The organism is Arthrobacter sp. 05L421 (assembly GCF_056397785.1).
The window spans coordinates 113,598-163,422 of sequence record NZ_JBFTOC010000009.1; the positions used below are offsets into that span (position 1 = coordinate 113,598).

At 67.6% G+C, this 49,825-nt stretch carries 37 protein-coding genes (1 of these 37 running past the window's edge); 21 read left to right on the forward strand and 16 right to left on the reverse strand.

All coding sequences use genetic code 11. The features are described from left to right. The 4 genes from glnA (AC1DKQ_RS12635) to AC1DKQ_RS12650 form a co-directional block, all read left to right on the forward strand. On the forward strand, positions 1-341 hold the final stretch of the coding sequence (gene glnA / locus AC1DKQ_RS12635; RefSeq protein ID WP_277526911.1) for a type I glutamate--ammonia ligase. It extends 1,000 nt beyond the left edge of the window; the window shows 341 of its 1,341 coding nt (coding positions 1,001-1,341); the start codon falls outside the window, past its left edge; its stop codon occupies positions 339-341. A 9-nt stretch (positions 342-350) separates the two neighbouring features. Further along, positions 351-3,362 carry a bifunctional [glutamine synthetase] adenylyltransferase/[glutamine synthetase]-adenylyl-L-tyrosine phosphorylase gene (locus AC1DKQ_RS12640; protein WP_476919159.1) on the forward strand — a complete coding sequence of 1,004 codons (3,012 nt, stop codon included), beginning with the start codon at positions 351-353 and terminating at the stop codon, positions 3,360-3,362. Positions 3,363-3,434: 72 nt separating this feature from the next. Continuing rightward, the gene (locus AC1DKQ_RS12645) at positions 3,435-3,851 is read left to right on the forward strand and encodes a VOC family protein (RefSeq protein ID WP_476919160.1); all 417 of its coding nucleotides are present in this window, start codon (positions 3,435-3,437) and stop codon (positions 3,849-3,851) included. Between the two features lie 49 nt (positions 3,852-3,900). Then, on the forward strand, positions 3,901-4,416 hold the full coding sequence (locus tag AC1DKQ_RS12650; RefSeq protein WP_476919161.1) for a GNAT family N-acetyltransferase: 516 nt from the start codon (positions 3,901-3,903) through the stop codon (positions 4,414-4,416). Between the two features lie 37 nt (positions 4,417-4,453). On the opposite strand, the gene AC1DKQ_RS12655 is transcribed toward AC1DKQ_RS12650, so the two are convergent. Both AC1DKQ_RS12655 and glnA (AC1DKQ_RS12660) read right to left on the reverse strand, forming a co-directional pair. After that, on the reverse strand, positions 4,454-5,821 hold the full coding sequence (locus tag AC1DKQ_RS12655; protein WP_476919162.1) for a hypothetical protein: 1,368 nt from the start codon (positions 5,819-5,821) through the stop codon (positions 4,454-4,456). An 855-nt stretch (positions 5,822-6,676) separates the two neighbouring features. Then, a complete protein-coding gene (gene glnA / locus AC1DKQ_RS12660) occupies positions 6,677-8,101 on the reverse strand; it encodes a type I glutamate--ammonia ligase (protein ID WP_476884855.1) in 1,425 nt (474 codons plus the stop codon). Positions 8,102-8,385: 284 nt separating this feature from the next. Between glnA (AC1DKQ_RS12660) and AC1DKQ_RS12665 the strand changes: the two genes are divergently transcribed. Further along, a complete protein-coding gene (locus AC1DKQ_RS12665; RefSeq protein ID WP_476919163.1) occupies positions 8,386-8,823 on the forward strand; it encodes an RDD family protein in 438 nt (145 codons plus the stop codon). A 107-nt stretch (positions 8,824-8,930) separates the two neighbouring features. Here AC1DKQ_RS12665 and AC1DKQ_RS12670 read toward each other — a convergent pair whose 3' ends face one another. The 4 genes from AC1DKQ_RS12670 to lipB all read right to left on the reverse strand — a co-directional run bounded on the left by AC1DKQ_RS12670 (position 8,931) and on the right by lipB (position 12,002). Then, positions 8,931-9,335: a DUF3817 domain-containing protein gene (locus AC1DKQ_RS12670; RefSeq protein ID WP_476919164.1), complete on the reverse strand. Its 405-nt coding sequence runs from the start codon at positions 9,333-9,335 to the stop codon at positions 8,931-8,933. A 142-nt stretch (positions 9,336-9,477) separates the two neighbouring features. Then, positions 9,478-10,239, reverse strand: coding sequence for a DUF4191 domain-containing protein (locus tag AC1DKQ_RS12675; RefSeq protein ID WP_377988149.1), 762 nt, complete (start codon positions 10,237-10,239; stop codon positions 9,478-9,480). Positions 10,240-10,329: 90 nt separating this feature from the next. After that, positions 10,330-11,337, reverse strand: a complete 1,008-nt coding sequence (lipA, locus tag AC1DKQ_RS12680) for a lipoyl synthase (protein ID WP_476884852.1) — start codon at positions 11,335-11,337, stop codon at positions 10,330-10,332. Continuing rightward, positions 11,334-12,002 (reverse strand): lipoyl(octanoyl) transferase LipB, encoded by a 669-nt coding sequence (lipB, locus tag AC1DKQ_RS12685; RefSeq protein WP_377988148.1) that lies wholly within the window; start codon positions 12,000-12,002, stop codon positions 11,334-11,336. The genes lipA and lipB overlap by 4 nt, the downstream gene beginning before the upstream one ends. Positions 12,003-12,110: 108 nt before the next feature. Here lipB and AC1DKQ_RS12690 point away from each other — a divergent pair, with 108 nt between their 5' ends. After that, entirely contained in the window at positions 12,111-14,246 is a 2,136-nt protein-coding gene (locus AC1DKQ_RS12690; protein WP_476919165.1) for a serine/threonine-protein kinase, read from the forward strand. Between the two features lie 24 nt (positions 14,247-14,270). On the opposite strand, the gene AC1DKQ_RS12695 is transcribed toward AC1DKQ_RS12690, so the two are convergent. Beyond that, complete coding sequence (locus tag AC1DKQ_RS12695) at positions 14,271-15,164, reverse strand: TIGR01777 family oxidoreductase (protein ID WP_476884850.1); 894 nt, start codon at positions 15,162-15,164, stop codon at positions 14,271-14,273. 73 nt (positions 15,165-15,237) lie between these two features. Here AC1DKQ_RS12695 and AC1DKQ_RS12700 point away from each other — a divergent pair, with 73 nt between their 5' ends. Then, on the forward strand, positions 15,238-18,834 hold the full coding sequence (locus tag AC1DKQ_RS12700; RefSeq protein WP_476919166.1) for a S41 family peptidase: 3,597 nt from the start codon (positions 15,238-15,240) through the stop codon (positions 18,832-18,834). Positions 18,835-18,977: 143 nt separating this feature from the next. Here the strand turns inward: AC1DKQ_RS12700 and AC1DKQ_RS12705 are convergent, their stop codons facing one another. Further along, positions 18,978-19,406: an OsmC family protein gene (locus tag AC1DKQ_RS12705; RefSeq protein ID WP_090581955.1), complete on the reverse strand. Its 429-nt coding sequence runs from the start codon at positions 19,404-19,406 to the stop codon at positions 18,978-18,980. A gap of 150 nt (positions 19,407-19,556) precedes the next feature. On the opposite strand from AC1DKQ_RS12705, the gene AC1DKQ_RS12710 reads away from it, so the two are divergent. Continuing rightward, positions 19,557-19,940 carry a VOC family protein gene (locus AC1DKQ_RS12710; RefSeq protein ID WP_476919167.1) on the forward strand — a complete coding sequence of 128 codons (384 nt, stop codon included), beginning with the start codon at positions 19,557-19,559 and terminating at the stop codon, positions 19,938-19,940. Positions 19,941-19,989: 49 nt separating this feature from the next. Here AC1DKQ_RS12710 and AC1DKQ_RS12715 read toward each other — a convergent pair whose 3' ends face one another. The 4 genes from AC1DKQ_RS12715 to AC1DKQ_RS12730 form a co-directional block, all read right to left on the reverse strand. Further along, positions 19,990-20,340: a hypothetical protein gene (locus AC1DKQ_RS12715; RefSeq protein ID WP_223917119.1), complete on the reverse strand. Its 351-nt coding sequence runs from the start codon at positions 20,338-20,340 to the stop codon at positions 19,990-19,992. 161 nt (positions 20,341-20,501) lie between these two features. Continuing rightward, positions 20,502-22,229, reverse strand: a complete 1,728-nt coding sequence (sucB, locus tag AC1DKQ_RS12720; protein ID WP_476884847.1) for a 2-oxoglutarate dehydrogenase, E2 component, dihydrolipoamide succinyltransferase — start codon at positions 22,227-22,229, stop codon at positions 20,502-20,504. Between the two features lie 126 nt (positions 22,230-22,355). Further along, entirely contained in the window at positions 22,356-23,741 is a 1,386-nt protein-coding gene (gene lpdA, locus AC1DKQ_RS12725; protein ID WP_476919168.1) for a dihydrolipoyl dehydrogenase, read from the reverse strand. Positions 23,742-24,008: 267 nt separating this feature from the next. Beyond that, complete coding sequence (locus tag AC1DKQ_RS12730) at positions 24,009-25,550, reverse strand: leucyl aminopeptidase (RefSeq protein WP_476884845.1); 1,542 nt, start codon at positions 25,548-25,550, stop codon at positions 24,009-24,011. A 378-nt stretch (positions 25,551-25,928) separates the two neighbouring features. On the opposite strand from AC1DKQ_RS12730, the gene AC1DKQ_RS12735 reads away from it, so the two are divergent. The 7 genes from AC1DKQ_RS12735 (at position 25,929) to AC1DKQ_RS12765 (ending at position 34,908) form a co-directional block, all read left to right on the forward strand. Further along, positions 25,929-26,867 (forward strand): proteasome assembly chaperone family protein, encoded by a 939-nt coding sequence (locus AC1DKQ_RS12735; RefSeq protein WP_476884844.1) that lies wholly within the window; start codon positions 25,929-25,931, stop codon positions 26,865-26,867. Between the two features lie 34 nt (positions 26,868-26,901). After that, positions 26,902-28,233, forward strand: coding sequence for an MFS transporter (locus AC1DKQ_RS12740; RefSeq protein WP_476884843.1), 1,332 nt, complete (start codon positions 26,902-26,904; stop codon positions 28,231-28,233). 193 nt (positions 28,234-28,426) lie between these two features. Further along, positions 28,427-29,686, forward strand: a complete 1,260-nt coding sequence (locus AC1DKQ_RS12745; protein WP_476884842.1) for a sensor histidine kinase — start codon at positions 28,427-28,429, stop codon at positions 29,684-29,686. Then, positions 29,683-30,339 (forward strand): response regulator, encoded by a 657-nt coding sequence (locus tag AC1DKQ_RS12750; protein WP_476884841.1) that lies wholly within the window; start codon positions 29,683-29,685, stop codon positions 30,337-30,339. Before AC1DKQ_RS12745 ends, AC1DKQ_RS12750 begins: the two co-directional genes overlap by 4 nt. A gap of 80 nt (positions 30,340-30,419) precedes the next feature. After that, positions 30,420-31,295 (forward strand): hypothetical protein, encoded by an 876-nt coding sequence (locus AC1DKQ_RS12755; RefSeq protein ID WP_476919169.1) that lies wholly within the window; start codon positions 30,420-30,422, stop codon positions 31,293-31,295. A 211-nt stretch (positions 31,296-31,506) separates the two neighbouring features. Then, the gene (locus AC1DKQ_RS12760; RefSeq protein ID WP_476919170.1) at positions 31,507-33,291 is read left to right on the forward strand and encodes a DUF4192 family protein; all 1,785 of its coding nucleotides are present in this window, start codon (positions 31,507-31,509) and stop codon (positions 33,289-33,291) included. A 282-nt stretch (positions 33,292-33,573) separates the two neighbouring features. Further along, positions 33,574-34,908 (forward strand): RNA polymerase sigma factor, encoded by a 1,335-nt coding sequence (locus tag AC1DKQ_RS12765; RefSeq protein ID WP_476884838.1) that lies wholly within the window; start codon positions 33,574-33,576, stop codon positions 34,906-34,908. Between the two features lie 261 nt (positions 34,909-35,169). Here AC1DKQ_RS12765 and AC1DKQ_RS12770 read toward each other — a convergent pair whose 3' ends face one another. Beyond that, entirely contained in the window at positions 35,170-35,391 is a 222-nt protein-coding gene (locus tag AC1DKQ_RS12770; RefSeq protein WP_026266251.1) for a DUF7455 domain-containing protein, read from the reverse strand. A 251-nt stretch (positions 35,392-35,642) separates the two neighbouring features. On the opposite strand from AC1DKQ_RS12770, the gene AC1DKQ_RS12775 reads away from it, so the two are divergent. Then, positions 35,643-37,751 carry a DNA gyrase/topoisomerase IV subunit B gene (locus AC1DKQ_RS12775; protein ID WP_476884837.1) on the forward strand — a complete coding sequence of 703 codons (2,109 nt, stop codon included), beginning with the start codon at positions 35,643-35,645 and terminating at the stop codon, positions 37,749-37,751. A 28-nt stretch (positions 37,752-37,779) separates the two neighbouring features. Here the strand turns inward: AC1DKQ_RS12775 and AC1DKQ_RS12780 are convergent, their stop codons facing one another. Beyond that, positions 37,780-38,769: a M56 family metallopeptidase gene (locus AC1DKQ_RS12780; RefSeq protein ID WP_476884836.1), complete on the reverse strand. Its 990-nt coding sequence runs from the start codon at positions 38,767-38,769 to the stop codon at positions 37,780-37,782. A 6-nt stretch (positions 38,770-38,775) separates the two neighbouring features. Next, a complete protein-coding gene (locus tag AC1DKQ_RS12785) occupies positions 38,776-39,162 on the reverse strand; it encodes a BlaI/MecI/CopY family transcriptional regulator (RefSeq protein ID WP_476884835.1) in 387 nt (128 codons plus the stop codon). Positions 39,163-39,482: 320 nt separating this feature from the next. Between AC1DKQ_RS12785 and AC1DKQ_RS12790 the strand changes: the two genes are divergently transcribed. From AC1DKQ_RS12790 to AC1DKQ_RS12805, 4 genes are all read left to right on the forward strand, one after another. Continuing rightward, entirely contained in the window at positions 39,483-41,078 is a 1,596-nt protein-coding gene (locus tag AC1DKQ_RS12790; RefSeq protein ID WP_476919171.1) for a cytochrome ubiquinol oxidase subunit I, read from the forward strand. Positions 41,079-41,141: 63 nt separating this feature from the next. After that, entirely contained in the window at positions 41,142-42,191 is a 1,050-nt protein-coding gene (cydB, locus tag AC1DKQ_RS12795; RefSeq protein ID WP_476919172.1) for a cytochrome d ubiquinol oxidase subunit II, read from the forward strand. Between the two features lie 8 nt (positions 42,192-42,199). Then, entirely contained in the window at positions 42,200-45,895 is a 3,696-nt protein-coding gene (gene cydD / locus AC1DKQ_RS12800; RefSeq protein WP_476919173.1) for a thiol reductant ABC exporter subunit CydD, read from the forward strand. A gap of 21 nt (positions 45,896-45,916) precedes the next feature. Then, positions 45,917-46,969 (forward strand): GNAT family N-acetyltransferase, encoded by a 1,053-nt coding sequence (locus tag AC1DKQ_RS12805; RefSeq protein ID WP_476919174.1) that lies wholly within the window; start codon positions 45,917-45,919, stop codon positions 46,967-46,969. A gap of 101 nt (positions 46,970-47,070) precedes the next feature. Here the strand turns inward: AC1DKQ_RS12805 and AC1DKQ_RS12810 are convergent, their stop codons facing one another. Next, a complete protein-coding gene (locus AC1DKQ_RS12810; protein ID WP_476884830.1) occupies positions 47,071-47,589 on the reverse strand; it encodes a DinB family protein in 519 nt (172 codons plus the stop codon). Between the two features lie 320 nt (positions 47,590-47,909). Between AC1DKQ_RS12810 and AC1DKQ_RS12815 the strand changes: the two genes are divergently transcribed. Continuing rightward, on the forward strand, positions 47,910-49,825 hold a 1,916-nt coding region (locus tag AC1DKQ_RS12815; protein ID WP_476919175.1), incomplete at its 3' end, for a DUF222 domain-containing protein.

A 49,825-nucleotide genomic window follows, 5' to 3' on the forward strand; every position in this document is an offset into this window, starting at 1 on the left:
TCGAATACCGCGGCATCGACTCCGCCGCCAACCCCTACCTGGCCTACGCCGTGCTCCTCGGCGCCGGCCTTAAGGGCATCGAGGAGGGCTACCAGCTCCCCGCAGCGGCAGAGGACGACATCTGGTCGCTGAGCTCGGCGGAACGCCGCGCCATGGGCCACGACCCGCTGCCGGCGAGCCTGCACGACGCCATCCGGACCATGGAGGATTCCGAACTCATGCCGCAGATCCTGGGCGAGCAGGTGTTCGAGCACTTCCTGCGCAACAAGCGCGCAGAGTGGCAGGACTACCGCCTCCAGGTGACGCCGTACGAGCTGCAACGCAATCTCGGCATTCTGTAGGCTGCCCCAATGAGCCTGGCACGACGCCTCATTGCCGCCGGCTTCAGCGATCTCGACAAGGGCGAGCGGTTTCTGGCGGCCCGGGAACTGGAGGGGCTCGACCAGGATGCCCTGTTCGCGGGGCTGCAGCTGGCGGCGAACCCGGACACGGCCCTGCAGTCCCTGGTCCGGCTGATCGAGAAGCACCCGGAGCTGCGCAAGCTTGCCGTCGCGGACCCGGAAAGCAGCGAACCGCTGTACAGGGTCCTGGGGGCGTCCGAGGCGCTCGGGGAATTCCTCATCCGCCACCCCGAGCACCTCGACGCCTTCGAGGTGCGGATCAGCCCCGAACCGCTGGCCGCGGACGCCGTGACCCTCCGGGCCCGGCTGCTGCAGTCGGTGCGGGCCGACCCCAAGGCGGCCCGGCCGGTGGCGGCCCTTAGCGGACAGGAGGCCTACGCCGCCCTGCGGACCGCCTACCGGCGCGGGCTCGTGGAACTCGCCATCAAGGACCTGTGCGCAGCCGATCCGCTGGACTTCATGCCGGCTGCGGGTGCGGAACTGGCAGATCTCGCTGGCGCCGCCCTTGAGGCGGCCCTCGCCGTGTCCCGGGCGGAGGCAGCGGAGAAGTTCGACGCCGCGGAGGTGGCCGACGTCGGTCTCGCCGTGATCGGCATGGGCAAGTGCGGTGCCCGCGAACTGAACTACATCTCCGACGTCGACGTCATCTACGTGATTGATTCCGGCGCGCTGGAGGACACCCGGGCCACCACCATCGGCACGGTCCTGGCTTCCGGGATCTCGCGGGCGATCATGTCCACGAGCCGCGAACCCGGGCTGTGGGAAGTGGATGCAAACCTCCGGCCCGAGGGAAAGTCCGGGCCGCTGGTCCGGACCCTCGCCTCGCACGAAAACTATTACGCGCGCTGGGCCGAGAGCTGGGAATTCCAGGCCCTCCTGAAAGCCCGGACCATTGCCGGCGACCCCGAGCTGGGCGCCCGTTACGAAGCGGCCGTGACGCCCCTCATTTGGTCCTCGGCCGGCCGGGAAGGCTTCGTCGAATCCGTCCGCGCCATGCGCCGCCGCGTCACCGAGCACATTCCAGCCGAGGAGGAACAGCGGCAGATCAAGCTGGGCCGCGGAGGACTTCGCGACGTCGAATTCACCGTCCAGCTGCTCCAACTCGTGCACGGCAGGTCCGATGAATCGCTGCGCTGCCGGGACACCACCTCGGCCATCGCCGCGCTCTCCGCCGGCGGCTACATCGGCCGCTCGGACGCCGCCGAGTTCGACCGCGACTACCGCTACCTGCGCCTGCTCGAACACCGGATCCAGCTGTTCCAGCTGCGCCGGACCCACCTCATGCCCGTGAACGAAGCGTCGTTGCGCTCCCTGGCCAAGGCTGTCCTGGGACCGTTCTCGGCCGAGCGGCCCAAGCCGGACGCCCTGGTGGCCGCCTGGCGCAAGACCAAGCGCTCCGTGCGGGAACTCCACGAACGCATTTTCTACCGCCCGCTGCTCAACACCGTCGCCACCCTGAGCAGCGAAGAGGCGCGCCTGACGCCGGAAGCCGCCCAAGGCCGCCTCGCGGCGCTCGGCTACCTCGATCCCCCCGGGGCCATGCGGCACATCGAGGCCCTCACGGCCGGCGTGAGCCGGCGCGCCGCACTCCAGCGCCAGCTCCTGCCCATTTTGCTGGACTGGCTCGCAGACGGCGTGGACCCCGACGCCGGACTGCTCGCCTTCCGGCGCGTCAGCGAGGCCCTTGGCACGACGCACTGGTACCTGGGCATGCTCCGGGATTCGACGGCCGCGGCCGAGCGGCTCTGCCACGTTCTCGCCAACTCCCGGCTGATCGCGGACCTGCTGGAGGTTTCGCCGGAGTCCGTGGCCTGGCTGGGCACGGACAAGGAACTGGTGCCGCTCAGCTTCGAATCCCAATGGCTTGAGATCACCTCGAAGATGTCCCGGCACGCGGATCCGGAGAGCGCCATGCGGTTGATCCGGCTGATCCGGCGCCGGGAAATCCTGCGGGTGGCCATTGCGGACAGTGAGGGCCTGCTGGACCAGGACCAGGTGGGGGCAGCCCTCGCCGACACGGACCGCGCGGCCGTCCTGGGGGCCCTGCGCGTGGCGGAGACGATCATCACCGCCGAGGAGCCGCTGAAGACGCACGTGCTGGTGGTCGCGATGGGCCGACAGGGCGGCCGTGAGATCGGCTACGGCTCGGACGCCGACGTCATGTACGTCCACCGCGGGCTCCCCGGCGTGCCGGAGGAGGAGGCACAGGCGCAGGCCGTGCAGATCGTAGGCAAGCTCTCCAGCCTGCTGACCCAGCCGCTCAAGCCGGCGATCCTCGCCGAACGGGTGCTGGCGGTGGACGCGGACCTGCGCCCCGAGGGCAAGAGCGGACCCATGGTGCGCACCCTGGAGTCCTATGCCGAGTACTACCGCCGGTGGTCCCTCGTCTGGGAAGCCCAGGCGCTGCTGCGGGCGCGCCCGATGGCCGGCGACGATGTCCTGGCCGAGGATTTTGTGGCGCTGATCGATACCGTCCGGTACCCGGAGTCGCTGTCTGACCAGGACGTGCGGGAAGTCCGGCGGGTCAAGGCCAGGGTCGAGGCGGAGCGCCTGCCGCGCGGGGCCGATCCCGCCCGGCACCTGAAGCTTGGCCGGGGCGGGCTGAGCGACGTCGAATGGCTGGCCCAGCTGCTCCAGCTTCAGCACGCCGGCACGCACCCGGAGCTGCGGACCACGTCCACTGTGGAGGCCCTCGAGGCTGCTGCTGCTTTGGACCTCATAGACGCGGGAGACACTGTGGTCCTGCTCCGGGCCTGGCGGCTGGCGAGCCGGATCCGGTCGGCCAACGTCATCTGGACCGGCCGATCCTCGGACCTGCTGCCCTCGTCCCGCCGCGACCTCGAGGCGGTGGCCCGCTGGTGCGGGTACGGTCAGGGCAACGCCGCGGCGCTCGAAGAGGACTACCTCCGGCTGAGCCGGCGGGCCCGGGCAGTTTTCGAGCGGGTCTTTTACGGCCAGTAATGCGCGCCGGCCGGCACTCGGCTGCCGAAAAGCGCTACTGACACGATTGCCGCGCGGTGCTACCTTGGGCGGATGGCCAGGCAACTGTTTGTGAACCTTCCCGTCCGGAATCTCGATAAGACCGTTGAGTTCTTCACAGCGCTGGGATTCTCCTTCAACCCCGACTTCACCGATGAGAACGCCACCTGCATGATCGTCAATGACGGCGCGTATGTGATGCTGCTCGTCGAGTCCTACTTCAAGACCTTCACCTCGAAGTCGATCGCCGCGACGGCGGACACCGCCGAGGCCATCTTGTCCTTTTCGCTGGAGAGCCGCGAAGCCGTGGACGGGGTCATCCGAACGGCCCTGACCTCCGGCGGCACGGCGTCGGAGGAGGCCCAGGACTACGGCTTCATGTACACGCACAGCTTCCAGGACCCGGACGGCCACCTCTGGGAAGTCTTCTGGATGGACCCGGCCGGTCCGCCCAAGGACGCCGCCCTGTAGCTGCTTCACTCCCGGCGGCCTGCGCCGCCGGCGCGGGTACGCTGGCTACATGGCTGGACATGTGTGGCTGCTGCCCTTGAAGAACCTCGACGACGACGCCCGGGCCATCAAGCTGGGGGAGATCGCGCTGCTGGAGCTCGGTGAGGGGCAGCAGAGGTTCGTTGGCGAGCCGCTGCGAATGATGCTGATCGCGCTCGAGGAAGAGTCCCGGCACCCGTTCGCCGTGGATGAGAACGGCACCGCCGTCGGCGTGCTGACGCTCCAGGCCGGTGCCGCAACCCTGGCTGGCTGGCCCGACGACGACTCCGTCTGGCTGCTGCGGGGCTTCCTGATCGACCGGCGGCAGCAGGGCCAGGGCCTCGGCACCCTCGCTGCGGAGGCCGCAGTGCGGGAGGCCGCCAAACTGACGGCGGGCCTCGGCAGCGGCCAGGTCGGAGTCGCTCTCTCCGTCAACGAACTCAACCCCGGCGGCCTGGCCGCCTACAGCAAGGCCGGTTTCGAGGACCGCGGCCGCTACGAAGGCGGCGACGCCGGCCCGCAGCGCATCATGTACCGGGCATTCTGATCCAGGAGTCCTGGGCCGCGCTGGTATCTCGCCAGCCCTAAGGGGCCTTGCGGGCGACAAGCCGGACCAGCGAGGCACGCAGCGGCCGGATCACCCAGACCAGACCAGCCGCGATGAGGACGCCGGCAATCCACAGGACCAGTGGCAGCGGGATTGCAGGGCTAGTGCTGGCCGCCTGTGCCGTGGTGGCGGCAGGCCCGGGTGTTGATGAAGGAGCCGGGCTGGCCGTGGCAGCCGGTGCCGCGGTGGCAGCCGGTGCCGTGTCGGCGGCCGCGGCGTCTACGGGGGCAGCTGCTTTGACCGGGCCGGCAGCGTCGGCGACCGGTGACTCGGCCCGCACTGCAGCCTGCGGCTGCACGAAACCACCAGAGGCCCGCGCAGGAACGACGGAGGGCGCGGGGACATTGCGCGTGGTCGGCCGGACTGTTTCGGCGTGGCTGACGGGGGCCTGTTCATTTTGGGCCGGCGCCGGTGCGGGAGCCTGTTTCACGGGAGCCGGGGCCGGCGCGGGGGCTGGCTTCACGGGCGCAGGGACGGGTGTCTGGTCTACCGGCGTCTGGTCGACTGGTGCCGGGGCGGTGATGTCGATGTATAGCGACGTTTGGGTATTCGGCCCGTGTCCCGGAGCCGTTGCGGTGACCTGTGCCCGGATCTGACGGCCCTGGTCCGCGGTCACGACAGTATAGGTGGCAGCGGTGGCTCCGGTGATCGGCCGGCCGTCCTGCTCCCACTGGTAGAGGAGGGTAATCGGCTCACCGTCGGCGTACCAGCCGCCGCTGCCTTTCACGCTGAGGCTGTCGCCGACACCGGATCCGCCGGACAACCACATCTCATCTGTGGGGTGGATATATCCGCGGGTGACAACCGTGGATGTGTTTGACTTCGATACGCTGCCGTTGCCTGGCTGGCCGCCGGTCACCTTGAGGGTAACCACTTTGCCCAGGTCGGCAGTCCTGATCTTATAGCTGTCGGTGGTGGCTCCCGCGATGTCCACCCCATCGGCTTGCCACTGCAGGGCCACAGCGTCGGTCGACCACTTACCCAAATCGTCGACGTCCAACGTAAATCCGACCCTGGTCCAACCCGACACAGATGGGGCTTCGCCGGTGACGACGATGGCCGGCGAGGATGTATACACGGCCGTGTTGGTTGCACGGACCTTGGGCGACGGTTGGGTGGTCGTTACGCCGTCCTCCAGCCCGGTGGCGGAGCCCGTCACGCGCAGGGCCAGGGACCGGCCGTCGTCGGTCGCCTCGATCTCATACGTCTCGCCGTCGGCGCCGGGAATGACGATCCCGTCCCGCAGCCACTGGTACTTCAGTGTTTGGGCCCGTTCCCATTCGCCAGCATACGAGGTGAGGGTCTCACCCACTGTGAGGATGCCGGAGAAGGTTGGGCGGTCCACCGCCCGGACCGCGGACCCCCGGCCAAAGTCGCGGCACCGCTGCCCGCTTTCGGAGTCCCAGCAGGCAGAAGTGGCCTCTGCTGGACCCGCGAAACACATTGCAGACAAGATTATGGCAGCACCGGCGGCAGAAGCCGCGCGCGCAAGAGTTCCCATCAACATTTCCCCCAAAGAATGCCCTCGCCGTGTGCGGGAAGGGACCAAGGCAAATGATACAAGACAGTCACATCGGCTCTGGTCCACCTCGAACAATGCGGAGAAAGTACTGCCGTACGACGCAGCCGCGATGACGGCTCCGGAACGGCAAAGAGTCCGCCAGGGCGACCTACGTAAAGCCGAAAATCACAGCTAACCATGACTACCAGCCGGACTGGCGCCAATAGGAAATGGGCTAGAAGCGCCGGTGGGACCCGCCAAAGGATCGGTGACGCATCGGTACTTGACTGGATCGCTGGTCTTCGGCCCGGTCGCGGTAGTAAAGAAAGGTCAGGAAGGCCGCCATTAGAATGATCGCAGCCACGCCTATTCCTACGATCAACAGAACAACATCCCCGGAAACCTCGGGCGTGTCCAGGGACGCCATTGGGTTCATAGTTTTATGCAACTCCGAACCCTGTCCAGGCACAAGCAGTTTCTGATGGGGGCTTTGCTGACGTAGTCACGACGAACTACGCGACCTCTCTTTTGGCCATGCGGAGATGGGTTATAGATCCGACTGATCGACCGCTCAATCCGCAAATAAGTGCCGGGCAAACGAAAACGGCCCTCCTACCGGGATCGGTAGGAGGGCCGTTTCTGTATCTACGTTCTTGCTGACTTTCTGCGGACCATGCCCGGTTCAGCCGCGTGATCTAACTAGACGCCGTAGTAGAGCTCGAACTCGTACGGGTTCGGGCGCAGTGAGAGCGGACGGATCTCGTTCTCGTACTTGTATTCGATCCAGGTGTCGATCAGGTCCTGGGTGAAGACGCCGCCGGCCTGCAGGAACTCGTTGTCCTCGGCCAGTGCATCCAGGGCCTCCTCGAGGGTGCCCGGAGCCTTGGGGATGTCCTTGGCTTCTTCGGCAGGGAGCTCGTAGAGGTCCTTGTCGATCGGAGCCGGGGGTTCGATCCGGTTGCGGATGCCGTCGATGCCGGCCATCAGCTGGGCGGCGAACGCCAGGTACGGGTTAGAGGAGGGGTCCGGCGCGCGGAACTCGATGCGCTTGGCCTTCGGGTTGGAGCCCGTGATCGGGATACGGATACCGGCGGAGCGGTTGCCCTGCGAGTAGACCATGTTGACCGGAGCTTCGAAGCCCTTGACCAGGCGGCGGTAGGAGTTCACCGTCGGGTTGGTGAAGGCCAGGACGGCGGAGGAGTGCTTCAGCAGACCGCCGATGTACCAGCGGGCCATGTCGGACAGGCCGGCGTAGCCCTTCTCGTCGTAGAACAGCGGCTCGCCACCGTTCCACAGCGACTGGTGGCAGTGCATGCCCGAGCCGTTGTCGCCGAAGACCGGCTTCGGCATGAAGGTCACGGACTTGCCCCAGGCGTCGGCGGTGTTCTTGATGACGTACTTGAACTTCTGCAGGTCATCAGCCGCGTGGGTCAGGGTGGTGAACTTGTAGTTGATCTCAGCCTGGCCGGCGGAGCCGACTTCGTGGTGGCTGCGCTCGACCTCAAGGCCGGCCTCATCCAGGGCAACACACATGGCGTCACGCAGGTCGGCCTGCTTGTCGGTGGGGGAAACCGGGAAGTAACCGCCCTTGATGGGGGTCTTGTAGCCGAGGTTTCCGCCCTCTTCCTCGCGGCCGGTGTTCCAGTGTGCTTCCTCGGAGTCGATCTTGTAGAAGCTGCCCTGGGGTGAGGACTGGTACTGGACGTTGTCGAAGACGAAGAACTCGGCCTCGGGGGCGAAGAACGCGGTGTCGGCGATGCCGGTGGAAGCCAAGTAGGCCTCTGCCTTCTCGGCCACGCCGCGGGGATCGCGGTGGTACGGGTCACCGGTACGCGGGTTCACGATCGAGAAGTTCAGCGCAAGGGTCTTCTCCATGCGGAACGTATCGAGGAACGCCGTCGTGACGTCCGGGATGAGCTGCATGTCAGACTCGGCGATGCCCTGGAAGCCGCGGATCGAAGATCCGTCGAACAGCTGGCCGTTAACGAAGAAGTCGGCGTCAACGCTCTTGGCGGGCACGTTGAAGTGCTGCTGAACGCCAGGGAGATCGGTGAAGCGGATATCGACGAATTTGATGTCTTCGTCCTTGATGAACTTGAGGACTTCGTCCGCAGTCTTGAACATCTATGCTCCTTACGCATATGAAAAATCTGGCCGTCAGGCACATTGGTCCAGCGCAGTCCAACAAGCGGGGAAGCAAAAAAGTTCCCCCGCTTCGCAGTCGCTAGCAACTGTTACCACCCTAAGGACATGGGATTTCCCCGCAGTGTCCGCATTGTTTCAGGGAGGTTACAGAATGCCCTGACACGTAAACGCTAGTCGCCGGTCCACACTGTGGCCTATACGGTCCACAGTGTGACACCCTACCGCCCACACTGTGGACATGCGAGAGCCGATAAGATTGGAGGGTGGTTGATCGCAAAGACATCGGTTCATGGCTCACCGGGCCGGACACATCCGGCATCTCCAGGTACCCGGGGGAGCGGCTAGGACTGCCCGACGCCGGGCCGGGATCGATCGCCCGTGCCGGCCGGCGCATTCTCGCGATCTGCATTGACTGGGGCATTGCGCTGTTGATCAGCAATTTCGCCTTCGCCGGCGATTCTTGGGCCACCCTCGCCGTGTTCGCCATCGAGCAGACCCTGCTGATCGGCACCCTCGGCTACAGCATCGGTCACCGGATCGCGGGGATCCACGTGGTCCGGCTGGGCGGAGGCCCGGCGGGCCCGCTCGCGGCCCTCGTGCGGACGCTGCTGCTGTGCCTGGTCATCCCTGCCGTCATCTTCGACCCGGACCAGCGCGGCCTCCACGACAAGGCCATGAATACCGTGCTCGTCCGGATGTAGCTTTCATTCGGGTCCCGACGGCGGATCCCCGCCAGTTGACGGAGGCCCGACGGCGGACTGTGCAGGCCCAGCATGGTCAGCGACGGCCAGACCCGGCCTGATCCCCGTCAAACCGCTGTGGAAACAGTGTCGTCGTCGCGGTCCGAAGCGTCTGAAACTTCGCTCTGATCGCTTCCCTGTGTCGCAGCCCCGGCGCTAGTGGCATTGAGGTGACCGCGGCGCCCGGCCCAGCGTTCAAACCAGACGGTTGCGAAGGGGACGACGGCGGACAGGCCCGAGAGCAAGGCAACCCGGAATGGCCAGCGAAGCTTCGCCCACAAGCTCAACGCCGCGATTGCGTAGCCGATGAAGAATGCCCCGTGGATCGGACCGGCAATTTCCACGCCGAGCTCCGTCGTTTTGGTCACCCATTTGAGCACCATGCCGAACAGCAACGCCGCCCAGCTGAACGCTTCGGCGATGGCCAGCCCCCGGAAAATACGGATCATCATGGCGGTCGGTGGGAATGTCATGTGCTTCTCCTGGTTCCTGGCATCCATCGGTAGATGTCCGGCGGTAATAAAAACGCCCCGGCTGGCGGCCTGAGGTGGCCGTAAACCGGGGCGTTTCTGCGTTACTGGTTGCTGCGCTATTGGGTGGCGCTGCGGGCAGGGCCTAGCGTCCGCGGGCCGCCTTGCGGTCCGGACGTGCCTTGTAGGGATCGATGCCCTTCGGGATGGGCAGGCGGCCGCCGAGCGAGGAAATGCGCTTGGACACGGCGCTGACCTCGGTCTTGGTCAGTTCGCCCTTGAGCTTGTTCATCTTCCTGGCGATCTGGCTGAGCGGGACCTGGCCCTCGCCGCGGCCGCTCTCGATCACGTGGATGGTGACGTTGGGCAGGATGCGGGCAAGACGCTTGCGCTCGGCGTCGACCAGCGGCTTGACCCGGTTGCTGGGGCCTTCGCTGACGAGCACGACGCCGGGACGGCCGATGGCGCGGAAGACGGCGTCCTGCGTGCGGGGGTTCACGGCTACGGGCTGGTCCTCGGTGATCCAGCCGCGCTTGAGCGTGCCCAGTGCGGCACCCGAAGCGCCCGGCTGGTCCTCGATCTGCGCGAACGCGGCACGCTCGGCGCGGCGGGACAGGATCAGCGTGGCCGCAAGGGCACCCAGTGCGATGCCGATGATCAGGCCGGTGATCCAGTTTTCGAGGAGGAACCCGACCAGGAGGCTGACTGCAACAACACCCAGGAAGGCCAGCAACATCAGCCACGGAACCATGGGATCGTGGCGGCGAGTCATCTGGAAGACTTCGCCGATCTGCTTCAGCCGGCTCGGCTTCTTGGCCTTTGCTGCCTTGGGCTTGCGGGAGAAAAGTCCGCGCTTCGGAGCATCGGAAGCCGGGCTGGAGTTGCTGGGATCAGGGGAATTCGCCATAGTGCCTTAATTCTACGTGATGGACGGCCAAGGGCCGGCACCGGATGACTCCGGTGCCGGCCCTTGGCCGGAAGGGTGTTAGAACGGAATTCAGGAATGGGCTGCGAGCAGCGAGCTGGCTTCCTGGCGGGTGCTGCCGGAGCTTTCGATGTGTGCGAGTTCGGCCGGGATTTCCCAGCCCTTCTTGCGCATTGCGGTGGCCCAGAGCCGGCCGGCGCGGTACGAGGAGCGCACCAGGGGCCCGGACATGACGCCGAGGAAGCCGATCTCGTCCGCCTCGTTCTGCAGGTCCACGAATTCCTGCGGCTTGACCCAGCGGTCCACCGGCAGGTGCCGCTCGGACGGGCGCAGGTACTGGGTGATGGTGATCAGGTCGCAACCGGCCTCGTGCAGGTCCCGCAGCGCCTCGGAGATTTCCTCGCGGGTCTCGCCCATGCCCAGGATCAGGTTGGACTTGGTCACCATGCCGAGCTTGCGGCCCTGGGTGATGACGTCCAGGGAGCGGTCGTAGCGGAACGCCGGGCGGATCCGCTTGAAGATCCGGGGCACGGTTTCGACGTTGTGGGCGAAGACCTCGGGCTTGGAGTCGCAGATCGCCTCGATGTGCTCGGGCTTGCCGGAGAAATCGGGGATCAGCAGTTCGACGCCGGTGCCCGGGTTCAGCTCGTGGATCTTGCGGACCGTCTCGGCGTACAGCCAGACGCCCTCGTCAGCGAGGTCGTCGCGGGCCACACCGGTCACGGTGGCGTAGCGCAGCGCCATGGCCTGGACCGAGCGGGCCACCTTGGTGGGCTCGAACATGTCCACGGGCGAGGGCTTGCCGGTGTCGATCTGGCAGAAATCGCAGCGCCGGGTGCATTCGGAGCCGCCGATCAGGAAGGTCGCTTCCTTGTCTTCCCAGCATTCGAAGATGTTCGGGCAGCCGGCCTCTTCACACACCGTGTGGAGGCCTTCCTTCTTGACGAGGTTTTTGAGCTGGACGAACTCCGGGCCCATCTGGACCTTGGCCTTGATCCATTCCGGCTTACGTTCCACCGGTGTGGCCGCGTTTCGCTGCTCAATGCGCAGCATCTTCCGGCCTTCTGGTGCCAGTGTCACAGTAGAGCTCCTTCTGGGGTTGCAACTAGGGCTTGTTCATTGTTGCGCAGTTCTTCGGTGATCCGCGACACGAGGTCCGCCGGGGTGACGTCCCTGCCAAGTTCTTGGGCGATGGTGGTGACTCCGGCGTCACTGATGCCGCAGGCAATGATCTGGCCGTAGGGGGCGAGATCGTTGTTGCAGTTGATCGCGAAGCCGTGCATGGTGACGCCCTCGTTGACGCGGATGCCGATGGCCGCGATCTTGCGGTCCGGGCCTTTGGCGTCCTGTTCGATCCAGACGCCCGCGCGGCCCTTGATGCGGACGGCGTCAATGCCGTAGTCCGCCAGGACGGCGATGATCACGGCTTCCAGGCGTTCCACGTAGTCGCGGATGCCGGCCTTGTTCTTCAGCTTGATGATCGGGTAGCCCACCAGCTGGCCGGGGCCGTGCCACGTGAGCTTGCCGCCGCGGTCCACGGCCACAACGGGAGTTCCGTCGAAGGGCCGTTCGTGGTCTTCGGTGCGCTTGCCGGCGGTGTAGACCGCGGAGTGTTCGAGCAGCAGTACAGTGCTGGGCGCGGTGCCCGCGAGGACTTTTTCATGCAATTCGCGCTGGATGTCCCAGCCGCGCGTGTAATCGATGAAGTCCGGGGCGAGACCCAGCTGTTTGAACTCAAGAGTCATGGCATCAAGCTTAGACCCAGCCGCACCTAGCGCCCGTTTGTGTGCTTAAGCTCTCATGCCTGTGGATAACTTCTGCACGATTCAGCGCGATGGGCTATTTCTTGGGTTATGAAAGATCTCCCTGCCGTGGGCAGCGCCGCCCCCGAGGTTCCCGGTTACGATGTCGGACGCCTGCTGGGGCGCGGGGGCACAGCCGCCGTGTGGCTGGTGACCGACAGGTCAACGGGCCGGGAATTCGCCCTCAAGTGCTTCGACACCGGGGGAGAGTCCGGGGAAAACGACGGCGGAACCCCGGACCGGGACGCTGAAGAGGCCATGCGCCGGGAAGTTCGGATCCTCTCGGCGCTGGACCACGACCACCTGCTCCGGGCCCACACCGTGCAGCGCCTCCGCGGGCCGCGGTCCGGTCCGAACGATCAGGAGGCCCTGGGCCTGGTGCTGGAGTATGCGCCGGGGGGATCGGTTGCGGACCTGGTCACGGGCCGTGGCCGGCTTGGTGCGGGCGAGACCGTCACAGTCCTGACGCCCATTGCCCAGGCCATTCAGTACCTGCACTCGCATGGCTTCACCCACGGCGATATCTCGCCGGGCAACGTGTTGTTCACGGCGCACGGGAAACCGTTGCTGGCCGATGTGGGCGTAGCCCGGATGGTGGGCGACGCCGGAGCAGCGTACGCCGCCGGGACCGAGGGCTTTTCCGATCCGGCGCCGGTGGATGCCGTCAGGGCGGGCCTCCAGCCGGAGCGGGACGTCTATTCATTGGCGGCCCTGGGCTGGTATTGCCTGACGGGACGGGCCCCGGTCCCGGGTGCAGGGCGGCCGCCGCTGCCACTTCTGGTGCCGGAGGTCCCGGCGGCGCTGGCCGCCGCGCTGGAGTCTGGGCTCAACGAAGACCGGCGGAATCGGCCCTCGGCCGCCGAACTGGCCGCCGCGATTTATCGCAGCACAGTGGCGGAGCCGGTGGACCTATCTGTCACTGCCCACCCGAGCGTGGCACCGCACTTGCTGACCCGCCGCACGGTGCCCCGTAGCGCCGGGGAGCGGCGGGCCGAGCGGCTCCGCGGGTGGTTGCGCCGGCCCTTCGTGGGCCGCGCGCCCCTGCCGGGACGTGCTGCCATTGCGGCACCCGCCGCCGCCCCTGGCCCGTTCAACGACGCGGCCTCGGACACCAGCGAAGACTCCCTCGCGGACTCAGGTTCTTGCGACCGCATAGGCTCCTTCGCCGGGGAGGGACTTTTGCCGGATGCGGGCCCCGCGGCAGGCACCGCCGTGGCCGAAACGGTCCTTGCGGCGCCGGCGGGGGCGCATGCCAGGACGTCCCCCGTCTCGACCGCGAGGCACGCCGCCGCCGGGCCGACTGCGCGGCACTCCGCCGCCGGGCCCAGCACCGCGCCCGTGGCCGGTCGCAGCACTGAACACAACACGGTGCTGCGGGTAGCGGAGGAGCCCCGTCGAGGGACTGTGCGAGGCGCCCGCGCCGGGGCCCGGCCACGCATCCGGCACGGCAACGCGTTCGGCGTCGGGCGCCGTCGGGGCCGCCGGAAGCTGTGGGCCGGCGCGGCAGTCACGGTGATGCTGGTGGCCGGTCTCTGTGCTGCCTGGCTGCGTCCGGGCGGGGGACTCGCGGAACTTTTTGCCGCATCGACGCCGCCCACATCGACGCCGCCCGCATCGACGCCGCCCGCGGCAGCACCGGGTGTCGCCAACGCCGGTACGGATGGCTCCTCCCGCGGCGCGGGGCCTGGCAATCGAGGGACGGGCAGCGAGGGGCCCGGCAGCGGGACAGCCGGAACCACTGGCCCGGCCGCTGCCAGCATCCCAATCGAACTCCGGGAGCTTCTGGAGTCGGCAGACCCTGGCCAAGCGGTCCGGGGACTTGCCGCCCTCCGCTCGCTGGCCTTCAACTCCGGGGATCTGGATCTGCTGCAGGAAGTGAACGTCCCGGCATCGGCCGCGGCGGACGCGGATGCCAAGATCGGCGCCCGGCTGGCGGCGGCTGGACATGTCCTGTCCGGGTTCGAGACCACGCTGGCGCGGGTGCAGACGGTTGCGGACGGCGGCCCGGACCGGACAGTGGTGGCCGTCAGTGCCGTGTCCCCGCCGTATCAGGAACGCGATGGCGCCGGTCAGGTAGTGGCTGAGGCCCCAGCCGGGAAGGAGATCAAGCTGCGGCTTGTCCTGGCGAGCATTGACGGGCGGTGGCGGATTGCGCAGGTCCTCGCTGGGGATCCGGCGCCTGGCTAGAGGGGTCCGGCTAACTCCCTCCGGCTAGTCCCGGCCGGCCACCCACGCCGCGGCCTCGGCGAGTGACGGGTGCTGCCATTCAAAGCCGGCTTCGCTCAGCAGCGCCGGTTCCATCCGCTGGCTGGCGAGCAGCAGTTCTTCGGCCAGTTGGCCCATCACCAGCCGCAGGACCGGGGCGGGTACCCGCAGCACCGCCGGCCGGTGCAGCGCCCCGGCCAGCTGGGCGATCAGGGAGTTCACGTCCGCGGTTTCGGGGGCGCTGACGTTGACCGGCCCGGACACGGGTGCCGAGAGCAGGAAGGAAAAGGCGCCGGCCACATCGGGCAAGGTGATCCATGGCCAGTACTGCTGGCCGTTGCCGAGCGGGCCGCCGACGCCCAGGCGCAGCAGCGGCAGCAAACGGCCAAGCGCGCCGCCGGAGCGGCTCAGAACGACGCCGGTGCGGGGCGTGACCACGCGGACCCCGGCCGGCGCTTCATTCGCCGCGGCTTCCCAGTCGACGCAGATCCGGGCCAGGGTGCTGTTCCCGGCCGGCGCGTTCTCCCGGAGCACCGCCCCGCCGGCGTTGCCGTAATAACCGGAGGCCGACTGGCTCAGGAACACCGCAGGCGGCGCGTCCTGCCGGGTCATCGCCGACGCCAGGGTCCGTGTCGCCCCCAGCCGGGAGCTGCGGAGTTCGTTGACACGTGCCTTGGTCCAGGGCCGGTCGCCGATTCCGGCGCCGGAGAGGTTGACCACCGCGTCCGCGCCCTTCAGGGCGGTGTCGTCGATCCGGCCGGCGGCCGGGTCCCACTGGAACTCGGCCGGGGACACGGGGGCCCGCCTGACCAGGGCCACGACGTCGTGCCCCTCGCTGCGCAGCGCGCTCGAAAGGGCAGTTCCGATCAGCCCGGAGGCCCCGGCAATAAGGATTCGCATGATCCATCTCACCATGCCCGGCACGGCCGCGAAACTCCCGGGCCGACACGACCGTTGTGGCTATGATCGAACGATGACCCCCTCGAGTTACTTCCGTTTCCCGCATGTCCACGGCGATCTGGTCACCTTCGTGGCCGAGGACGACGTATGGATTGCACCCGTGGGCGGGGGCCGTGCCTGGCGCGTATCGTCCCTGCAGTTGCCGGCCCGCAACCCCCGCTTCACCCCCGACGGTAAGCGCCTGGTCTGGACAGTCGTCCAGGGGACGGCCCCGGAGGTCGTCACAGCAAACGTCGACGGCGGCGGCTACCGCCAGTTGAGCTACTTCGGCCACAGCTCCACCCGGGTCAAGGGCTTCACGCCCGACGGCGACGTCCTGGTCACCAGCGCGTTCCGCCAGTCAGACAGCCGGCACACCCACGCCTACAGCCTCCCCGTGACCGGCGGCTGGGCGCAGGAACTCCCGTTCGGCCCGGTCGAATCGGTGGCCTTTGGCCCCGTCGTCGGGGACGAACGCCCCGTGGTGCTCGCCAGCGTCCTCTCGCGTGAGCCCGCCTGGTGGAAGCGTTACCGCGGCGGCGGCGCCGGCAAGCTGTGGATCGACGCCGACGGAAACGGTGAATTCGAGCGGCTCGCCCCCACGCTGGACGGAAACCTCACGGACCCTCTCTGGGTCAAGGGACGGATCTCGTTCCTGTCCGACCACGAGGGCTACGGCAACCTCTACTCGGTATTGCCGAACGGCAGCGACCTGCGGCGCCACACGGACCACGAGGACTTCTACGTCCGCCACGCCGCCACCGACGGGGAACGCGTCGTCTTTGAGTCGGCCGGGGAGCTCTGGCTGCTGCCCAGCCTCGATGCGGAGGCCGTCAAACTCGATATTTCGCTGGGGTCCGCCTCGCAGGCGCGCCGCGCCGCCCCGCTGAAGCCCTCGCGGCACCTCGGGGATGTCGTCCCGGACCGCACGGGCGCGTCCAGCGCCGTCGAATCCCACGGAACCGTCCACTGGCTGCGGCACAAGGACGGCCCGTCCCGCGTCATCGAAGCCACCCCGGGCGTCCGGGCACGGCTGGCCCGGCCCTTCGGTGAGGGCCGGATCGCCTACGTCGCCGACCACGACGGCGTGGAGGCCCTGTACCTGAAAGCCATCGCGGCGCCCCTGGCCGGCGCGTCGGTGACAGCCCCGCAGACGCCGGAGGCCGCTGCGGAGTCCGCTCCCCAGCCCGGCCTGCAGTCCACAGCTGCGTCCGCCGAAGACGCCGGCATGCCGTTGCCGAAGCCTGTGTCCGCAGCCGCGCTGACCGGCTCCGGATCAACCCCCGCCGCGGCGGCCAGTGCCGTGTCCAGCCCGGTCACAGCAGTCCCGGCCCCCGCCGCTGCTGACGCATCCGTCTCCGGCCCCGAGGCCGGGCCGGCCGATGCGGGAACCGCCACGGCGGCGCCTGCATCCAGCGACGTCACCCGGATCGACTTCCCCAAGCGCAGCCGGGCCAGCGCCATCGAAGCCAGCCCCGACGGGCGCTGGCTCGCAGTAGGGACGTCCTTCGGTGACATTTACTTGGCCGACACGCGCACGGGCACGATTTCCCAGCTGAGCAGCATCGGCGAGGGCAGCATTGAAGGATTCACCTGGTCCCCGGACTCCGCGTGGCTCGGCTGGTCCGAGCCGGTCACGTCCTTCGGGTCCCGCAGCCGGCTCCGGATCACCAGGATCGACGGCGGCAAGGACGCGGCGATCATTGACGTCACTGACGGCCGGTTCCGCGACGAATCCCCGTCGTTCACCCCGGACGGCAAATTCCTCGCCTTCCTCTCCAACCGCAGTTTCGATCCGGTCTACGACGGCCACTCCTTCGATCTGTCTTTCCCGAGCCCGATCAAGCCCTACCTCGTCGCCCTCGCCGCAGACACTCCATCGCCGTTCGGCCCGAGCGTCGATCTCGAGGACAACGCCGACGCCGCCTACGCAGACGCAGTGTCAGGCGCGGCCATAGACGCTGCGGGCGGGGGGCAGTCCGCCGCCCAGCCCGTGCCGTCCGTGCGGGTCGACGCCGACGGACTGGCCCATCGCGTCATCTCCGTTCCCGTGCAGCAAGGCAACTACTCCTCACTGGCCGCCGCTGCCGGGGCCCTGCTCTGGCTAGACAGCGAACTCGCCGGCACCACCGGCGAAGGCCGGGCCAGCCTCGAGGACAAGGGCGCCGCGCCAAGCCTGGTCCGCTACGACCTGGCCAAGCGCCGCGCCTCCACGATTGTCGAGGCGCTGGACAGCTACCGGCTCTCCGGCAACGGAGAAAAGATCGTGTTCATCCAGGACAAACAGATCCGGGTTGCCCCCGCCGGCGCCAAGGCCGACGAGGACTCCGGCCAGCTGGTCAAGGTGGACCTTGGCCGCATCCGGGTGCAACTGGACCCGCTCAGCGTGTGGGGCCAGGCCTTCGACGAGGCATGGCGGCTGCAGCGCGACTTCTTCTGGACGGAGGACATGGCCGGCCAGGACTGGGAGTCCATCCACGCCCGCTACCGTCCGGTGGTGGAACGCCTCGGCTCCCATGATGACCTTGTGGACCTGCTCTGGGAGCTGCACGGCGAGCTGGGAACCTCCCACGCCTACGTCCGCCCCGTGGCCGTCACGGAGAACGGCAGCAGCCCCCAGGGCCGCCTCGGCGCGGATCTGGAGTTCACCGGCGAGGGCTGGGAAATAACCCGCATCCTCGCGGGGGAGTCCTCCGACCCGCTGGCCACCTCGCCGCTGACCCGGCCCGGCGCCGACGCCAAGCCCGGCGACGTCCTGCTGGCGATCGACGGCGTCGAACTTACCCAAACCCGGACCCCGGCAGTGCAGCTCGTCGGTGCGGCCGGCCGCGCCGTGGAACTCACCCTGCGCAATGGTGCCGGCCACGGCGCGGCCGCAGGGGCCCAGCGCCGCGTGGCGGTGATCCCGGTCAAGGACGAGGAGCGCCTGCGCTACCAGGAATGGGTCGCCGGCAACCGGCGGACCGTCCGTGAAGCCTCGAATGGGACGTTCGGCTACCTGCACATCCCGGACATGATGGCCAACGGCTGGGCCCAGCTGCACCGCGACCTCGACACCGAAACCGCCCTGGACGGACTGATTGTCGATGTCCGGCGCAACCGCGGCGGCCACACCTCCCAGCTCGTGGCCGAGCTCATCGGGCGCAAGGTCACCGGCTGGAGCATGCCGCGCGGGGAAAAGCCGCGGACGTACCCGCACCACGCTCCCCGCGGACCGGTCATCATCCTCACCGATGAGTTCGCTGGCTCCGATGGCGACATCATCACCCAGGTCTCCAAGCTGCGGGGGATCGGGCCCGTCATTGGTACCCGCACCTGGGGCGGCGTTGTCGGAATCGACAACCGCTTCGCCTTGGCCGACGGCACCGGCGTCACCCAGCCGCGCTACGCCACCTGGTTCTCCGGTGGCGTTGGCTGGGGCGTGGAGAACTTCGGCGTCACCCCGGACATCGAGGTCACTTTCCCGCCGCACGCCTACGCCGCCGGCACCGACCCGCAGCTGGAGTACGGAATCGGGGCGTTGAAAGAAATGATCCAGGAGCTGCCCACGGACCGTCCGCCGCTGCGCGAGGGCTACCGCCGGGTCCGGCCCGCAGCGCTGCCTGCGCGCCAGCAGGCCGGCCAGGCCTAGGTCCCGCCCGACGGCGAGGACCCTTATCAAAGGATCCACAAAAAGGCCCCCGCCCTCCTGGAAATTCCGGGAGGGCGGGGGCCTTCGCTGCACTGGGTCTTTGAACTGCGGGCCCTTGAACTGCGGCCAGGAGCCTGGCGGAGCTAGGAGGCCAGGGTGGCATCCAGGGTGATCTCGATGCCGGTCAGGGCGGCGGAGACGGGGCAGCCGACCTTGGCTTCCCCGGCCAGCCGCTGGAAGTCGTCCGCAGAAATGCCGGGGACCCGCGCGGCGACGGTGAGGTGGCTGCCGGTGATGCCGGTGCCGGGCTGGAACGTCACGTCGGCCTTGGTGTTGATCTCCTCGGCCGTGAAGCCGGCCTGCGCCAGGCCGTTGCTGAATGCCATCGAGAAGCAGGCGGAGTGTGCTGCCGCGATGAGCTCCTCGGGACTGGTCTTGCCTTCGGCGGCCTCGGCGCGCGCCTTCCAGGTGACGTCGAAGTTGCCCAGCCCGGAGCTGTCCAGGGTGGTGTTGCCGGCGCCTGTCATCAGGTCGCCATTCCATACTGTGTGTGCGGTGCGTGTTGTTGCCATGTCCACTCCTCGACGTCGATGTGAATCAGGCACCCGGCGAGATGCCGGAGCCTGCCGTGATCAATCCTAGGGATTCTGCGCGGCCTCCGCACGGGGGTTCCGCTGTCAGAGGATTGTGACCCCTGGCAGAGTCGTCCGTACAGTGTCGTCATGGAAATTACCGAAGATGCGTACGCGCCTGCGGTGCCGTCGGCCCGCATCGCCACGATCATGGTCAACGCCGTCGATGCCGAACGACTGGCGCAGTTCTGGGCCGCACTGCTGGGGACGGCGGTGTCGTCCCGCTTCGAACAGTTCGTCTGGCTCCGGCCCGCCGGTCCCGGAGCCCCGCAGTTGGCCTTCCAGCAGGTCGCGGAGCCCACGGAGGGCCGGCGGCGCCTGCACCTGGACATTCAGGGGTTCGACCCCGCGGCGCTGCGCGCTCACGCCGAGTCCCTCGGTGCCCGGTTCGTGGCGGACAATGACATTGGTGACTTCCATTGGGATGTTATGCAGGATCCCGAGGGCAACGAATTCTGCATCGCCGGCGACTGACAAGCCGCTTAGCGACAGCGGCGCCGTCATCGGAATTATCGTGCGGAAATTAGTTCCAGAGCGTGGCGACTGCGATGTTGATCAGTGCCATCCCGCCGACCGCGTGTGCCAAGCCTTTGGGGACGGCAGCCCCGGAAGCAGCCTTCCGGTACCCGATCACAGCGGCAACGAGAACAACGATGGCGATCAGCAATTTTACGGCGATCTTGACGTAGTTGACCGGTTCGTGGGTGGCACCCAAGATCCCTACGAGCGCAAGCCCGGTGACCAGCTGCGCAATGGCACCATAGAGTTGCACCGGCAGGACGGTGGGCTTCTTGAAGGTGGCGAACCAGCCACCGACGATTGCGGCAGCGCCTAGGATGTGCAGGAAGACCAGGATGTCAATGGCGATTTTCATGGGGACAGTCTAGCCAGGGATTTCTACAGAACGTAGTAGGCCTCGCCGCGGCCCCGTGAACAGCTTGCGGGCCAACGGCAAACGGCGACGGCGGCACGGGCACTGCGGTGGTTTCCCACCGGCGCCCGCACCGCCGTCGCCGTCGGTTTGTTTTTTAGACCCTAGAGCCCGAGGTCGGCTTCGAAGGCGCCTTCCTCAAGGCGTGCCTTCAGCGTCTGCAGGAAGCGTCCCGCGTCGGCGCCGTCCACCAGGCGGTGGTCGTACGTCAGGGAGAGGTACATCATCGAACGGATGGCCAGCGAGTCATCGCCGTTCTCGTCGGCGACCACGACGGCCCGCTTGACGATCGCGCCAGTACCAAGGATGGCAACCTGCGGCTGGTTGATGATTGGGGTGTCGAACAGGGCGCCCACGGAACCGATGTTGGTGATGCTGAAGGTTCCGCCGGAGAGCTCGTCCGGGCCGATCTTGCCGTTGCGGGTGCGGTCGGCGACGTCGGCGATCTTGCCGGCCAGGCCGGCCAGGTTGAGGTTGCCGGCGTCGGAGATGACCGGAACCAGCAGGCCCTTATCAGTGTCCACCGCAATCGCCAGGTGCTCGGCGTTGTGGTAGGTGATCTCCTGCTTGTCCTCGTCGTAGGAGGCGTTGACCTTCGGGTGCTGCTTCAGGGCCTCGGCAACAGCCTTGGCGATGAAGGGCAGGAAGGTCAGCTTGGAGCCGTTCTGGGCCTGGAAGGAGTTCTTGGCCTTGGCGCGCAGCTTGGCCACCTTGGTCATGTCGACCTCGTGGACCTGCGTCAGCTGGGTGGAGATGTCCAGCGACTCGCGCATGCGCCGGGCGATGACCTGGCGGATGCGCGGAGCCTTCTGCACGGTGCCGCGCAGCGAGGACGCTGCACCAGCGGCGGGTGCAGTTGCCGGTGCTGAGGCCGTTGCCGCGGTGGCGGGGGCCGGTGCGGCCTTCGCCTCGGCAGCTGCCAGCACGTCCTGCTTGCGGATGCGGCCGCCGACGCCGGTCCCGGTCAAGGCAGCAATGTCGACACCCTGCTGGTTGGCCAGCTTGCGGACCAGGGGAGTGACGTAGCCGGACTCTGCCGGTGCGGCAGCTTCCGTCCTCTCCGGTGCGGCGGGGGCAGCCGGAGCAGCCGGGGCAGCGGGGGCTTCTTGCTTCGGTGCTTCCGGGGCCGCGGGAGCTGCTGCCGGCGCGGGGGCTGCCGGAGCTTCCTGCTTCGGGGCTTCCGGTGCGGCGGCGGGCGCCGGTGCGGCGGGTGCTGCGGCGCCGGAACCGATGACGGCCAGGACGGAGCCGACCTCGGCGGTCTCGTCCTCGTTGACACGGATTTCCAGGAGGGTTCCGGCAACGGGGGACGGGATTTCGGTGTCAACCTTGTCGGTGGAGACCTCGAGCAGCGGCTCGTCGACCTCGACGGTGTCGCCGATGCTCTTCAGCCAGCGGGTAACGGTGCCCTCGGTGACGCTTTCGCCCAGGGCAGGCAGCGTGACGTCGTGGCCTTCGCCGGCGGGAGCAGAAGCAGGAGCTGCAGCCGGTTCTTCTGCAGCCGGGGCTGCGGGAGCCTCGGCCTCGGCCTCGGCGGCCGGGGCCTCTTCGGCGGGGGCGGCGGCCGGAGCCTCTGCAGCGGCCGGGGCGGCGTCACCCGAGCCGATGCGGACCAGCGGGGCGCCAACTTCAGCTGTCTCGTCTTCGGCGACGAGGATTTCCTCGATCACGCCGGCGATCGGAGAGGGGATTTCGGTGTCTACTTTGTCGGTGGAGACTTCGAGCAGCGGCTCGTCCACCTCTACCCGGTCACCGACCTGCTTGAGCCAGCGGGTGACGGTTCCTTCGGTGACGCTCTCACCGAGGGCGGGCAAGTTAACGGATTCAGACATGTCGTCCCCGTTCTCCTTATTGATCTTTGTGCGGATGATTGCTGCCTTGTTCGAGCTTAGTGCACCCGGCTTTTCCGGCCGGGTGCACTAAGCACGGAGTTCTTGCGGTGGTGCGGGCGGAGATGCCTAGCCGTGGAGGGGCTTGCCCGCCAGCGCCAGGTGCGCCTCGCCCAGGGCTTCGTTCTGGGTGGGGTGGGCGTGGACCAGCTGGGCCACGTCCTCCGGGTAGGCTTCCCAGTTCACGATCAGCGCGGCTTCACCGATCTGCTCGCCCATGCGGGCGCCGATCATGTGAACGCCCACTACGGGGCCGTCCTTCTGGCGGACCAGCTTGACCAGGCCGGACGTACCCAGGATGGAGCTCTTGCCGTTGCCGGCCAGGTTGTATTCCTGGGTCTGGACCTGGTCCTCGCCGAACTTCTCCTTGGCGGCCTTCTCGCTGTAGCCGACGGTGGCGATTTCGGGATCGGAGTACGTGACCTTGGGGATGTTGATGTCCTCGACGATGACCGGCTTCAGGCCGGCGATCTCTTCGGCGACGAAGATGCCCTGCTGGTAGCCGCGGTGTGCAAGCTGCACTCCGGGGACGATGTCGCCGATGGCGAAAATGTTGCCGACGCCGGTGTGCAGGCGCTCGTTGGTTATAACGAAGCCGCGGTCGATGGTGATTCCGGCCTCTTCGTAGCCGAGGTTCGCCGTGACGGGGCCGCGGCCGACAGCTACGAGCAGCAGGTCGGCTTCAAAGGTCTTGCCGTCCACGAGGGTGACCTTGACGCCGTCGTCGTTCTGCTCAACGCCCTGGAAGAAGACACCGGTGGAGAACTTGATGCCGCGCTTCTTGAAGGCGCGCTCAAAGGCCTTGACGATCGTGGCGTCCTCATTCGGAACCAGCGACGGCAGGCCCTCGACGATCGTGACGTCGACGCCGAACGACTTCCAGACCGAAGCGAACTCGACGCCGATCACGCCGCCGCCCAGGATGATCGCGCTCTTGGGGATGTAATCCATGGTGAGGGCTTCGTCGGAGGTGATGACCTTGCCGCCGATTTCCAGGCCAGGCAGCGTGCGGGAGTAGGAGCCGGTCGCGAGGACAATGTTCTTGCCCTTGTACGCGGTGCCGTTCACGACGACGGTGTCGGTGCCCTGAAGCTTGCCTTCACCCTCGATGACGGTGATGCCCTTCTTGCCCTTGATCAGACCCTGCAGGCCCTTGAACTTACCGGCAATGATGCCGTCCTTGTAAGCGTTGACGGCGGTGATGTCGATGCTGTCCAGGGTCACGTTGACGCCGTACTTGGCCGAGTCGCGGGCGTGGTCGGCCAGTTCCGCGGAGTGCAGCAGGGCCTTCGTGGGGATACAGCCGTTGTGGAGGCATGTGCCGCCGAGCTTGCCCTTTTCGATGAGGCCGACGGTGAGGCCAAGCTGGACAGCACGCAGTGCGGTGGCGTAGCCGCCGCTGCCGCCGCCGAGTACCAGGATGTCGAATTCTTGCGCAGTTGCCTGATCGGCCACTAAAACGCTCCCTCGCGTGAACGATGACACGAGAGTACGCATCATCTGGTCTTGGAACCTGCCTGCTGTGATTGTGCCAGCCGGCCGGTTCCCTTTCATTTGTGACTACTACATTTGTGTCTGCTTCTGGGAAACAAGGTTTACCTTAGCGAACCACTAATACATGCTCCACCTTGCCATGGCGTTTGTGGAGCGCTTGTGTCCAGTGTCACGCGGCTTTGTGGCCGAGGAGGCATCGCCGCCCCGGCCACAGTGCCGCGATGCTGGCTAGACGGACTTGGCGAGGATGTCCTCGACGTAAGCCACCAGAGTCCGGACGGTACAGCCCGTGCCCTGCTTGTGGTTGTAGCCGTAGGGGCTGCCGTTATTAAACGACGGGCCGGCGATGTCGATGTGTGCCCACGGGATCTGTTCGCCGTCTTTGCCCTTGCCCACGAATTCGCGCAGGAAGACGGCCGCGGTCATCATGCCGCCGTGGCGTTCGCCGATGTTGGCAATGTCCGCGACCTGGGAGTCGAGGCTGGCCCGGAGCTCTTCCGGCAACGGCATCGGCCAGACGAGTTCGCCCGCCCGGTCGGCGGCGGTCTTGATGGCGCCGGTGAGTGAGTCGGAGCCCATCACCCCGGCGGTGCGGTCGCCCAGGGCGATCAGCTGGGCGCCGGTCAGCGTCGCGACGTCAATGATGGCGTCCGGGAATTCCTGGCTGGCGGCGACGATGCCGTCGGCCATGACCAGGCGGCCCTCGGCGTCCGTGTTGAGGACCTCGACGGTCTTGCCGCCGAACATCGTCAGGACGTCGGCCGGGCGCTGGGCAGCGCCGGAGGGCATGTTCTCGGCGATGCAGAGCCATGCGGTCGCCTTGACGGGCAGTCCGAGGCCCGCCAGGGCCAGGACGGTGTTCAGGACGACGGCGGCGCCCGCCATGTCGGACTTCATGTCGCCCATGCCCAGGGCCGGCTTGATGGAGATGCCGCCGGTGTCAAAGGTGATGCCCTTGCCCACGAGGGCGATTTTGGCCGTGGCCTTGGCCGGGGCGTACTCGACCTTCACGAGGCGGGGCTGCCGGGTGGAGCCCTTGCCGACGCCGAGGATGCCGCCGAAGCCCTCCTTCTCAAGGCGCTTCTCGTCCCAGACCGTCACCTTGACAGGCAGGCCCTTGGCCAGATCCCTGGCGGCGTCGGCGAAGGACTCGGGGTAGAGGTGGCTCGGCGGCTGGTTCACCAGGGTGCGGGTCGCGTTCACGGCCGTGCCGATCAGGGACGCCCGCTGCAGGACCGGCTGGAGCGCCTTGTCCGTGGCGAAGTCGGTGCGGATGACGACGTTCTTCACCGGATCCTTGAGCCCGTCCTTGGAGGTCCGGAACTCGGTGTAGGAATAGGCGCCCATCGCGGCGCCCTCGGCGACGGCCGCGACCTCGGCCAGGGTCGTCGTCGGAAGTGCCATAGTGACTGTGGTGACGCCGGCCAGCTGGCGGACGGCCGAGCCGGCGGCGCGGCGCAGTGCCTCCTCGGACAGCGGCTGCGTCACTGAGATTTTTTTCGCCGGCAGCTTGCCGACGCCGGCGAGGAGCAGGACGGTGGCCCCAGTCTCGGGCAGGCCGGGCAACCGGTGGGCCTGGTCCGGCGCGCCGGTAATGCCAAGAACGCTCAGTGATTCCGCCAGGGCCTCCGCGGCCTTGGCCGTCAACGGATTGTCGAGCAAAACGGGGCCGTCGGGGCCCTGTCCGACGCCGATGACGAGGGCATCGCTGGGGGATTTCCTCAAATCCCCTGCGACTGCACTAAGTTTGACTTCACTATTCTTGACCACGAGGACAGTCCTCAATTCTCTGTGATGGTTCTCGGTGATATTCGGCAGGAACTGCATGTTTGGCGCCCTGCCAGGGATCCCGGGGGCGCCGTCGGTCTGGGACGCAACCCGGTGTCTGCACTACAGGCCCTGGGGCCATGTCCGATCGTAGTCTCTCGGCAGTGCGGAAATTGAATCGAATGAGAGCTGGAGCACACCCCGGGCAGGAATTAGCCCGGGCCCCGAGGCGTTGTATTGATAGCGGCGCTGCCGTGCGGTGAGTGCCTCATGGGACTGGCCGGCAGGATCTGCCTGATTGCTCGGGTTCTGCTGGGCACCGTCCCGACGACGGACCGCACCCCGCTTCTCCCACCGCCGCCATCGTGAAAGGAACACGCCGTGATTGAACGGATTTCCGGCTCTTTGCTGGATCCCCAGTCGCTCTACATCCGTGATGCCGCGCTGTTCTCCAGCCCCGAACTGCGCGGACTCAACCTCGTCATGGGGTTCACCGGTTTCGCCGACGCCGGCCACGTGGTCCGGCAGATCACCGCTGAACTGCTGGACACGCTCGATGCCCAGATGATCGCGGAGTTCGACGCCGACCAGCTGATCGACTACCGCTCCCGTCGCCCGCAGATCAGCTTTGTCGAGGACCACCTGCAGGACTACCAGGCCCCAAGCCTGGCCCTCTACCGGCTGGTCGACGGGCTGGGCAGCCCGTTCCTGCTCCTTGCCGGGTTCGAGCCGGACCTGCAGTGGGAGCGCTTCGCACGCGCCGTCGTCGGCCTCGTCGAGGACCTTGACGTCAACCTCGTCACCTGGATCCATTCGATCCCGATGCCCGTGCCCCACACCCGGCCTGTCGGTGTAACGGTGCACGGCAACCGGCCGGAGCTGATCGAGGGAATCTCGGTGTGGAAGCCCACAGTGGAGGTCCCGGCCGCGGTGGGACACATCCTGGAGCTGCGCCTGACGGAGGCCGGCCGGAACGTCGCCGGCTATGTGATCCATGTGCCGCACTACCTGGCCGAAGCTGAGTACCCCACGGCCGCAGTGGCCGGTCTGGAGTACTTGGGAGCGGCGACGTCCCTTATGCTGCCGGCCGACCGCCTGCGCGAGGCAGGACGCGAGGTGGGCCGGCAGATTGCCGAACAGATCGAGGCCTCCGAGGAGGTCCAGCAGGTGGTTTCGCGGCTGGAGGCCCGGTACGACGAAAAAGCCGAGGGGACGGTCCGGAGGTCGCTGCTGGCAGATGAGAACGACCAACTTCCCAACGCCGATGCCCTTGGTGCTGCCGTCGAGGCGTACCTGGCCCGTAAAGAACCCGGCCAATAAATACTATTTATCATGAACCGGGCATAATGGGAGAGTGACCTCTCCCCGCGCCTGGCTGATCTGGATCGTCGGGATCTTTGCCTATCTCGTGGCGGTCAGCCAGCGCACCTCCTTCGGCGTGGTCGGCCTGGAGGCAACGGAACGCTTCCACGCCAGCGCGGCCCAGATCTCCTTTTTCACCGTGCTGCAGCTGCTGGTCTATGCCGCGCTGCAGATTCCCGTAGGCGTCCTCGTGGACCGGTTCGGCTCCCGCGCCATGCTGGCCGGCGGCGGTGTCCTGATGGGACTCGGCCAGCTTCAGTTGGCGTTTGCCGACAACATCCCCGGCGGAGTCCTAGGACGTGTACTGGTAGGCGCCGGGGACGCCATGACGTTTATCTCCGTGATCCGGCTAATCCCGCTCTGGTTCGCGTCGGGGCGTGTGCCGCTGCTGACCCAGCTCACGGGCATGTCCGGGCAGCTGGGCCAGCTGTTCAGCGTGGTGCCGTTCGCGATGATCCTGCACTCCGCGGGGTGGACTCCTGCTTTCCTGACACTCGCCGCGATGTCGGGCCTCGCCGTCGTGCTGGTCCTCCTCCTGCTGCAGGACCTGCCGCCCGGGCACCCGCCTCCCTCGCCCTCCCAGGGGCTGCGCGCCACCGGCATTTCGCTGGCGCACGCCTGGCGGCAGCCCGGCACCCGGCTCGGACTCTGGAGCCACTTCACCGTCCAGTTCAGCGGCACGGTCTTTGCCATGACGTGGGGCTACCCGTTCCTGATTTCCGCACAGGGGCTGGATCGCGGCACCGTCTCGGCCCTCATGGCGCTGTACGTGGCCGCCGCAATTGCCGCCGGACCTTTGATGGGCAGATTTGTTGCCCGGCATCCGCTGCGGCGCTCCACCATGGTGCTGCTGATTTCGGGGTGCACCGCCGCCGCGTGGGCAGCGGTGCTGCTGTTGCCGGGACGCTCGCCGCTCTGGCTCCTGGCTGCCCTCGTGGTGACGCTGGCCGTCGGCGGTCCCGGCTCCATGATTGGCTTCGACTTCGCCCGGACCTTCAACCCGGCGCACCGGCTGGGCACCGCCACCGGGATTGTCAACGTGGGCGGCTTCATTGCCGCACTGGTCTCCATCTACCTGATTGGGCTGGTGCTTGACCTCCTGCACGCCAGCGGGTTCTCCCAGGGGGAGCTCTACGGCCTGGATTCGTTCCGGGTGGCGCTGAGCGTGCAGTTCCTGCTGCTTGCCGGGGGAGCCTGCGGCATCATGGTGACCCGGCGGAAAGTCCGGCGCCAGATGGCGGCCCAAGGGGTCATGGTTCCGCCGCTGCTCAAGGCCCTCGCTGCGCAGCGCAGGCTGGTCGCGGAGCGCCGCCGCACTCCCTGATCTCTTGTTTTGCAGGCCAGGGCGAGTCGATCTGAGGGGCCGCACGAAACCCGCGGAAGCTGTCGAAGCCTAGTTGCCTCCCCACGTCCGTCGTGGCGGACTGATCATCCGTAAGAGTGAAGTTGTTCATCATCCGGGTGGAACTCACCCGGAATCAGCCTTGGTGGTGTGGAAGCCCGCTTAGGGTGAAGGCATGTTCAAAACGATCCAGCCAGTGAGGCTCCTGGCAGCACCGGCTACGGCCGCGCTGCTGATGGGGACGCTCGTTGTCCTGGAGGAGCGCCATTTCGACCAGAACAGCGCCCTGCTGCTGGCACTCCTCACGGGTGTCGCCGTGGCGGAGGTCCTGCCGGCGGCAGCCCTGGGGCTGGTGTTCGTCGCCCTGGCCCTGCAGGGCCTCAAGGTCTTCCCAATGGTCTTTCTGTCCGGCGTGCTGAGCTACGCCGCCGTCCCGGTTGTCATCTTCTTCGCAGTGAGAGGTTGGAAAACCCGGAACCGGTGGATGGCACCCATGGCCGCTGTTTTATTTGCCGGTATCATCACGGTCAACTGGTTCGCCGACCGGACCTGGATCAACGTCATCTTCGCCAGCCAGATATACGGGAGGGGACTACTGCGAACCCTCACCTACGCTTTTCTGATCTTCGGGGCGTTCGCCGCCTTGAACCTCGCCGCCTGGGCGGTCGGTGTGGCGGTAGACACCGCCTCGAGGAGCCGCAGGGCGCAGCTCGCGGCGGAAACCCGACTGCGTGAAACGGCGACGGAACTTGCTGTCGAGCAGGAGCGCAACAGAATCGCCGGGGAGCTGCATGATGTCCTGGCACATTCGTTGACGGTCATCGTGGCGCAGGCCGACGGAATACGCCTCATCCACCGCGTGGAGCCGGAATCTGTCGAGGGAGCGTCCAGGGTCATCGCCGAATCAGCCAGGACCGCACTGGTCGAAACGCGGCGGCTGATCGAAGGCTTCTCCACTGACGTCAGCGACCAACCGGCGCACCAGGCTGAGGACCTGGCGATTCTTGCGGAAAGGTTGAACTCCAGCGGCATGCCGGTCCAGATAGAAACGACAGGCGACCCACAGGACATGACCCGCACGCAGCACCTAACGGTCTACCGGTTGGGGCAGGAGTGCCTGACAAATGCCTTCAAACACGGGGACCGGAGCCGGGGCGTGCGCCTGCACGTGGTCTGGAAAGACTCGTCCCTTGAACTCCGGATCCGCTCGTCGCTCGTCACCAGCCGCGCCGCGAGGCCGGAGACCACCCCACCGGGTCGCGGGATCGCAGGAATGAAAGCCCGCGCCGCAGCCGCGGGCGGCTGGATCGAAACTATCCAGGGCGATGAGACTTTCGAAGTGCTGGCGTTCCTTCCGTTGGCAGATCCCGGCCAGCAAGCAGCAGCGGACCCGAGCAGTCCCAGCCCCCGAATCTTGGCAGGAGCAAAGCCATGACTACTGCACCGATTCGGATTGCCCTGGCCGATGACCAGCCGCTGTTCAGTGCGGGACTCAAGATGATCCTGCGAAGCCAGGCGGATATGGATCTTGTCGGCGAAGCGGTCAACGGGGCAGCCGCCGTGGAACTCGTGCAGGAGACGTGCCCCGATGTGCTCTTGATGGACATTCGGATGCCTGTCATGGACGGAATCACGGCCACGAGGACGATCCTGGAAGCGCCCCGTCGGACTACCACCAAGATCATCGTTCTGACCACCATCCAGCACGACGAAGCCGTTGTCCGGGCCATCCAGGCCGGCGCCGCAGGCTTCCTGACCAAAGACACCACGCCCGACTTCCTGCTGGCCGCGATCCGAACGGTCCACTCGGGCCATTCGGTGATCGCGCCCGCCATTACAAACGAACTGCTCCGCGACTACACCACGCCCTCGGCCGGGAACGACGCCGTCCTGGCAGAGCTGTCCGGGCGGGAACGCGACGTGTTCCGGCTGACCGCCAAAGGGCTTGGTAATGCCGAGATCGCCGCGTCACTCGTACTCAGCGAGGCCACAGTGAAGTCCCATGTGGGCAGCATCCTGTCCAAACTCAAGCTGAAGAACCGCATCCAGCTGGTCGCCTTCGCCTACGAAAACAACGTACTGAACTAGCCCCACCGTCCACCCGCCGGGGCCTTCGCGCACAGCGAAGGCCAGCCACTGCACTGCCCAAAACAACCGAAGGAGCCACCATGAAAAAGAAGTTCTTCGGCGCTGCCGTCCTGATCCTCGGCACCGGCACCGCGCTGGTCGCGGCCACGATCCCGGCAGCGTCGGTTACCGCATCGCCGGAGCCGGTGCCAGGGATCGTCCGGCAGGCCGAGGCTTACGCCTCAGCGGATCCGATTGCCGAAAAAGGGATGCAGGAGGCTGTCCGGCTCTGCATGGCCAATGCCGGCTTCGATTACACGCCGCCCGGCTCCGCGACCACGCTGGACCTCAACGGGGCCATCGGTTTCAAACGGCTCTCGGTCGAGGCTGCCAAAGCCAGCGGCTACGCCAGCACCGGTTCGCAAGGACCCCACGAGCCAGCCCCAGGGTCCACAGACGGCAAACTCTTCGCCGACCCGGACTTCACCCATGCCCTTAGCGGGCCCGGGCACGCCGCGCCAATGACCACCGTCGACGGGATGGGAACGTCCTCCGGGGGATGCCGCGGCGAAGCCATGACACAGATCTATGGCAGCGCCGAACACTACATGCTCGCCACCGGCATCGCCAATAACTGGTTCTTCCCGGCCAGCCTGTCCGCATCCGGCGACTCAGGAATCGACAACGCCGTCACTGCCTGGGCGGCCTGCATGAGGGAAACCCCCTACGCCTCCTTTGCGAACCCGCAGCAGGCAGCAAAGGCAGGAAAAGCCGCAGGCGGCCAGGAAGAGTTCAGAATCGCTGTGACCGACGCGGTCTGCCGAGAGAGGACCGGCTTCCACGCCGCCCTGGACAAGGTCCTCGACAAGTACCTGACAACCCGCATGCAGGAACTGGCACCACAGATCGCAAAGGTCAAAGAGATTCGCCGGATGGCCGACGCCAACGTGGCAGCGTTGAAGGGAACCGCAAAATAGTCGGCATTGCCACTTCAACGGTGCGGATTCCTGTCAGTATTCGCGGGTGGCAGGGCCCCGGCCCGTCGTGCCCGTGTCGCCTGATTGGGTGCGCTTCGATCGGCGGAACTGGCTCACTGTGGGCCTAGGAGACATGTTGGTCCGCACGCGGTTATCCACATAGCGCAGTCTGGGACTGCCGCGGGGACGCGGCCGCCGCGAAGCTGGGTTCATGACAGCTCCCGATCACTTGAGAATCACTGGCCCCGAAGACATCCTGGGCTTCATCCCGCACTCCCTCGGCTACTGGCCGGAAAACAGCCTCGTGGCCATGACCCTGCAAGGCAAGCGGCTCGGAGCCACGCTGCGGGTGGACCTCCCCGTGCCCGGAGGCGGCGGCGCCGCACACGGGGCCGGTGGGGCCGTCGGTGGGGGAGCGAGCGGCGGCGGCGGGGGCTCCGGTGCCGGCGGGCGCGGGAGGGCAGTCCCCAAGCGCGGCTCCGGCTCCGGCCGGAGGGATCCGCTAGCGGACTTCGCACGCAATGTCGTGGCCTACCTGCAGGCGGACGAAGCGGCCGACGGTTCGTTGCTGGCCTTTTTCACCGACGCCGATGCGGACAGCCGCCGCGGCGGCCAAGCGTGGGCCGCCCTGCTCAAGGAACTCGAGCTTGCCCTCGAGGCAGCCGGATTGCCCTTGAGGGATGCTTGGATGATCGGCGCTGAGTTCTGGCGCAACGCGTACTGCGATGATCCGGAGTGCTGCGGGACACCCGGCCGGCCGATCGAGGAGATCAGGAACAGCAGGCTCAACGCCGAGATGGTTTACCGCGGCAGCAGCGTCGGCGCCGTCCCCGGCGCGCAAGGGGCCAATCCGGCGCCGCTTCCTGTGGACCCCGCCGTCCGCGCGGCCGAGTGCGGCTGGGCGGAGCAATTCGCCCCGCGTCGGCGGGACCGGGCCCAATTTGACCAGGTCCTCGATGTTTGGACGATGGCCATGCAGGCCGCCACTGGCTTCGAGCATCCGTCTGGCCTCGCACCGGGCGCCCCGAGTAGCCAGGCTCCTCGGGCCAGCGCCCCGGATGCCGGGGCGCCCGACGCCGACAACCACGCAGCAGGGATCCACCCCGCGGGGACGCCCGACGCCGGGAACCACCCCGCCGGGGCGCCCGAAGCCGGGAAACACCCCGCCGGGACGCCCGACACAGGGAACCGCCCAGCAGGGAACCTCGGTCCCCGTAAAACCGATCTCAATAGCTCCGATCCCAGGACCGCGGTCCTGCCACTTCAGCTCTCACCCGAACTGGCCGGCTACCTCCGGGCCAGTCTGTGCATTCCGTCATGGCGGGACGCTGTGCTCGTCATGGCGGCAGCCGGACGAACCGCGGCCGAATTCGGCGCCGAGGACTTCGGCATGTTCGACACAGAGGCCGGTCCCGGCGCCTTGACCGGCTCCATGTCCGGCTCAGGTCTCAGACCGACGCCTCGTCCACTGTCAGGGCCAATTTCCGGTCGCACAGCCGGCCGCACATCCGGCCGCGCAGCTGGCCGTACAGCGGATGGCTCTTCCGATCGCCTGCCCGATCGCTTGTCCGGTCCGGCTTCTCGTTTCCCGTCGGTCAGGGGAACGCCGCTGCCGGAGACGCCGGCCGTCGGCGTGTTCGCTGCCGGCGCCGCGCCGGTTGTCGAAGCGGTCCCCGGTTACGGGGAAGTCTTGCTCGGACTGGCGCCATCGGTCCCGGATTGGGCCATGATGGTCGGGCTCGAGCGGGTCTTGGTGCGGCTCGGCGCTCTGGGCGACGGCGAGTCAACCGCGGCCGCCTTGACAGCACGCGGCTGGATCGAATGGTGCCGTGGCCGCGGCTCCTACGCCGACGCCCTGTACCGGCAGGCCTTGCAGGAGCACCCGGGGTACAGGCTCGCCGAACTGCTGGCAGAGCTTGGCCGGCGCGGTACCCTTTGCGGCTGGGCCGCCAGGCGTGAGGCCGCCTGGCAGAAATTTGCGCCTGACGCCGCATGAGTGACTGACGAGGCGCGGAAGCTGCGGCAATTGGTGGACCCGGCGTCCCGAAAGGCACTCAGGGAAAAAACCGTGAGACAATGGTTGCCGCGACCCGGTTGGGTCCGTGTATCAAGTGCCCTAAATGTTCCCTGGAAACAGGGAACATTAAGGCCATTCCAGCAGTTCTACTTAGTGGCTCTGCTGGTCGTGGTTGCACCTGATGTTGAACACGGACTTGACAGGGTCATAGTGGTGTTGCCCGTATGGTGATTCCGCAGACCGCAGCTAGAAAGGTTTTCAGTGACCCCGTCTTCCGCGAAGAAGGAACCCGCCGACCAGGCCGAATTGTCCCCTGAGGAGAAGAAGGCGGCGACCAACGCCAAGCGCGCCGCCACGCGCGCAGCCAACAAGGCTGTCAAGGACGCCGCTTCCGCCGAGGGTGGCGACACCGCAACCGGAGTCGCCAAGCCTGAGCCCAAGAAGCGCGGGCCTAAGCCCGGCGCCAAAGCCGCGGCAGAAGCCGCCGGCTCAGCCAGTACCTCTGACGATGACGCCGACAACGAAGAAGATCTCGACGACATCACACCCGACGCCGCCGAGCTCGGCGACGAAGTAGAAGGCGAAGAAGTCGCCGGCAAGGCCGCGGCCACCACCGGCACCGGCTTCGTGTACTCCGATGCCGACGACGACGACGCCCCCGTGCAGCAGGTCATGTCCGCCGGCGCTACCGCCGACCCCGTCAAGGACTACCTGAAGCAGATCGGCAAGGTCGCCCTGCTGAACGCCGAGCAGGAAGTGGACCTGGCCCTCCGCATCGAGGCCGGGCTCTTCGCCGAGGAGAAAATCGCCGCCGACGACGGCACCATGGATCCGAAGCTCAAGCGTGAGCTCGAGTTCGTCATCCACGACGGCAAGCGTGCCAAGAACCACCTGCTGGAGGCCAACCTCCGCCTCGTCGTCTCGCTGGCCAAGCGCTACACCGGCCGCGGCATGCTGTTCCTGGACCTGATCCAGGAAGGCAACCTGGGCCTGATCCGTGCGGTCGAGAAGTTCGACTACACCAAGGGCTTCAAGTTCTCCACCTACGCCACCTGGTGGATCCGCCAGGCGATCACCCGGGCCATGGCCGACCAGGCCCGCACCATCCGCATCCCGGTGCACATGGTGGAAGTCATCAACAAGCTGGCCCGCGTCCAGCGCCAGATGCTGCAGGACCTCGGCCGCGAACCCACGCCGGAGGAGCTGGCCCTCGAGCTGGACATGACTCCGGAAAAGGTCGTGGAGGTCCAGAAGTACGGCCGCGAGCCCATCTCGCTGCACACCCCGCTTGGCGAGGACGGCGACTCCGAGTTCGGCGACCTCATCGAGGACTCCGAAGCTGTGGTTCCCGCAGATGCCGTGAGCTTCACCCTGCTGCAGGAACAGCTGCACTCGGTGCTGGACACGTTGTCCGAGCGTGAAGCCGGTGTAGTCGCAATGCGGTTCGGCCTCACCGACGGTCAGCCGAAGACTTTAGACGAAATCGGCAAGGTCTACGGCGTGACGCGCGAGCGCATCCGGCAGATCGAATCCAAGACCATGTCCAAGCTGCGGCACCCGTCGCGCTCACAGGTCCTGCGCGACTACCTGGACTAAGCGCCCACAGGCCAGGCGAAGTTCGCAGCAACGCGGGGTCACCTCCCGCCCGTCCTCACCGGAGGAACGGGCAGGAAGTGGCCCCGCGTTGCAGTTAATGCCGCAGGTGCTCCTAGTTCCGCCACGCTGCTTCGCGCAGGTGGCCCACGGAAAAACATCCCTTAACGAATCAGGGCCCCTCCGATATGGAGGGACCCTGATGCAGTGGTCTCAAGTCGCCCGGCACCCTGTAAGGCGCCAAAGCGAAACCGGCGTTGCGGTCTAGTCGACCGGAACCGGGGCCTTCTGGTGAAGGCGGTCAGTCTCGTCATGCCAGTCTGAGCTGAGCGGCTTGAGTGTCGGCTCTACGGCGCGTGCGTGGTGGCCGCAGAAAAGAAGCTCACCGCCGGAGGCACCGAGAACAACTCGGACATATGCCTGTGCTCCGCAACGATCGCACCGGTCTGCGGCGGTCAGTGTGCGGTCCGCAACTGCTGTTGTCATGTTCGGCCTCCTTAGTAGATCGGTATACCCATATAACCAGCATTCGTGGCCAAACCATGGAACGGATGGCCAACTTTCGCTGTCCGCGTATCACGTCTCAATAACGGCGACTGGCCGGAGAGTCCCTGCGGGGAGTGGCAAACCGTCGATGGCCGCGAGTCCGACTAACCTAGGAAGAGCGTCAAATTCTGTGACTGCCCGCCTGCGCACGCAGCGGGGGCGGCCCCGATCCTTTAAGGAGTTCACGACCCGTGGCACCCAGTTCTGATTACACCGCCCGGCACCTCTCTGTGCTGGAGGGCCTCGAGGCCGTCCGTAAGCGCCCGGGCATGTACATCGGCTCCACGGACTCCCGGGGACTCATGCACTGCCTCTGGGAAATCATCGACAACTCCGTCGACGAGGCCCTGGCGGGGTTCGGCCACGACATCAAGATCATCCTGCATGCGGACAATTCGGTGGAGATCCACGACGACGGCCGTGGCGTTCCGGTGGACGTCGAACCGAAAACCGGGCTGACCGGCGTCGAGGTGGTTTTCACCAAACTGCACGCCGGTGGAAAGTTCGGTGGCGGGTCCTACACCGCTTCCGGCGGCCTGCACGGCGTGGGTGCCTCCGTGGTCAACGCGCTCTCGGCACGCCTGGACGTCGAAGTGGACCGCGGCGGCAAGACCTACAAGATGTCCTTCCGCCGGGGGGAGCCTGGCCGGTTCAAGGATCCGGGCACCAAGCCGGACCCCGCGACGCTCTTCGAACCCTTCATCGACGGCTCCGTGCTGGACGTCGTTGGGAAGGCCAAGCGCGGCGTGACCGGAACCCGGATCCGCTACTGGGCGGACCGGCAGATCTTCACCCCCGACGCCAAATTCTCCTACGATGACCTCGCCGCACGTGCCCGCCAGACCTCGTTCCTGGTCCCCGGACTGAAGCTCACGGTCCGGGATGAACGCAGGGTTGCCGGCACTCCCGGCGAATCCGGCCCTCATGAGGAGGTCTTCCACCACGACGGGGGCATCTCCGAGTTTGTCGACTTCCTCGCCGCGGACCCGGCCGTGACGGACATCTGGCGGCTCCACGGTGCCGGAAAATTCAAGGAAACCGTCCCCGTCATCGACGAAAAGGGCCACAGTCAGCTCGCGGAGGTCGAGCGCGACTGTGAGGTCGACGTCGCGCTGCGCTGGGGGATCGGCTACGACAGTACGGTCCGCACCTTCGTCAACATCATTTCCACGCCCAAGGGCGGCACCCACCAGTCCGGCTTCGAGCAGGCCCTGCTCAAGACGTTCCGCAAGGCCGTGGAGACCAACGCCCGCAAGCTCAAGGCCGGCAACGACAAGATCGAAAAAGACGACATCTTCGCCGGCCTGACCGCAGTCCTGACGGTGCGGCTGGCCGAACCGCAGTTCGAGGGCCAGACCAAGGAAATCCTGGGCACGTCGGCGGTGCGGGCCATCGTGGCCAAGGTGGTGGAACAGGAGATCAGCGCCAAGCTGACGTCCGCAAACCGCAACGATAAGGCGCAGTCCGCGCTGCTGCTGGAAAAAATCGTCAGCGAGATGAAGTCCCGCATTTCGGCGCGGGTTCACAAGGAAACCCAGCGCCGGAAGAACGCGCTGGAAACGTCCTCCATGCCCACCAAGCTCGCCGACTGCCGCACGGACGACGTCGGACGCTCCGAACTATTCATCGTGGAAGGTGACTCCGCACTCGGAACCGCCAAGCTGGCGAGGTCCTCCGACTTCCAGGCGCTCCTGCCGATCCGCGGCAAGATCCTCAACGTCCAGAAGGCCTCAGTGGGGGACATGCTCTCCAACGCCGAGTGCGCGGCCCTGATCCAGGTGGTGGGAGCCGGCTCCGGCCGCACGTTCGACATCAACGCCGCCCGGTACGGCAAAGTGATCCTGATGACCGACGCCGACGTCGACGGCGCCCACATCCGGACCCTGCTCCTGACGCTCTTCTTCCGCTACATGCGCCCGATGATCGACGAGGGACGCGTCTTCGCCGCCGTCCCGCCGCTGCACCGGGTAGAGGTGGTCAACGCCGGCCAGAAGGCCAACGAGATGATCTACACCTACTCCGAGGCCGAGCTCCACGTCCTGCTGGCGCGGCTCGCCAAAGAGGGCAAGCGCTACAAGGAACCGATCCAGCGCTACAAGGGCCTGGGTGAGATGGACGCAGAGCAGCTGGCCGAAACCACCATGGACCCGCGTCACCGGACCCTCCGCAAGGTCGGGATCGAGAACGCCAAGCAGGCCGAAGAGACCTTCGACCTCCTCATGGGCTCGGACGTGGCGCCGCGCAAGGACTTCATCATCGCAGGCGCCGCAAACCTGGACCGGGAGCGCATCGACGCCTGACGTCCCGCCGGTCGGCAGGGACCCGGCCCTAGCCGAGGAGGCCCGGGACGAGCAACAAGGCCGTCGGCACGGCCAGCAGCAGCGCGCAGCAGGCTAGGACGGCGGCCCGCAGCGGTTCCGCCAGCGGCGGCCGGGGCGAGAGCAGTCGGCTGACGCGGGACGCCGTGGTACCCGCCGAACCCGTGCCCCCGGTGGCGCCGGGCTGGCTGGGGTCGACGTCCGATAGGCCGGGCTCGCCGAACGCCAGGCGTGCCGCCGGGGCGGCCGGGGAGCCGCTGGCCACGATGGCAATCGCCTTGATCAGAGTCGCCTTGGTCTCCGTCTTGAGCGCGACGTCGTCGGCCAGCATTTCGATCAGGGAGTTGACCGATTCCTGCGCGAGCCGGGTGGTGGGGAGCCACGGCAGGGCTTGGCGCCACGCTGCGAATGCCCACAGCAGCAGGTGGTGGCGCTGGCTAAGGTGCGCGTTCTCGTGAATCAGCACAGCGCGGAGCTCGTCGGGCTCCAGGGCGGCCATGAGCCCGTCGGAGAGAACTGTCACGGACCGTGCGCCGCCGGGCAGGCAGTAGGCCACGGGCGAGTCCACGTTCAGGACCATGGTCCGCGGGCCGTCGGAGGACGGTGAGGCCAGAAGGTCCAGCAGTTCGCGGTGGCGCCGGCGCTGGCGCTGGATCTTGTAGTAAGTCAGCAGCAGGGTGAAAACGAGGTGCGCCGTCAGCAGGGCGGCGGTCGAGAGCGCAAATATGTGCCAAAAGCCCAGCTCAGTGGTGGGGGCATTGTTGAAGACCATCCCTGCCAGGGCCCGCAGGCCGGATACCAGGTTGTCCCCGACCGGCTCGAGCCCATAGACCAGCATGGCGCCGATCATGGACAGGCCGCCGGCGAGGGCGATCGCCTGCCACAGCAGCATTGCCGTGAAGGGGGAGCGGGCCGGCCACTGGGCACGGGAGAGGAGGATAGGCACCGGCCACGCCAATGCTATCGCCAGGACCGCCAGAAAATATGAGGTCCAGAACATCGGGCGCTAGCTGTGGCCCAAAAGCTTGCGCAGGGTTTCTGCTTCGTTGTCCGTGACGGAACCAATGAACCGGGCCAAGACTGCCTCGCGGTCCGGGGCGGAGCCGAGGACCTCGTGCATGAGCTCCGCAGTGTGGTCCGCGCGGCTCGAGACGGCTTGGTAGCGGTGCGGGCGGGTGCCGCGTTCGCGTTCCACAAGGCCCTTGCGCTCTAGGCGCGAGAGTACGGTCAGCACGGTGGTGACGGCGAGGTCCTTGCCCACGTGCCCTGCGGTGCCGTCCTGGGGATGGGTGCTCTGTGCGAGGAGGTCCCGCAACGTGTTGGCCGTCGCAGCTTCTTGGCCTGCCCAGAGCAGATCCATCACTGCCCGTTCCAGTTCACCGAGACTTGCCATTGCATACATCCTTCTATGACTGCCGCGCCGGCGTCGTGCTGGGAAAAAGCTGGTGCCTGCCGGTGCGGTGTATGTGAACACTTCAGTTACAAATTTACCGCGTTTTGCGCATTCTTTCTACATGAAGTAGAACACGGCCTTTCGGCGTGTCGGGCTGCCGCTTCGGGGCCCTGAGCTGGGGGCCGTTCGGCCATTGCGGGCCGTGACGCGCCGTGGGAGCCTGAGTTACAGGGAAGCGCCGATGTGTTCTACACTCTGTAGAAGACATACTTCTACGCCACGTAGAAGTTGCTCGAGCCTAGCCAAAAGTAGGGACTGCCTTGGACGCCTTGGAAATCGCACGCTGGCAATTCGGTATCACGACGGTCTACCACTTCATGATGGTGCCGCTCACGATCGGCCTCGGGCTGGTGGTGGCTGTGATCCAGACGTTCTGGTACCGCACTGGCAAGCCGGAATATCTGCGCATGACCAAGTTCTGGGGCAAGCTCTTCCTGATCAACTTCATCATGGGCGTCGCCACCGGAATCGTGCAGGAGTTCCAGTTCGGCATGGCCTGGAGTGAATACAGCCGCTTTGTCGGTGATGTGTTCGGCGCCCCGCTGGCCATGGAAGCGCTCCTGGCCTTCTTCGTCGAGTCAACGTTCCTGGGCCTGTGGATCTTCGGCTGGAAGCAACTCAAACCCGGCGTCCACTTGGCCTGCCTTTGGGTCGCCGTCATTGGCTCCGTCTTCTCGGCCTACTTCATCATTGTTGCCAACAGCTGGATGCAGCACCCTGTCGGTGTCCAAATGGTCAACGGCCGGCCCGTCATGACCGACGCATGGGCGGTCTTCACCAACAACACCGCCCTCGTCGCCGTCCCGCACACCCTTTTCGGTGCCCTCGCCGTCGCTGGGGGCTTCCTCCTCGGCATCGCCTGGTACCACCTCTGGCGTCGCCGCCACGACGGCATTGACACGATCGGGGCCGACGGCAAGGTAATTCCCGGCGAAGCCCCCGGCATCCTGGGCCGGGACCGCAGCGACCACACCGTCTGGATCCGCTCCCTGCGGATCGGCGCCGTCGTCGCCATGATTTCCTTCGCGGGCACCGCCGTCACCGGGGACCTGCAGGGCAAGCTCATGTTCGAGCAGCAGCCCATGAAGATGGCCGCCGCCGAGGCCGCCTGCCACGACGGCACCGGCTTCTCGGTCCTTAGCATCGGCAACGTCGGTTCCAAGAACTGCGACGACATCGTGGCCGTGATCGAGGTTCCCGGCATTCTGTCCTTCTTGGCCAAGGGTGACTTCACCACGGAGGTCAAGGGCGTCAACAGCCTGCTGGGCGAGTACCAGTCCAAGTACGGCACCACTTTGCCGAACAACCCCATCTACGGGGACCGCGCCGGTCAGCAAATCCAGTACGTGCCCGTCATGGAAGTCACCTACTGGGGCTTCCGGATGATGATCGGCTTCGGCGGTGTGGCCGCCCTCGCCGCCCTGCTGGCACTGTGGGCCACCCGCAAGGGAACCGTGCCGGCCTCCCGCGGACTCATGCGCCTGGCGGTGTTTGGCATTCTCGCACCGTTCGGGGCCAACGCCGCGGGCTGGATCTTCACCGAGATGGGCCGCCAGCCGTTCGTGGTGGCCCCGAATCCGGACCCCAGCGGAGTCGATCAGGTGTTTATGTTCACGGCCGCGGCCGTCTCGCCAGGGGTCTCGGCCGGCGAGATCCTGACCTCCCTCGTGGTCCTGACCAGCATCTATGCGGTGCTGCTGGTGGTGGAGGTCAAGCTCTTGGTCAAGTACATCCGCGGTGGCGTGGCCTCGGCCATGCCGGAACTGGTGCACGCCCCCGCCGACGAGAACGAGGACAAAACCCCGCGGGGCGGTCCGGGCAAACCCGACGACGACGTTCTGGCCTTCGCCTACTAGGCGCCGGCCCAGCAACCCACCTACCCAGCAACCCCACACGGAAAAGCGCAGAGGATTCTCAGCATGGAACTGCTACCCACCATCTGGTTCGTCGCCATCGCGGTGTTGTGGACGGGCTACCTCTTTCTTGAGGGCTTCGACCTTGGCGTCGGGATGCTGTTTAAGGTATTCGCCCGGGACAACACGGAGCGCCGCGTCCTGATCAACACGATCGGCCCGGTCTGGGACGGCAACGAGGTTTGGCTCCTGACCGCCGGCGGCGCCACGTTCGCGGCCTTCCCGCTGTGGTACGCCTCCCTGTTCTCTGCGCTGTACCTGCCGCTGCTGCTGGTCCTCGTGGCGCTCATCTTCCGTGCCGTCGCCTTCGAGTACCGCGGCAAGGTGGACAACCCCCGGTGGCGCGCCCGCTGGGACTGGGCCATCTCGGCAGGGTCGTTCGTCGCGGCCTTCGGCGTCGGCGCGGCACTGGCCCTGACCACCACGGGACTGCCGCTGGATGCCAACGGTGACCGCGAGGGCGGCCCGTTCGCCTGGTTCAGCGGCTACGCACTGCTCGGCGGGTTCGCCGTCGTCGGGTTCTCCCTCCTGCACGGGCTCGGGTTCCTGGCGCTGAAGACCGACGGCGAAGTCCGCCACCGGGCGCGGGCCTGGTTCGTCCGGTTGCTGCCCGTGCTGCTGCTGCCCATGGCCGGCTGGGCGGTGAGCCTCCAGCTGCTCAGCGGCGAAGCCTGGACCATCGCCGCCGTCGTGGCCGCCGTCGTCGCGGCAGGCCTGTCATGGAATTTCGCCCGCAAGGGTGCCGAGGGCCGTGCCTTCATGTCACTGGGGGTGTTCCTCCTGCTCGGCAGCGCGTCCATCTTCGGTGCAGCCTTCCCAGTGGTGCTTCCGTCCACCCTGAATCCCGCGTTCAACCTGACAATCTCCAACGCCTCGTCCTCGGACTACACCCTGGGCCTGATGAGCATTGTGGCCTGCATCGGGCTGCCGCTGGTCCTGGCCTACCAGGCCTGGACGTACTGGGTATTCCGGCGCCGGGTGAGCGCGGCGCACATCCCGGAGGCGCACAGCTTCCTTCCCGCGATCGCCGCCAAAGCCCTGGCACCGAAGGACTAACTTCGCTGATGAGACCGTTCCCTTCCGGCCCTGCGACCCGTTCCGCGCTCTACCTGCTGGGCCTGCTGGCCGCCCTGAAGGCGCTGTCCCTGGTGCTGATGGCCCAGGCTGTGGCATCAATGCTCGCCGGGCTCGCGGCGCATGACCCCGCATGGGCAGACCAACTGGTTCTGGGCGTGGCCGGGGCCGTGCTGCGGTCACTGACCGTGTGGGCCCAGACGGTGGCCTCGCGCCGGGCGGCGCTCGGGGTGAAGGAGGAATTGCGTAGTCAACTTCTCGAGCAGGCACTTAGGAACGGAACGCGCGCGTCCGGGCCCGCCGACGGCGGCCTCGCCGTCCTGGCCACCCGGGGGCTGGATGCCCTGGACAACTACTACACCCAGTACCTGCCGGCGCTGGTGAACTGTGCGGCCATCCCGCTGCTGCTGGGGGCCCGCATCCTGTTCGCCGACTGGATCAGCGCCGTGGTGATCGTGCTGACGGTGCCGCTGGTGCCGCTGTTCATGGTCCTGATCGGGCGGTACACAGAGGAACGCGTCAGGGAAGCCCAGTCCGCACTGGCACGGCTCTCCGGCCACATGATCGAGCTCGCCAAAGGTTTGCCCGTGCTCGTCGGCCTGGGCCGGGCCGCCGCCCAGCGCCAGGCACTCGAGGACATGTCCGAGGAATACCGTTCCCGGACCATGGGGACTTTGCGCACGGCCTTCCTCTCCGCCCTGGCCCTGGAACTCATCTCAACCATTTCCGTGGCGGTGGTTGCCGTGTTCATCGGCGTCCGCCTGGTTCACGGCGACATGGCGCTGGAGGCAGGGCTGCTTGCGCTCATTCTGGCTCCCGACTGCTACCTGCCGCTCCGCGAGCTTGGCACCGCGCACCACGCCAGCGACGACGGCCGGGCAGCGCTCGCCGAAACCAATGAGGTCCTCGCGGACCCGGGAGCCACGCCGCTGACCCCGGCGCCGGCCGCCGGACCCGCTGGTGGCCCGCCTGAGGTCACCGTGGGCGGGCTGACCGTTCGGTTCGGCGGTCGCACGGACGCCGCCGTCGGCCCACTGAGCTTCACCGCCGCCGCCGGCCGGATCACGGCACTCGACGGGGCCAGCGGCGCCGGCAAGAGCACCGTGCTCGGCGTCCTAGCGGGGACCATCGGGACGGGCACGGGAACCGTCGTGTCCGGACGCCTGGGAGGATTCACGACGGCGGACGTCGCGTGGGTGCCACAGCACCCCGTCATGGTGGCGTCCACGGTGCTGGACGAGATCCGCCTGTACCTCGGCGTTCCCACCTACGGTGCGGACAGTGCTCCGGCCGGCGGTGCAGGCGACGCCGCGGCGGGCACTGCCCGCGGCACGTCGGCCAGCGCTGACAGCGACGCGGCGGCGCAACGGTGCCTCGCAGCCGTGGGCGCGGAGCACTTGGCCGCCAAGCACCCGTCCGAGCTGAGCCCGGGGGAGCTGAGGCGGGTGGCCCTGGCCCGCGGGCTGGCGCGGATCGAAGCCGGCGCCAGCGTGCTGCTCCTGGATGAACCCACGGCCCACCTGGACCGGGCATCGGCCACATTGGTCAATCGGGCCCTCGCCGGGCTCCGCGGACAGGTCACTGTTCTGCTCGTCGCACACGACCTGCAGACCCGTGAGCTTGCCGACACACTCGTCGCGGTGGCCCCGCGCGGAAGCGGGCACGGGATCGAACATTCGGACGCCGTCACGCCTTGGCCGGCATCTGACCGGGCAGATGTGGACGTCCAGGCCGCGGCAATCCGGCAGCCTTCTGTTGCGGGTGCCGCGCCGCCGAGCCCGAGCGCGCCGCCGAGCCCGAGCGTGACACCGATCCCGACGCCGGGCCGCCCGGAGGCTGGCGCCGCGCCTGCCGTGACCGTCGGCTCGGCCGGCTTGGCGGGCTCAGCGGGCTCAGTCGGCTCGTCCGGCTCGGCCGGCTCAGTCACCTCCCAGTTGCGTCGCCTGCTGGCCCCTGTAATGGGTCGGTTTGCCGCCGCTGGGGCCGTAGGCACTTTGGCGGCGCTCTTCGCCGTCGCCCTCGCCGGGCTGTCCGGCTGGCTGATCATCCGCGCCAGCGAGCAGCCGCCCATCCTCTTTCTGCTCACTGCCATCGTCGGCGTGCGGTTCTTCGGCGTCGGCCGGGCGTGCCTGCGGTACGCCGAACGGCTGCTGTTGCATGACGCCGTGTTTGCCGCACTGACCCGGCTCCGTGGCCGGTTGTGGGAGTCGCTGAGCCGACGGGCACTGTCATTGCGCCGGCTGCTGCAGGGCGGCAACGTCCTGGGCACGGTGGTGGACGACGTCGACACTGTCCGCGAGCTCCTGCCCCGCGTCGTGCTGCCGCCCGTGACTGCCCTAGCTGTCGCCGCGGCCGCAGTGTGCGGGATCGGATTGCTGCTTCCCGCGGCGCTGCCCGCTGTGGGCGTAGCAGCGCTGCTGAGCATTGTGGTTGCCCCTGCACTGGCGTTGGCCGCCGACCGCATGTCTGCCGGCACCGAACAAAGACTCCGCTCCGGAGTGCTCCGTCACGTGGCCGCCGCCCTGGACGCCCGCGCAGAACTCCACGCGAACGGCGTGAGCGCCCCTGTGCTAGGCGCGATAGGCCGGGCAGACCGGGCCGCGACTGCTGCCTCACAGCGCTCAGCCTGGGCGGAAGGACTGGGCCAGGCCTTGACTGTCCTGGCCTGCGCCGGAGCCGCCCTGGCCAGCGCATTGCTGGCCGCCCCGCTCGCTCTGAGCGGCGCGGTCGAACCAGCGACGGTCGCCGTCGTCGTCCTTGTTCAGCTTGCCCTGGTGGACCCGTACGGGGCGATCACCACGGCTGTGCGGCAGTACCCGGCGTTGCGCGCCGTCATGCGGCGGATCAGCGAGGCAGGCGTCCTGGAGCCGTCGCAGTGCGACGACGCCGCTGCCGGAGGCTTGGTGTCCGTGGCCTCACGGCCCGACGGCGGGCCAGGGATCGAACTGGTGGACCTCGCCGTTGCCTGGCCGGGCGGCGGCACCGTCTTTACCGGACTCACGGCCGAGGCCGGGCCCGGGCGCTGGTTGGCCGTCACCGGCGCCTCCGGCTCTGGCAAGTCGACCCTGCTGGCCGCGATCCTGGGGTTCCTACCGGCGGCCAGCGGCCACCTGTACCTGGGCGGACGCGCCGCCTGGTGCCCGCAGGAGGCACACTTGTTCGACTCCACCATCCGCGGCAACCTCCTCCTGGCGCGGCCGGAGCCGGAACCCGTGCCGGAACCCGCACCCGCCCGCACGGACGCTGCCGCGACCGGGTCCGGGGATGCGGCGCGGGCCGGCAAGGCCGCTGTGGCCGGAGGCGACGAGCAGATGCGCGTTGCACTCGACGCCGTCGGACTCGGTCCGCTGCTGGCCCGGCTTGAGGACGGATTGGACACCCGGATCGGCCCGGGTGGGGCATTCCTCAGCGGTGGGGAGCGAACGCGCCTGGCCGTTGCGCGCACGCTCATGACCGGGGCCGATGTCATCTTGCTCGACGAACCTACGGCGCACCTCGATGCGGAATCAGGCAGGCTCATGCTCGCCGAACTGCGGGACGGGCTGCGCGACCGGACCGTTGTCCTTGTCACCCACAACCCGAACGATATCGACGCCGCGGACACCAGACTTGACCTGGACGCCGCGGCTGCCTCGGGCGCCGCGGGCGAGGGGCCGGCGCCGGCGGCCGTGCTGGCGCGGGGGTAGCCCTCCTATTAGCCTGTTGCCATGAACCAAAACGGCGAGTTCCAGCCCCGGCCCGCACTCGATCCCCGGCTCTCCTGGCGGGCAGCGGAGCCCAGGGACCTCGACGCCTGGGCCGGTCTGATCGCCCGGACCGCCGCCGTCGAGCAGCCCGTCTGGTTTGAGCGCCGGGCAGATCTGGAACAGATCATGGACTCGAAGAACAACCCCGTGGCGTCGAACAGCATCCTGGGATTCGACGCGGAGGGCGTTGCCCGGGCGTACGGCCGGATCACCAAGAACCGCGACGGTGACAAGGCGAACGGCTCCGGCTGCGTTGACCCTGAGTGGCAGGGGAGCGGGATCGGCACCGGGCTGCTGGGCTGGATGGAACAACGGACCAGGGAACGCTTCGCAGAGGACGCACTGACGGCGGAGAATGCCGACGAGACCGGCGGCGCGCGGACCGCGGTCCCGCGCCCCAGGCTGCGGCTCTACATGGAGCAGCAGCACCAGCACCAGGCTGCGTTGTTCGCCGGCTCCGGCTTTCGCATTGTCCGCTATTACAACGAGATGCATCGGCCGCTGAACCAGGCTGTGCCCGAGGCCGGTCTGGACTCCGGGCTGGAGTTCGTGACTTTTGGACCGGCCCTGCATGAGCCGGTGCGGCTGGCACACAACGCGGCGTTCCGGGACCACTGGGGCAGCGAACCCCGCGACGAGGAGGCCTGGGGCTTTGTGGTGAATGACCCGCAGGCCCGGCCGGACCTGAGCGGCGTCGTACTGGACCGTTCCACCGGCACGGTGGCCGGCTACCAGCTGGCCACCCACGACGCCGACGCCGCGCTGAGCCGGGGATTCCGCGAGGGGTACACGGTGCTGCTCGGAGTCCGGCGGGAATTCCGCGGGCGGGGCATCGCTCAGGTGCTCCTGGCCGATGCCCTGCGCCGCTTCGCCGCCGCGGGCATGGACGTGGCCTCGCTGGACGTCGATTCGGAGAACCCGACCGGAGCCCTCGCGCTCTACCTAAAAATGGGCTATACAGCGGTAAACCGGAGCATGGCGTGGGACAAGGATCTCCAACCGGCGGCGCCGTAGGCGGCCGGGACAGCCTTACTTAGCAGACCGTTGACTTGCCGGCGTGCCAGCTGTGTGGCTGCGGCCAGGCGCTAGCCGTCCGGGGGCGAACCGTCTGGGTGCTAGCCGTCCACATCGTGGAGGTGATGGACGACGTCGTGCAGGAAGTACTGCGCGAAGGTCAGGACAGTAAACACGGAGCCGTTGCTCCGGGTCCCCTTGCGGTCCCAATCCTCTTCCGGGACTCGAGCGAAGGACGCGGCGATCTGCTCGCCCTCGGCGGTTAACTCGGCGGCGACCTCGGCTGGGTCGGCGTTAGCGTAGTCCTTCTCGATCGCCGCTTTGTCCTGGTCCCAGTCATCGAACCGGGCATCGTCTTCGGTCAGCATGAGGGACAGACGGTGATCGAACAAGGTGAAGACGTCCCGGACGTGGCAGCCGTACTCGAGGACGGACCACGTGGCCTCATTGGGGCGTTCCGCCGCGTCCGGCCGTCGCAGGGCCGCCCGCCACCGCGGGAGCATGCTGGTGACCATCCCCGGCGCCGTGGCCGGAGTCGCAGCGGAGGCATCGAAACCGCACTCTGGGCAGGGCCGTGACAGGACCCAGGTCCAGTCCTTGGTATCCGGATTGATAGGCATTCCAGCAGTGTAGGTGCATTTGTCCCGCCGGGCATCCCAACTCTTTGCGGCAGCCAGAGGGTTGCGCAGTTGCGACCCTGGGTGGCCTGCAGTGGAACACGAAGGGCACACCGGCCGGGTGGGCAGGCAAGACGGTAATGGGACTCGTCAAACAGGCTCCTAGGAGCTCACGTCTACGTGGCCGCCGCGTTCACCGCAGTCGACTTGCCGCGGATCTTGCTGGCGACAAACCCGCGGTCGGGGCGGTATCGCCGTCGTTGCCAGGTACTCACTAACCAGGGCTCACTATTAGTGTCGGACCCCCTGAGTAGATTCAGGTCATGGAAGCCGTCAGGGATTTCATTGCTTGCGAGGACACGGACCGGGGCGCAGCCCAGGTCCGGCAATCCGGTGTGGACGCGGCGGCCGGCTTGGACGGGGTTGCTGCCGCGCTGGCTGCGCTGCAGGCGGTGAGTGTGACGGCGGTGGAGGACGCGGGATCGTGGGGATTCCGGGCCGCGTCGGACTTCGCCGGACGCGTGGAGGAGATCTCACGGATTATGGAGTATCTGCAGCTGGTCGGGGCCGCGGCCGTGGACCGGACGAGGAAGCAGTCCGCCGCCGGCGCCGGCGTTGCCGCTGGGGCGGCCACCTCGTGGACCACGGGCTGGCGCGAGAGCCCCGCCGGCTGGCAGACCGGCGGATCCGGAGCCGCCGGGCTTGCCGGCACCACCGCGGCGGCCGCGGCGGCGACCGCATCCGCCACGGCGGCGGCTGACGAGACCGCGGCTGGTGCGTCCGGGTCGACGGCGGCGGCTGATGCGTCGGCCGTGCCGGCGTCGGTTCTGGATGACGGATACCGGAACACCGCGGAATTTCTGCGGGCGCGGCTGCGGATCGGCGCCGCGGAGGCACGGCGCCGGCTCTCCCTCGCCGAGTCCCTGCTGCCCCGGGAGGGACTCGCCGGCCGGCCGGCGCCGCCCGTGCACCGGGAGCTCGCCGCGGCCGTCGCGGCCGGCGAGGTCGCCTCCCGGGCCGCGACCGTCATCGCCGTCGCACTCGAGCGGGTCCGGCCGCTCTGCGACCCGGACGCCGCGGCCCGGATGGAACACGCCCTGACCCGCACGGCCGCCGAGAACGACGCCGACTTCCTCGTCCGCGTCGCCCGCAGCTGGGCCGACGCGCTGGACCAGGACGGCGCCGAACCCTCCGAGGAACTGCTCCGCCAACTCCAGGGCGCCTTCATCCGCCGCCGGCGCCACGGCCTGCACCACCTCGAGATCTACGCGACCACCGAACAGTTCGAACACCTCCTCACCGTCATGAACACCGCCACCAACCCCCGCACCGGCAACGGCGGACCCTCCCCGGCGGCCGGAACGGGCGGCGGGCCCGCGGCGATGGCTACCGCCGGAGGTGCTGCCGTCGGAGCCACTGCCTTCGGCGATGGCTGGGCCGCAGACACAGCTTCCGGTGTTGGGTGGACCGCACACGCGGCCTCTGGGGAGGGGTCTGCCGCCACAGCCACTGCCACCGCCACCGGTTCTGCCGTCAGCGACGGCTGGGACGCAGACACAGCCTTCGGTGTTGGATGGCCCGCAGACGCGACCTCCGGTGCGGGTTCCGTCGCCGGAAACGAGTGGGCTGCAGGCGCCGTTCAGGGTTCGGTCAGTGCCGCCTCCGCCCGGGTCTCGGCCTGTGTATCCGGTGCCGCCGACGCCGATCCGGCGGGGGCTGGTTCGCCTGCCGGCCCAGCACCGGAGGACCTGCCCGGCCCCGGCAATCAGCCCGCGGAAGATCAAGAGGACCCCGCGCTGCCCGCCCTGGATCTCCGCTCCCGGCCGCAGAAGCTGCTCGACGGCCTGGTCGGCGCCTGCAAGGCCGCTCTCGCGGCCGGAACCCTGCCCGCCGCCGGCGGGCTCCGCCCGCAGGTCATGGCCACCATCGACTACCGCGACCTGCTCACCCGGCTCCAGGACAGCACCGGCGCTGCGCCGGAGACCACCCCCGCAGGATTCCGCCACTCACCAAGTCTGGCGGGCACCGGGTCGCTGCTGTTCACCGGGCCCGTCACCGCCTCCACCATCCGGAAGCTGGCCTGCGACGCGGACATCATCCCGGTCCTCCTCGGCGGCGGGGGCCAGGTCCTGGACATCGGCCGGGCCTCCCGGGTCTTCCCGCCGCACATCCGCAAGGCCCTCACCGCCCGGGACCGGGGCTGCGCCTTCCCCGGCTGCACCATCCCCGCGCCCTGGTG

Bases quoted from the DNA above. Each gene is read 5' to 3' on its own strand.
- AC1DKQ_RS12695 (WP_476884850.1), bottom strand. From the start codon at position 15,164: ATGCGAATCCTTATTGCCGGGGCCTCCGGGCTGATCGGAACTGCCCTT.
- AC1DKQ_RS12785 (WP_476884835.1), bottom strand. From the start codon at position 39,162: ATGGCAAGTCTCGGTGAACTGGAACGGGCAGTGATGGATCTGCTCTGG.
- AC1DKQ_RS12810 (WP_476884830.1), bottom strand. From the start codon at position 47,589: ATGCCTATCAATCCGGATACCAAGGACTGGACCTGGGTCCTGTCACGG.
- AC1DKQ_RS12670 (WP_476919164.1), bottom strand. From the start codon at position 9,335: ATGACATTCCCACCGACCGCCATGATGATCCGTATTTTCCGGGGGCTG.
- AC1DKQ_RS12770 (WP_026266251.1), bottom strand. From the start codon at position 35,391: ATGACAACAGCAGTTGCGGACCGCACACTGACCGCCGCAGACCGGTGC.
- AC1DKQ_RS12645 (WP_476919160.1), top strand. From the start codon at position 3,435: ATGGCCAGGCAACTGTTTGTGAACCTTCCCGTCCGGAATCTCGATAAG.
- AC1DKQ_RS12700 (WP_476919166.1), top strand. From the start codon at position 15,238: ATGACCCCCTCGAGTTACTTCCGTTTCCCGCATGTCCACGGCGATCTG.
- AC1DKQ_RS12780 (WP_476884836.1), bottom strand. From the start codon at position 38,769: ATGTTCTGGACCTCATATTTTCTGGCGGTCCTGGCGATAGCATTGGCG.
- AC1DKQ_RS12760 (WP_476919170.1), top strand. From the start codon at position 31,507: ATGACAGCTCCCGATCACTTGAGAATCACTGGCCCCGAAGACATCCTG.
- AC1DKQ_RS12675 (WP_377988149.1), bottom strand. From the start codon at position 10,239: ATGGCGAATTCCCCTGATCCCAGCAACTCCAGCCCGGCTTCCGATGCT.
- AC1DKQ_RS12745 (WP_476884842.1), top strand. From the start codon at position 28,427: ATGTTCAAAACGATCCAGCCAGTGAGGCTCCTGGCAGCACCGGCTACG.
- AC1DKQ_RS12690 (WP_476919165.1), top strand. From the start codon at position 12,111: ATGAAAGATCTCCCTGCCGTGGGCAGCGCCGCCCCCGAGGTTCCCGGT.
- AC1DKQ_RS12750 (WP_476884841.1), top strand. From the start codon at position 29,683: ATGACTACTGCACCGATTCGGATTGCCCTGGCCGATGACCAGCCGCTG.
- AC1DKQ_RS12715 (WP_223917119.1), bottom strand. From the start codon at position 20,340: ATGAAAATCGCCATTGACATCCTGGTCTTCCTGCACATCCTAGGCGCT.
- lipB (WP_377988148.1), bottom strand. From the start codon at position 12,002: ATGACTCTTGAGTTCAAACAGCTGGGTCTCGCCCCGGACTTCATCGAT.
- AC1DKQ_RS12640 (WP_476919159.1), top strand. From the start codon at position 351: ATGAGCCTGGCACGACGCCTCATTGCCGCCGGCTTCAGCGATCTCGAC.
- AC1DKQ_RS12710 (WP_476919167.1), top strand. From the start codon at position 19,557: ATGGAAATTACCGAAGATGCGTACGCGCCTGCGGTGCCGTCGGCCCGC.
- AC1DKQ_RS12705 (WP_090581955.1), bottom strand. From the start codon at position 19,406: ATGGCAACAACACGCACCGCACACACAGTATGGAATGGCGACCTGATG.
- AC1DKQ_RS12755 (WP_476919169.1), top strand. From the start codon at position 30,420: ATGAAAAAGAAGTTCTTCGGCGCTGCCGTCCTGATCCTCGGCACCGGC.
- AC1DKQ_RS12805 (WP_476919174.1), top strand. From the start codon at position 45,917: ATGAACCAAAACGGCGAGTTCCAGCCCCGGCCCGCACTCGATCCCCGG.
- cydD (WP_476919173.1), top strand. From the start codon at position 42,200: ATGAGACCGTTCCCTTCCGGCCCTGCGACCCGTTCCGCGCTCTACCTG.
- sucB (WP_476884847.1), bottom strand. From the start codon at position 22,229: ATGTCTGAATCCGTTAACTTGCCCGCCCTCGGTGAGAGCGTCACCGAA.
- AC1DKQ_RS12650 (WP_476919161.1), top strand. From the start codon at position 3,901: ATGGCTGGACATGTGTGGCTGCTGCCCTTGAAGAACCTCGACGACGAC.
- glnA (WP_476884855.1), bottom strand. From the start codon at position 8,101: ATGTTCAAGACTGCGGACGAAGTCCTCAAGTTCATCAAGGACGAAGAC.
- cydB (WP_476919172.1), top strand. From the start codon at position 41,142: ATGGAACTGCTACCCACCATCTGGTTCGTCGCCATCGCGGTGTTGTGG.